44 protein-coding genes and 6 pseudogenes (2 of these 50 cut by a window edge) are annotated in these 57671 nt (G+C 52.2%); 22 read left to right on the plus strand and 28 right to left on the minus strand.

What is annotated here, in order from left to right:
- Together HCR03_RS09885 and HCR03_RS09890 are read left to right on the plus strand one after the other, a co-directional pair.
- Positions 1-590: the 3' portion of a carbohydrate ABC transporter permease gene (locus HCR03_RS09885; protein WP_187038090.1), read on the plus strand. 241 nt of this gene lie to the left of the window's left edge; the window shows 590 of its 831 coding nt (coding positions 242-831); its start codon lies off the left edge, out of view; it ends in the stop codon at positions 588-590.
- Between the two features lie 15 nt (positions 591-605).
- Positions 606-2817: pseudogene (locus HCR03_RS09890) on the plus strand (alpha-galactosidase).
- 234 nt (positions 2818-3051) lie between these two features.
- Here HCR03_RS09890 and HCR03_RS20555 read toward each other — a convergent pair.
- The 16 genes and pseudogenes from HCR03_RS20555 to HCR03_RS09960 form a co-directional block, all read right to left on the minus strand.
- Positions 3052-3419: pseudogene (locus tag HCR03_RS20555) on the minus strand (alpha/beta hydrolase domain-containing protein).
- An 82-nt stretch (positions 3420-3501) separates the two neighbouring features.
- Positions 3502-3996: an urease accessory protein UreD gene (locus HCR03_RS09895; protein ID WP_187034141.1), complete on the minus strand. Its 495-nt coding sequence runs from the start codon at positions 3994-3996 to the stop codon at positions 3502-3504.
- A 7-nt stretch (positions 3997-4003) separates the two neighbouring features.
- Entirely contained in the window at positions 4004-4183 is a 180-nt protein-coding gene (locus HCR03_RS20110) for an urease accessory protein UreD (protein ID WP_187034142.1), read from the minus strand.
- A gap of 2 nt (positions 4184-4185) precedes the next feature.
- A pseudogene (ureG, locus tag HCR03_RS09905) lies at positions 4186-4794 on the minus strand (urease accessory protein UreG).
- Positions 4795-4822: 28 nt separating this feature from the next.
- A complete protein-coding gene (locus HCR03_RS09910) occupies positions 4823-5281 on the minus strand; it encodes an urease accessory protein UreF (protein ID WP_187034143.1) in 459 nt (152 codons plus the stop codon).
- Between the two features lie 16 nt (positions 5282-5297).
- A pseudogene (ureC, locus tag HCR03_RS09915) lies at positions 5298-7003 on the minus strand (urease subunit alpha).
- 3 nt (positions 7004-7006) lie between these two features.
- Positions 7007-7360, minus strand: coding sequence for an urease subunit beta (locus tag HCR03_RS19780; protein ID WP_187038092.1), 354 nt, complete (start codon positions 7358-7360; stop codon positions 7007-7009).
- A 27-nt stretch (positions 7361-7387) separates the two neighbouring features.
- Entirely contained in the window at positions 7388-7690 is a 303-nt protein-coding gene (gene ureA / locus HCR03_RS19785) for an urease subunit gamma (protein ID WP_187034144.1), read from the minus strand.
- Positions 7691-7776: 86 nt separating this feature from the next.
- Positions 7777-8469, minus strand: a complete 693-nt coding sequence (gene urtE, locus HCR03_RS09930) for an urea ABC transporter ATP-binding subunit UrtE (RefSeq protein WP_187034145.1) — start codon at positions 8467-8469, stop codon at positions 7777-7779.
- Positions 8462-9217, minus strand: a complete 756-nt coding sequence (urtD, locus tag HCR03_RS09935; RefSeq protein ID WP_187034146.1) for an urea ABC transporter ATP-binding protein UrtD — start codon at positions 9215-9217, stop codon at positions 8462-8464. Before urtD ends, urtE begins: the two co-directional genes overlap by 8 nt.
- A gap of 23 nt (positions 9218-9240) precedes the next feature.
- Positions 9241-10340: pseudogene (gene urtC, locus HCR03_RS20115) on the minus strand (urea ABC transporter permease subunit UrtC).
- A complete protein-coding gene (gene urtB, locus HCR03_RS09945) occupies positions 10289-10888 on the minus strand; it encodes an urea ABC transporter permease subunit UrtB (protein WP_456236866.1) in 600 nt (199 codons plus the stop codon). The pseudogene urtC and the gene urtB overlap by 52 nt, the downstream one beginning before the upstream one ends.
- On the minus strand, positions 10861-11193 hold the full coding sequence (locus tag HCR03_RS20755) for an ABC transporter permease subunit (protein WP_456236867.1): 333 nt from the start codon (positions 11191-11193) through the stop codon (positions 10861-10863). Before HCR03_RS20755 ends, urtB begins: the two co-directional genes overlap by 28 nt.
- Positions 11194-11292: 99 nt before the next feature.
- Positions 11293-12561: an urea ABC transporter substrate-binding protein gene (gene urtA / locus HCR03_RS09950; RefSeq protein WP_187034147.1), complete on the minus strand. Its 1269-nt coding sequence runs from the start codon at positions 12559-12561 to the stop codon at positions 11293-11295.
- Positions 12562-12689: 128 nt separating this feature from the next.
- On the minus strand, positions 12690-14066 hold the full coding sequence (locus HCR03_RS09955) for an ATP-binding protein (RefSeq protein WP_187034148.1): 1377 nt from the start codon (positions 14064-14066) through the stop codon (positions 12690-12692).
- A 59-nt stretch (positions 14067-14125) separates the two neighbouring features.
- Positions 14126-14992, minus strand: a complete 867-nt coding sequence (locus tag HCR03_RS09960) for a histidine kinase dimerization/phospho-acceptor domain-containing protein (protein ID WP_187034149.1) — start codon at positions 14990-14992, stop codon at positions 14126-14128.
- 145 nt (positions 14993-15137) lie between these two features.
- Here HCR03_RS09960 and HCR03_RS09965 point away from each other — a divergent pair, with 145 nt between their 5' ends.
- Together HCR03_RS09965 and HCR03_RS19790 are read left to right on the plus strand one after the other, a co-directional pair.
- Positions 15138-16280, plus strand: a complete 1143-nt coding sequence (locus HCR03_RS09965; RefSeq protein ID WP_187034150.1) for a response regulator — start codon at positions 15138-15140, stop codon at positions 16278-16280.
- Positions 16281-16396: 116 nt separating this feature from the next.
- Positions 16397-16471, plus strand: a pseudogene (locus tag HCR03_RS19790) (hypothetical protein); the annotation flags it as partial.
- A 341-nt stretch (positions 16472-16812) separates the two neighbouring features.
- Here the strand turns inward: HCR03_RS19790 and HCR03_RS09970 are convergent.
- Together HCR03_RS09970 and HCR03_RS09975 are read right to left on the minus strand one after the other, a co-directional pair.
- Entirely contained in the window at positions 16813-17283 is a 471-nt protein-coding gene (locus HCR03_RS09970) for a transposase (protein WP_187034151.1), read from the minus strand.
- Complete coding sequence (locus tag HCR03_RS09975; protein ID WP_187034152.1) at positions 17181-18332, minus strand: transposase; 1152 nt, start codon at positions 18330-18332, stop codon at positions 17181-17183. Before HCR03_RS09975 ends, HCR03_RS09970 begins: the two co-directional genes overlap by 103 nt.
- A 254-nt stretch (positions 18333-18586) precedes the next feature.
- Between HCR03_RS09975 and HCR03_RS09980 the strand changes: the two genes are divergently transcribed.
- Together HCR03_RS09980 and HCR03_RS09985 are read left to right on the plus strand one after the other, a co-directional pair.
- Entirely contained in the window at positions 18587-20518 is a 1932-nt protein-coding gene (locus HCR03_RS09980; RefSeq protein WP_187034153.1) for a sensor histidine kinase, read from the plus strand.
- Positions 20496-21614: a response regulator gene (locus HCR03_RS09985; protein ID WP_187034154.1), complete on the plus strand. Its 1119-nt coding sequence runs from the start codon at positions 20496-20498 to the stop codon at positions 21612-21614. Before HCR03_RS09980 ends, HCR03_RS09985 begins: the two co-directional genes overlap by 23 nt.
- A gap of 73 nt (positions 21615-21687) precedes the next feature.
- On the opposite strand, the gene HCR03_RS09990 is transcribed toward HCR03_RS09985, so the two are convergent.
- Positions 21688-23604, minus strand: coding sequence for an O-antigen ligase family protein (locus HCR03_RS09990; protein WP_187034155.1), 1917 nt, complete (start codon positions 23602-23604; stop codon positions 21688-21690).
- 225 nt (positions 23605-23829) lie between these two features.
- Between HCR03_RS09990 and HCR03_RS09995 the strand changes: the two genes are divergently transcribed.
- The 5 genes from HCR03_RS09995 (at position 23830) to HCR03_RS10015 (ending at position 30175) form a co-directional block, all read left to right on the plus strand.
- Complete coding sequence (locus HCR03_RS09995) at positions 23830-25224, plus strand: undecaprenyl-phosphate glucose phosphotransferase (RefSeq protein WP_187034156.1); 1395 nt, start codon at positions 23830-23832, stop codon at positions 25222-25224.
- Between the two features lie 310 nt (positions 25225-25534).
- Complete coding sequence (licT, locus tag HCR03_RS10000; RefSeq protein WP_066650385.1) at positions 25535-26368, plus strand: BglG family transcription antiterminator LicT; 834 nt, start codon at positions 25535-25537, stop codon at positions 26366-26368.
- A gap of 276 nt (positions 26369-26644) precedes the next feature.
- Complete coding sequence (locus HCR03_RS10005) at positions 26645-28057, plus strand: PTS transporter subunit EIIC (protein ID WP_066650383.1); 1413 nt, start codon at positions 26645-26647, stop codon at positions 28055-28057.
- A gap of 194 nt (positions 28058-28251) precedes the next feature.
- A complete protein-coding gene (locus HCR03_RS10010; RefSeq protein WP_228724936.1) occupies positions 28252-28749 on the plus strand; it encodes a PTS sugar transporter subunit IIA in 498 nt (165 codons plus the stop codon).
- Positions 28750-28762: 13 nt separating this feature from the next.
- A complete protein-coding gene (locus HCR03_RS10015; protein ID WP_066650379.1) occupies positions 28763-30175 on the plus strand; it encodes a glycoside hydrolase family 1 protein in 1413 nt (470 codons plus the stop codon).
- Between the two features lie 286 nt (positions 30176-30461).
- Here HCR03_RS10015 and HCR03_RS20760 read toward each other — a convergent pair whose 3' ends face one another.
- Entirely contained in the window at positions 30462-34220 is a 3759-nt protein-coding gene (locus tag HCR03_RS20760; RefSeq protein WP_187034157.1) for a leucine-rich repeat protein, read from the minus strand.
- A gap of 203 nt (positions 34221-34423) precedes the next feature.
- A complete protein-coding gene (locus tag HCR03_RS10025; protein WP_187034158.1) occupies positions 34424-36883 on the minus strand; it encodes a helix-turn-helix transcriptional regulator in 2460 nt (819 codons plus the stop codon).
- 535 nt (positions 36884-37418) lie between these two features.
- Here HCR03_RS10025 and HCR03_RS10030 point away from each other — a divergent pair.
- The 5 genes from HCR03_RS10030 (at position 37419) to HCR03_RS10050 (ending at position 43393) form a co-directional block, all read left to right on the plus strand.
- Positions 37419-38459 carry a LacI family DNA-binding transcriptional regulator gene (locus tag HCR03_RS10030; protein WP_187034159.1) on the plus strand — a complete coding sequence of 347 codons (1041 nt, stop codon included), beginning with the start codon at positions 37419-37421 and terminating at the stop codon, positions 38457-38459.
- A complete protein-coding gene (locus tag HCR03_RS10035; protein ID WP_187034160.1) occupies positions 38452-40248 on the plus strand; it encodes a glycoside hydrolase family 13 protein in 1797 nt (598 codons plus the stop codon). The genes HCR03_RS10030 and HCR03_RS10035 overlap by 8 nt, the downstream gene beginning before the upstream one ends.
- 3 nt (positions 40249-40251) lie before the next feature.
- Positions 40252-41574 carry an extracellular solute-binding protein gene (locus HCR03_RS10040; protein ID WP_228724937.1) on the plus strand — a complete coding sequence of 441 codons (1323 nt, stop codon included), beginning with the start codon at positions 40252-40254 and terminating at the stop codon, positions 41572-41574.
- Positions 41575-41635: 61 nt separating this feature from the next.
- Positions 41636-42544, plus strand: coding sequence for a carbohydrate ABC transporter permease (locus HCR03_RS10045; protein WP_066650369.1), 909 nt, complete (start codon positions 41636-41638; stop codon positions 42542-42544).
- 9 nt (positions 42545-42553) lie between these two features.
- On the plus strand, positions 42554-43393 hold the full coding sequence (locus HCR03_RS10050; RefSeq protein ID WP_187034161.1) for a carbohydrate ABC transporter permease: 840 nt from the start codon (positions 42554-42556) through the stop codon (positions 43391-43393).
- Between the two features lie 61 nt (positions 43394-43454).
- On the opposite strand, the gene HCR03_RS10055 is transcribed toward HCR03_RS10050, so the two are convergent.
- Together HCR03_RS10055 and HCR03_RS10060 are read right to left on the minus strand one after the other, a co-directional pair.
- Complete coding sequence (locus HCR03_RS10055; protein WP_156991242.1) at positions 43455-44873, minus strand: MATE family efflux transporter; 1419 nt, start codon at positions 44871-44873, stop codon at positions 43455-43457.
- Positions 44874-45424: 551 nt separating this feature from the next.
- Complete coding sequence (locus tag HCR03_RS10060) at positions 45425-46402, minus strand: hydroxyacid dehydrogenase (protein WP_228724938.1); 978 nt, start codon at positions 46400-46402, stop codon at positions 45425-45427.
- A 201-nt stretch (positions 46403-46603) separates the two neighbouring features.
- On the opposite strand from HCR03_RS10060, the gene HCR03_RS10065 reads away from it, so the two are divergent.
- The 3 genes from HCR03_RS10065 (at position 46604) to HCR03_RS10075 (ending at position 49211) form a co-directional block, all read left to right on the plus strand.
- A complete protein-coding gene (locus HCR03_RS10065) occupies positions 46604-47587 on the plus strand; it encodes a LysR family transcriptional regulator (protein ID WP_187034163.1) in 984 nt (327 codons plus the stop codon).
- Positions 47588-47696: 109 nt separating this feature from the next.
- The gene (locus HCR03_RS10070; RefSeq protein ID WP_156991245.1) at positions 47697-48368 is read left to right on the plus strand and encodes an HAD family hydrolase; all 672 of its coding nucleotides are present in this window, start codon (positions 47697-47699) and stop codon (positions 48366-48368) included.
- A gap of 3 nt (positions 48369-48371) precedes the next feature.
- Complete coding sequence (locus HCR03_RS10075) at positions 48372-49211, plus strand: FUSC family protein (protein ID WP_066650358.1); 840 nt, start codon at positions 48372-48374, stop codon at positions 49209-49211.
- 71 nt (positions 49212-49282) lie between these two features.
- Here HCR03_RS10075 and HCR03_RS10080 read toward each other — a convergent pair whose 3' ends face one another.
- Both HCR03_RS10080 and HCR03_RS10085 read right to left on the minus strand, forming a co-directional pair.
- Entirely contained in the window at positions 49283-50452 is a 1170-nt protein-coding gene (locus tag HCR03_RS10080; protein WP_066650353.1) for an iron-containing alcohol dehydrogenase, read from the minus strand.
- Positions 50453-50548: 96 nt separating this feature from the next.
- Positions 50549-52546 (minus strand): thioredoxin domain-containing protein, encoded by a 1998-nt coding sequence (locus HCR03_RS10085; protein WP_187034164.1) that lies wholly within the window; start codon positions 52544-52546, stop codon positions 50549-50551.
- Positions 52547-52818: 272 nt separating this feature from the next.
- Here HCR03_RS10085 and HCR03_RS10090 point away from each other — a divergent pair, with 272 nt between their 5' ends.
- On the plus strand, positions 52819-53145 hold the full coding sequence (locus HCR03_RS10090) for a GNAT family N-acetyltransferase (protein WP_330601184.1): 327 nt from the start codon (positions 52819-52821) through the stop codon (positions 53143-53145).
- A gap of 162 nt (positions 53146-53307) precedes the next feature.
- Here the strand turns inward: HCR03_RS10090 and HCR03_RS20120 are convergent, their stop codons facing one another.
- Genes HCR03_RS20120 through HCR03_RS10100 form a run of 3 tightly spaced genes read right to left on the minus strand, consistent with a single transcriptional unit; the run spans position 53308 to position 55728 of the window.
- A complete protein-coding gene (locus HCR03_RS20120) occupies positions 53308-53439 on the minus strand; it encodes a hypothetical protein (protein WP_267459175.1) in 132 nt (43 codons plus the stop codon).
- Positions 53405-54160, minus strand: a complete 756-nt coding sequence (locus tag HCR03_RS10095; RefSeq protein ID WP_187034165.1) for a tocopherol cyclase family protein — start codon at positions 54158-54160, stop codon at positions 53405-53407. The genes HCR03_RS20120 and HCR03_RS10095 overlap by 35 nt, the downstream gene beginning before the upstream one ends.
- 56 nt (positions 54161-54216) lie before the next feature.
- Positions 54217-55728, minus strand: coding sequence for an FAD-dependent oxidoreductase (locus HCR03_RS10100; protein ID WP_139104169.1), 1512 nt, complete (start codon positions 55726-55728; stop codon positions 54217-54219).
- A 369-nt stretch (positions 55729-56097) separates the two neighbouring features.
- On the opposite strand from HCR03_RS10100, the gene HCR03_RS10105 reads away from it, so the two are divergent.
- Together HCR03_RS10105 and HCR03_RS10110 are read left to right on the plus strand one after the other, a co-directional pair.
- Positions 56098-56688 (plus strand): TetR/AcrR family transcriptional regulator, encoded by a 591-nt coding sequence (locus HCR03_RS10105; RefSeq protein WP_066650343.1) that lies wholly within the window; start codon positions 56098-56100, stop codon positions 56686-56688.
- A 71-nt stretch (positions 56689-56759) separates the two neighbouring features.
- A protein-coding gene (locus HCR03_RS10110; RefSeq protein WP_156991250.1) for an efflux RND transporter permease subunit crosses the window boundary here: on the plus strand, positions 56760-57671 show its start. Its footprint extends 1161 nt past the window's final position; only the first 912 of its 2073 coding nucleotides appear in the window; its start codon is at positions 56760-56762; the stop codon falls past the right edge of the window.

Raw genomic sequence — 57671 nt, forward strand, 5'->3', positions numbered from 1 at the left:
TGCGGGTATTGTGCGCGGTTTTATTTAGTGCGATGGCTGCCTACGCGTTTGCCAGACTGCATTTTCCGGGCAGAGATGCGATGTTTGGCCTCGTGCTGTTTCAGATGATGATTCCCACCCAGATATTCATAATTCCGCAGTATTTGATGATTGACAAACTGGGCGCGCGTAATACGATTTTCGCCCTTGTGTTCCCCGGTTTGGTGAGTGCTTTTGGAACCTTCCTCTTAAGACAGTTCTTTTTGGGCTTGCCCAAGGATCTGGAAGAGGCCGCAAGGTTGGACGGGTGTAATATTGGGCAGACATTTCTGTTCATCATGTTGCCGCTCACGCGTTCCGGGCTGGTATCACTCGGAATTTTTACAGCCTTGTTTGCGTTTAAAGACATGATGTGGCCGATGATTGTCAACTCCGATATCAACGCCGCAACCCTTGCCTCCGCGCTGGCAAAAATTCAGAGCGCTTATACGGTAAATTATCCCCAGTTGATGGCAGCCGCTGTTTTGGCGATCTGGCCGATGCTGTTAATCTACATAATTTTTCAAAAACAGTTCATTCAGGGTATTGCCACTTCGGGTGGAAAGTTATAAGGCGTGGAGGATATTATGCCGATCATATATCACAAATCATCACAGGAGTTTCATCTATATAATGAACAAATCAGTTATCTAATTCAGATTTTAGAAAACGGCCAGCTTGGAATGCTTTACTATGGGAAAAAGATTGCCGATAAGGAGTCTTTTTCTTACCTTTTACCAGGCTGCCAGCGATCTTTAGCGGTTTATATACGGGAAGGTTCTTCCATCAGCCTGCAATATACAGCACAGGAATATCCTTCCTATGGTACTGGAGATTTTCATGATCCGGCGTTTCGCATTGTGCAGGAAAACGGGAGTATCATATCAGACTTTCAGTATGTTTCTCATACGATTTACCCGGGGAAAAAACCGCTTGAAGGGCTTCCGGCCACCTATACGGAGTCGGATGAAGAAGCGGATACGCTGGAGATTACGCTGGAAGATAAGGTCGATCACGCAAAGCTCGTACTGACCTATACCATTTTTTCCGGATTTCCGGCAATTGCACGCAATGCAAGGTTTATAAATGCAGGGTCACAAATTCTTACGCTGGAGCGTGCCATGAGTGCGTGTCTTGATTTGCCGGATGCAAATTTCGAGATGGTCCAGCTTTCCGGCGCCTGGAGCCGGGAAAGGCATGTAAAACTGCGGCGTCTTGAACAGGGGATTCAAAGCATCAGCAGTACGCGCGGAAATAGCAGTGCGGAGCACAATCCCTTTTTTGCTCTTAAACGCCCTGATTCGAACGAATTCCAAGGCGAAGTGTATGCTTTCAGCCTCGTCTACAGCGGTAATTTTCTCGCCCAAATAGAAGTGGATACCCATGGAATGACACGGGCTATAATCGGAATTCACCCGGAGACATTCTCCTGGCGGCTAAGACCTGGGGAATCGTTTCAAACGCCGGAAGCTGTCTTGGTCTATTCCGGCAACGGCCTGAACGAAATGAGTCAAACCTATCATCATTTGTATGGAAAGCGGCTGGTACGGGGCGTTTGGCGCGATCGGGAACGCCCCGTTTTAATCAACAACTGGGAAGCAACAGAGTATGACTTTGACGAAGCAAAAATACTGCGAATTGCCGCAATTGCAAAAAAGGTCGGCATAGAACTTTTTGTATTGGATGATGGCTGGTTTGGTACGCGCAGCAATGATGACGCAGGTCTTGGTGACTGGGTTGTCAACAGAGAAAAACTGCCGGATGGTATTGCCGGTCTGGCGGATAAGATTGAAGCGCTTGGGATGAAGTTTGGGTTATGGATTGAGCCGGAAATGGTCAATATGGATAGCAACCTGTATCGGTCCCATCCGGACTGGATCCTGCACGCTCCTCAGAGAAGCTCTTCGCCGAGCCGCCATCAGCACGTGTTGGATTTTTCGCGTCCGGAAGTTGTAGATGCCGTTCATGGTATGCTCTACCGACTACTTTCTACCTCCAAAATCTCGTATATTAAATGGGATATGAACCGCTATCTATCTGAATGTTATTCTATAGCAAAGCTCCCCTGTGAACAGGGAAAGGTTTTTCATCAGTACATACTCGGTGTATATTGCCTTTATGAAAGGCTGCTCAGTGAGTTTCCAAACTTATTGTTTGAATCCTGTTCCAGCGGTGGAGCGCGTTTTGACCCCGGCATGCTGTATTTTGCGCCGCAGGGATGGATCAGCGATAATACTGACGCCGTAGAGCGTTTAAAAATCCAATACGGAACCTCGTTTGTGTATCCTTTAAGCAGTATGGGCGCACATGTGTCCATGGTACCAAACAAACAGGTTGGTCGAGTTACCCCGTTGGAGACACGTGCCAATGTGGCAATGTTTGGTGTATTTGGCTATGAACTGGACCTGAATGCCCTGGGTCCGGATGAGTTGGATATCATTCACACACAAATCGATTTTGTAAAAAAGCACCGCCGGTTACTTCAGTTCGGTACTTTTTGGCGGCTGCGCAGTCCGTTTGAGGGGGAATGACACTGCTTGGATTGTGGTTTCATCAGACCAATCCAGCGCAGTGGCAGCATATTTCCAGATCCTAAACCATTCTAACATTGGGTGGGACCGTCTCAGGCTGGCAGGACTTGATCCAAGCCAGCGCTATTGTATCAATGGAGATATGAGCTGTTTGTATGGCGGTGACGAACTGATGGAAATCGGTGTTGTTTTGCAGCCGAAGGATTTTTGTTACGGGGGGGATTTTTCTTCAGTATTATTTGAAATTAATTCCTTCAAGGAAAAGTAATTCGAAGAATGAACTCCGGACCTACCGAAGAAGACCTTTCCAGGGCCGCAGCGGCTGCTAACTGCTGGGAACCATTAACATATGCTAAAAAGCTGCGGCAGAGGGATCACTTCCCCCTGCCGCAGTAATAGATTCGGAAAAAGCCGGGCTTATAGCCTTTAAGGTCATTCGCAGTCACCCTCTTCGACGGCAACAAACAATTGCATATTCGTACATATTCTGTACTCAACGCGTTCATCGAAGTTTTTCAACTGCCTGCCGGCACCACCTGCACATCCGTTGGCCGTCTTGCGGGGAAATCCACCTGTCAGCTACCTGTTTATTTACCTCTTGGGTAAATAACTCTACATAATGTTTTGGAGAACCGTATCTGTCATTCACCTGACGGGATGTAAAATAAGTTATTTTCCCGCAGATTCCCTCCGGATCCTCTGGGTTGCTGGCGACATAACTGGCAAGGGGACTTCTGTGAACGGTGTACGGAAGCCGCCGAGGGCATTGCCGAATTCATCGCGCCGGAGCGTTCCGTTTTCACGCTCCGGCAGAGGCGCCGTTTCTGGCGAAATACCTTCCACTGCCCAAATATGCAATTTTTCCAGCATTCCACACACATATATTTATAAATGAAAATCATCCTGGGATGCGAATCCTTTGTCTTGTCACCAAGCAGCCGGCCCACCCTTCTTATGGCGATGTCGCGGATATGGCGCATCTGAGTACGGCGTCACAGACCCGTTCCAGCCGATCCGAGCTTTTACCCAGAAGCCGCAGTATCAGGCCGGATGCCAACGTTCGCGTCAAACCGAACTCAAGATCGGGAATCGCGGCGAGCAATTGCACACACGATTCCTCGTCCGGGCACAGGCACCCCAAGAAGAACAGTTCGGCCTGGTGCGTAAAGCCCTCGTAAACCCCGAGGCAATCGGGCCGCAACTTTTCCGGCTCCATGTGGATGTTCTCATGCAGAATTATGCGGCCTGCGCAGCGGATATCCAGAAGAGAGGTATAGCGGGAGAAAGCGAATTTTTCTCCCATTCCAATCCGTCCGCAGGAAAAATTATCGCGATAAACGAGACTTCCTCCCTCCTGAATATCAATTTTTGTAACGGTCGAAAAATTGCTGTTTCGGAACGGAATCACCGGTTTCGGAAGATACTCCAGCAGGGCACCCTTTTCCACTATGGCGTTACCGTCTTTCTGGCGGAGCCGTTTCCCGTATTAAAATTTTCGTATAGGACTGGTCCGTTATCAAAACGCGGCTGCCGCTGCCGGCGTGGATGCCGACCCGGTAATCGTCGCCTTCCAGAATTCCGGCGGAAGCGTTCATCACCATGAGCTCTATCATACCGCCGGGACTTCCTCTCATGATCAGACTCCCTCAAGCAGCACATTGGATTTGATCCAGCGGATCACGTCATCCACTCCGTCTAAATTCATCAGGTTCGTAAAGAGAAAAGGCCGGCTTCCCCTCATGCGGCGTGAGTCGCGCTCCATGACTTCCAGACTAGCACCGACATACGGAGCTAGGTCCGTCTTGTTGATTACGAGAAGATCGGAGCGCGTGACGCCAGGGCCGCCTTTTCGGGGAATCTTGTCTCCCTGCGCCACGTCGATGACATAGATGGTCGCGTCGGCGAGCTCCGGGCTGAAGGTGGCGGAAAGATTGTCGCCGCCGCTTTCAATGAAAATAATCTAAACATCCGGGAACTTTTCCGCCATTCCCTCCACTGCTTCCAAATTCATGGAGCAGTCCTCCCGGATCGCGGTGTGCGGACACCCGCCTGTTTCCACGCCCACAATACGCTCCGCCAGAAGGGCAGAGTTGCGGGTGAGAAATTCCGCATCCTCTTTGGTATAGATATCGTTGGTCACAACACAGATGCTGTAATCTTCATGCATTTTTCGCGTCAGGCGCTCGATCAGCGCTGTTTTTCCGGAGCCGACCGGCCCGCCGACTCCGATTTTTACATAGGACATCTCAAACTTCTCCTCTTCACATTCTATACTATGAAATAAACTGCCGGGTAAAAAGCCGTTCGTGCTGCATGGCGCGGATGTCCAGCCCCGGCAGCGACAGCCCTATATCGTCTTCGGAAACGCTGTGAGCGAGTTTCGCGTGCCGGTAAACTTCCGGTAGAAACCGGTAAAGGATCCTCTGCCCGTCCATCTGGCTCAAAGGGATGAGCTTCACGCAGTTTGTGACGACGGCGGAACACTGGCTGTAGGCGAACACGGAAATGGCGTCCGAGCTTTCGACGCCCTGACCGTTCGCATAAATGCCAAAGGCCGCGGCGTACTGTCCGAACGCTTTGTTTTCCGCCACCAGAGAGGCGTAGTGGTCGAGACACGAGACTCCCATGTTTTCGGTGTCGAACCAGTCGACCGGCGCAAAGTCGATCTCCCTGCCGTCTTGTTCGGATTTCTCCATTTTGTCCAGATTGCCAATCACTCCGTTGAATTGCATGGATACTGCCTCCGTTTCAGAAAAGAAAATACCGCTGGGCGAGAGGAAGCTCCTCCGCGGCGTCACAGGTAACTACTTCGCCGTCCACGGTAACCGTGTAGGTCTCGGGGTCCACCCGGATATCTCCCATGCGGCTGTTGTGACGCATGTCCTTCTTCCCGATCCTCCGACACCCCGAAACCGGCAGCATGATCTTTTGCAGGCCCAGTTTTTCCGGAACGCCGCCGCTAATGGCTGCCTGGGACAGAAAGGTGATGCTGGTTTTGGATACAGCCCTGCCGAACGCCCCGAACATCCGGCGATAAAGGACCGGCTGCGGGGTCGGGATGGAGGCGTTGGCATCGCCCATGCGCGAAGCGGCGATGAATCCGCCCTTAATACCATCTCGGGCTTCACGCCGAACATGTCGGGGCGCCAAAGCACAAGGTCGGCAAATTTGCCGACTTCCACCGAGCCGATGTATTTCGAAATGCCGTGCGTGATTGCCGGGTTGATGGTGTATTTTGCGATGTAGCGCTTAATGCGGTTGTTGTCGCAGTCGGTATCCCCTGGAAGGGAGCCGCGCTGCTTTTTCATTTTGTCCGCCGTCTGCCAGGTGCGGATGATAACTTCTCCCACGCGCCCCATCGCCTGCGAATCCGAGCTCATCATGCTGAAAATCCCCATGTCGTGCAATACGTCCTCCGCCGCGATCGTCTCTGGCCGAATGCGCGAATCGGCAAAGGCGACATCCTCCTGCACATTGCGGTCCAGGTGATGACAGACCATCAGCATATCCAGATGCTCGTCCAGCGTGTTTTTGGTAAACGGCATGGTCGGGTTCGTCGAAGACGGCAATACATTCGGGAACGACGCCATGCGGATGATATCGGGCGCATGGCCGCCGCCCGCGCCCTCCGTATGATAGGTGTGTATGGTGCGCCCGGCGATGGCATTCACGGTGTCCTCGACAAAGCCGGCCTCGTTCAGGGTATCAGTGTGGATCGCCACCTGCACATCGTATTCGTCCGCCACGCACAGGCTGGCGTCGATTACGGCGGGGGTACATCCCCAGTCCTCGTGGAGCTTGAGTCCCGCGGCGCCCGCCTCCACCTGGACCCTCAAAGTGGCAGGGTCGGCGGAATTGCCCTTGCCCAGAAAACCGAGATTCATCGGATAAGCCTCGGCGGACTCCAGCATCTTCTGGATGTTCCACACGCCCGGCGAGCAGGCGGTCGCGTTGGTTCCGTCCGCCGGGCCGGTGCCTCCGCCGAACATGGTCGTGATACCGCTGTCCAAAGCGGTTTCAATCTGCTGCGGACTGATGAAATGGATGTGCGAATCCATCCCGCCCGCCGTGACGATTAGCCCTTCCCCTGCGAGCGCCTCCGTGCCCGCGCCGAACACGAGCCCGGGCGTCACTTCGTCCATGGTATCCGGGTTGCCGGATTTTACAATGCCACAGATCGTCCCGTCCTTGATGCCGATGTCCGACTTATAAATGCCCGTATAGTCGATAATCAGCGCGTTTGTAATCACCAGGTCCGGCACATCCTGTTCCGTACACGACTGGCCCATGCCGTCCCGCAGCGACTTGCCGCCTCCGAATTTGGCCTCGTCTCCGTACACCGTGTAATTCTTCTCTACTTTCGCGACAAGCTCCGTGTCGGCCAGCCGTACCTTGTCGCCTGTCGTCGGACCGTACATGTCGGCGTATTTCTTTCTGGAAATTTCACAGCCCATGCCTCACACCCCCTTGAATCCACGCTGCGCGGCCGCCTGAAACGCGGCTTCCCGCACGGACTCGTCGTCCAGACTGCCCCGCGTCAGATTGTTCAGGCCGAACCCCCTGCGCGCCCCGCCGATCGCGGTCAGCGTGACCTCTTTTTCCTCGCCGGGTTCAAACCGGACGGCGGTCCCGGAAGGGATGTCGAGCCGCATGCCGAACGCCCTTCTGCGGTCGAAGGAGAACGCCCGGTTCACTTCGAAAAAGTGAAAATGCGACCCGACCTGAATCGGCCTGTCGCCTGTGTTCATGACCGACAGGGTGACGGTCGGCCTGCCGCTGTTGAGTTCGACATTGCCCTTTTTCGGAATGATTTCTCCTGTATCATGGCAAAAGACCTCCTATCGAATCGGATCGTGGACGGTCACAAGCTTTGTGCCGTCCGGGAAAGTCGCCTCAATCTGCACTTCATGCACCATTTCGGGCACGCCCTCCATGACGTCGTCGGCCGTAAGAATGTGGGAACCGTAATTCATGACTTCGGCCACACTCATGCCGTCGCGCACACGCTCCATCAGTTCGGAGCTGATGAGAGCTATGGCTTCGGGATAATTGAGTTTCAGGCCGCGACCCCGGCGTTCCCGGGCAAGCTGCCCCGCGAAGTGCAGCATGAGATTATCGGTTTCTTTCGGTGTAAGATGCATCTTTCTACTCTCCCCTTCCAGAGGCGAAGCTCAATTTGTGAAACGCTTGGGCGGTATTCCGTCCTGACAAAAGTACAGCGCTAAAATTAAATTGCAATGCGTTTTTTGATCTCGTCGACGCTGAGCTCCCCCATGGCCCCGTCCAGAACGATGCGGCCCTTTTCCATCACATAGCAGTAATCGGCGATATCGAGGACAAACTCCAGGTACTGTTCCACGAGGAAGATCATCATATTCCCCTCTTTTTTCAGGCGGGTAATGACGCGGCCGATCTCCTGTATAATGGACGGCTGGATGCCTTCGGTGGGTTCGTCGAGGATCAAAAGCGCCGGTTGGGCCACGAGCGCGCGCGCAATGGCGAGCTGCTGCTGCTGGCCGCCGCTCAGGTCGCCGCCCATGCGGCCGAGCATATCCTTCAGGACCGGGAACAGCTCGAAGATGCGGTGTTCGACATCCCCCTTGCCGCCGCGGACTTCCAGGCCGAGAAGCAGGTTTTCCCGGACCGTCATCTGGGGAAAGATGTCGCGGCCCTGCGGTACATACCCGATTCCGGCGCGGGCGCGCTTGTGCGGCGCGAGTTTTTCAATCCGGCTGCCGTTGAATTCAATCGTGCCGGACGGAGTCCGGACATGGCCCATGATGCTTTTCAGAAAAGTGGATTTGCCCACCCCGTTGCGCCCGAGCAGGCAGACCACCTTGCCCTCGTCCACCTGCAGGTCGACGCCGGAAATGATTTCGCTCTCCCCATAACAGGCATGCAGATCATTGACTTTAAGCATCCACTTCTCCCCCTCTTCCCAGATAAACGTCAATGACGCGCGGATCATTCTGCACTTTTTCCATGGGTCCCTCGCAGAGCACCTTTCCCTCATGCAGCACCGTGACGCTGCTTGCAAAGTTGCGCACGAATTCCATGTCGTGCTCCACGACGATGATGGAACAGGTTTTGGAAACCTCGCGCAGCAGTTCACCCGTCTTGTCCGTTTCGGCCCGGCCCATGCCGGCGACCGGTTCATCCATCAGCAGTAGGCTGTGCCCCGTGACGAGGAGCATGGCAATCTCAAGCCACTGTTTCTGCCCGTGGGAAAGTGTTCCCGCGATTTCATTCTTGTAGTCGGCGAGCCCCGTCTTGACAAGGACCTTTCCAATGGCCTCTTTTTCACAGGGAGTTTCCCTGCCGAGAAGGGAATTCAGCAGCGTCTTCCGGGGAGCGCAGGAAAGCTGCATGTTTTCGTAAACCGTGAGGCTGGCGAAAACGGAAGGGACTTGAAATTTCCTGCCGATGCCGATGTTGACGATCTCATTTTCCTTTTTCTTCAGGATCTTCCTGCCTTTGAAAACCACACTGCCGCTCACGGGCTTGACCTTGCCGCAGATGACGTCGAGCAGCGTGGTTTTCCCCGCGCCGTTGGGACCGATGAAGAAGCGGAGTTCGCCCTGCCGGATCTTCGTGCTGACATTCTGGATGGCTTTGAAGCCGTCGAACGTGACCGAAATATTTTCCAATGATAAGATGGTGTCGCTCATAAATGGATTCCTCCCTTTGGAAGTTACTTGCCGGTTTCGGAAAGCCCGATTTTCTTTTTGAATGTGAATGCCTTGACTTTCCCGACAATTCCATTCGGCATAAAAAGCACGACTAAAACGAATGCGATGCCGATAAAATACGACCAAAAGTCCGGGAAGGTGTCGCTGATGCCGCTCTTCAGAGAATTGACCAGAACCGCGCCGATTACCGCACCGATCAGGCTGCCTTTGCCGCCGATCGCGACCCAGATGACCATTTCAATCGAGGCGGTAATGCTCATTTCCGTCGGGGAGATAATGCCGACCTGAGGAAAATAGATTGCGCCAGCTACCCCCGCCAGCAGCGCCGAAACGCAGTAGACGAAAACCTTGTAGCCCGCCGGGTCGTACCCTGAAAAGCGCACCCTGTTTTCCCCGTTTTGCTGCTGACGATAAAGTCGCAGAGGAGAAACGCGGCGACCAGGAGCGTCAGTGCAATGTAGTACAGCGTCACCTTCGTCAGCGGGGTGGAAAGGCTGTGGCCGAAAATCGTGTTACAGTCCGTGATGCCGTTGGTTCCGCCCGTGTAGGCCTGCTGTCCGACAAACAGAACGCTGAAAATGACGGCGAGCGCCTGCGACAAGATGGAGAAATAGACTCCCTGAATCCGGTTTTTAAAGGTAAGGAACCCGATGACAAACGCAAGCAGCGTGGGAACGGCAAGCGCCATGAGCACGGCGAAAACGGGATTTGCGAAAGGCTTCCAGAACCACGCCAGGGAAGAAAGGCCGCTCCACACCATGAAATCGGGGTGTTTAAATCCCGAGGATTCCAGCTTTAAATACATGGCAAAGCAGTAGGCGCCTAACCCGAAGAAAACGCCGTGCCCCATGCTGAGAATGCCCGTGTAGCCCCAGATAAGGTCGATGCCGAGCGCCAGAATCGCGTAGGAAATAAACTTGCCGAGCAGATTAACGTGAAATATGGAAAGAAAGAACGGGGCAATCGCAAGGAGGATGACAACCAGCGCAAAAGCCGGCCGCCTTTTTTCATTAGATATTTTGATAATAAGTTCACTGATACCACCCCCGGTTATTCGTCCAGCGCACGGCTGTGGATTGAAAACAGACCCTTCGGCTTCCACTGGAGGAACGAAATGACGACTGCGAAAATGAGGACCTTTGCCATTGTCGTGTCGGTTAGGAATTCGAAGACCGTGTCGCCCATGCCGATGATGCTCGCGCCCGCCACGGTGCCGGCAAGCCTGCCGATGCCGCCCAGGACGACGACCATGAAGGTGTCAACGATGTAATTGGTTCCCAGCGTCGGCCCGATAGAACCAAGCAGCGCGAGTGCGCAGCCCGCGATTCCGGCGAGGCCGGAGCCGAGCGCGAAGGTATACGCATCCACTTTCCGCGCAGGAATGCCGAGGCTGGCGGCCATTTCACGGTTCTGCATCACGGCGCGGATTCTGCGGCCGTAGGACGTGCGGTATAAAAGCAGATAGACGCCCGCCATGCACAGCGCGACCAGAAAAAGGATAAAAAGCCGTTTATACGGAATCTGGAATCCCGCCGCAACCTGAATGCCGCCGTTGAGCCAGTCCGGGCTTTTCACGTCAACGTTGGGGGCGCCGAAAATGGTCCGGGCCAGTTGCTGCAGAATCAGGCTGACGCCCCAGGTGGCAAGCAAGCTGTCGAGGGGACGCCCGTACAGGTGGCGATGACCAGAATTTCAAGCAGGTAGCCGATCGCGCCGGCAATCAGAGACGAAACCGGAATTGCAACAAGGTAATAAACGGAAAAAGCACCGCTGAAGCAGCTCAAAAAAACATTCTGCACCAGGAAAGCGCTGTAGGCGCCGATCATGATAAACTCGCCGTGCGCCATGTTGATGACCTTCATCAGGCCGAACGTGATGGAAAGTCCGAGCGCCGCCATCAGATAGATGGAGCTCACGCTGATACCGTTGAAGATCTGCGTTAGATAAGTTCCCATATTCAATCCCTTCCTGCGGCAATACGGCTCAGGGCACCCTCTCTGTTTTCCAGAGAGAGCACCCAAGGACGCCGCCAAAGATGATCGGCCGCCGACAGCTTAATTGCTGAGGCCCTTGGCCCAGCTGTATGTTTTCAGGTACGGATCCGGCTTGATCGCGGACGGTGTGCTCCAGACCTCCCTAATGGAGCCGTCGCCCTGAACCTCCCCGATGCGGACCGACTTATACAGGTGCTGGTTGTCGCCGTCGATCGTGATTTTACCTTCCGGCGCATCAAACTTCAGGCCTTTCGCCGCGGCCTTGACCTTGTCCACATCGACCGAGCCCGCCTTTTCAACGGCTCGGCTCCATAGATAAACCGCGTTGTAACCCGCTTCAATCGGGTCGTCGGTCACACGGCTGCTGCCGTACTTCGCCTTGTAGTCGGCCACAAACTTCTTGTTTTCGGGGGTGTCGGTGGTTTCGTAATAACTCCACGACACATAATGGCCCTTCATATTTGCGGTGCCGATGCTCTTGACTTCTTCTTCGGCGATACTGACGGAAAGCGTGGCAAGGTCGGAGGAAGAAATTCCGGCATCCTTAAGCTGTTTAAAGAAGGCTACGTTGCTGTCGCCATTGAGCGTGTTGAAAACGACGTCCGGCTTGTCCGCCTTGATCTTGTTGATTATCGTGCTGTAGTCGGTGTTCCCCATCGGGGTGTATTCCTCGCCGACAACCGTTCCGCCTTCCGCCTTGAGTTCCGCTTTGATGATCTTGTTGGCGGTCCTCGGGAAAACATAGTCCGAACCAAGCAGGAAGAATTTTTTGCCCTTATTTTTCAGCAGCCACTCCACCGCAGGGACGATCTGCTGGTTCGGCGCGGCGCCCGTGTAGAAGATATTGGGCGACTGCTCCATTCCCTCATACTGGACCGGATACCACAGTCCGTTGTTCTGTTCCACCACTGGCTTTACCGCCTTGCGGCTTGCGGAAGTCCAGCAGCCGAAGATCGTCGCGACTTTGTCGTTCTGCAAAAGCTTTTTGGCCTTCTCCGCGAAGGTCTGGGGATCCGACGCGCCGTCCTCAATGACCGGCACCAGCTTTTTGCCCAGCACGCCGCCTTTCGCATTGATCTCGTCAATCGCCATCAGCTCGGCGTCCCGCACGGACACTTCGCTGATTGCCATCGTGCCGCTCAGCGAATGAAGAACACCGACTTTGATGGTGCCGCCCGCCGATGCAGAAGTCTGACTGGACGGCGCAGAACTGGCGGAACCGCCGCTCAGCGCGGAGCCCTGACAGCCTCCGAGCGTGCCGGCAATCACTGCGGCTGCTGCAACCGCCGAAGCGGTTCGCTTCAAACTGAAATTCTGGACTGGATTCATTTCTCTGTGCCTTCTTCCCTCATTGCTGCATGATTTCTGTAGGATCCCGCTTTGGATTTTCATTGCGGCCGCTTTCAAATCCTTTGGAACCCAACGGTTAACGCCCGACGCCGGGAAGCCTGAGACATTCACGGCTCCGCCGCCCGGGCAACAAAAAACGCATACACCGCCTTTCCCCAGTCCGGGTACTCGGGTGCATGCGCCATTGCATTGCTAACCGCTTTTCTTACTTCGCCGTTCTCAAACAGCGCCGTCAGCCTCCGGTAGGGAACGGGTTCCGTGACCGCCGAAACCGGCGTTTCCGGTTCGGTATCCCCGGTCATTACGGAGCTGATTTTCGCCGATTCCTCCACGGTCAGTACAAGGGCCTCGCAGAGCGGCAGGTAGGAAAAGCCGGAGCCTTCGTCAATCCCCTGGATAAAGCTTTTCGCTTCTTTCACAAGAAGATCGGAACCGAGGTAACCGCCGATTCCCTTTAAATCGTGCGCGATCTGCCGGGCGCCGGCGGCGTCGCCTTCTCCGACGCACCGGCGAATACTTTGCGCGGTATCCCTGTTGTCGGCGGCGAATTTGGAAAGGATGCGGCGGTAGGTGGCTCGGCTGCCGCCCAGACGTTTCAGCGCGGCACGCACGTCCAGAATATCCGAATCGGGCAGATCCGTCTCGAAGGTTTCGGCCTTTGCGGATGTTTCCACCACCGCTTCGGGAAAATAATGCGAAACCGCGCCGAAGATTTTGTCCGGATCGAGGGGCTTGGTCAGGTAAAGGTCCATTCCAGCCTCAAGCACCTTCTCCTTCACGCCCTCGACCGCGTCGGCAGAAAGCGCAACGATCAGTGTGCGCTTCTTTGCGTGCTCCTCTTCCGCCGCCCGGATTCTGCGCGCCGCCTCATATCCGTCGACGATGGGCATGCGGATATCCATAAAGATCATGTCGTAATCTTCTGCTGCGGCCTTTTTCACGGCTTCCTCCCCTCCCGGCGCAAGATCCACCTTCACGCCGATGTTGGATAGAATCTCCAAAGTCATCTCGCGGTTGATGTCGTTGTCTTCCACCAACAGGGTGCGGCGATTTTTCAGGCACGGACGGATCGTTTTCCGATCGGTTCCCTCCTCCTGTCCCGGCATCGTGTCCGTTTCCTTCACAGTGATGGTAAAGTAAAAATCGGAGCCTTGGCCGGGTGTGCTTTCGATGCCGATCCTGCCGCCCATCCGCTCCACAATCTGCTTGCTGATGGCAAGTCCAAGCCCGGTTCCGCCGTATTTCCGAGTCGTGGAGGCGTCGCCCTGCGTGAAGACCTCAAACAGGCGTGACTTTTGCTCTTCGGTGACGCCGATGCCGGTGTCAATTACGCTGAAACGAAGCCGGACGCCGTCCCGAAACCGTCCTTCGGTTTCCACTTTCAGCGTCACTCCGCCCTTTGCCGTGAATTTTACGGCATTCCCCAAAAGATTCAGAAGGACCTGGCGAAGCCTTGTCGAATCTCCGATGATGAACCGTGGCAAGTTTCTTCCCGCTTCCAGATGCAGAAAAAGTCCTTTCCGGAGCGCTTCCACCTCAAGCATTACGCAGCAATCGTGAAGAATGCCGAGAGGTCCAGCGGAATTTCTTCCAAGGAAAGTTTTCCCGCTTCGATCTTCGTAAAATCAAGGATATCGTTGACGATGGAAAGCAGATTTTTGGCCGAAAGATTCACACGCTCCACATACCCGGCCTGTTTCGGATTCAGCTCACTGCTTTTGAGCAGATAGCCGTAGCCGGTGATGGCGTTGATCGGCGTGCGGATTTCATGGCTCATGCTGGCGAGGAATTCACTCTTTGCCCGATTCGCGCGCTCGGCCTCCTCCTTCGCTTCACGCATGATCTGTTCCGCTTTTCTGCGCAGCCGGATTTCGCTTTGAATGGAAGCGTACAATTTGTTGAAATTATTCGCAAGCATACGAATTTCCCGCGTTCCTTTGGGACTTAGATGGAAATTTTCGCTGCTGCTGTCGATCTTTTGCAGACTCAGGGCGTAATTCTGAATCGGACTCGTGACCTGCCGGAAAAAGAGGCGGAGAATGACGCCGATCGCGATGATCACAAAAACCGAAAGCACCATTTGCATGGCGGCAGCCTGTTCGGTATTTTTCTGGGCGGCTTCCATCTCCCTGGCGAGCCGCTGGTTCATCACCGCCTGGAATTTTGCAATCGGCGACATGATGTTGTCCTTTGCGGTTTGGTAGTTGGTGTCGAACATTATCGCCCTGGCTTTTTCAAGCTTGTCTTGATTGGATAGTTTCTCCTCCTTTGTGTCGAGCCGGTAATTGCTCACCTCCTTTTGCGTAATGGAATTCTGCGCAAATCCCTTGGATTCGAGGACGAGCCGCATGGAGTGGCGTTCGGTCTCGGTCAGATCATCCGAGTGCTTTTTCGCATTGGCAAGCAACATCTGCTCCACGGGAGAAGGTGATGGCCGTACTATAATGAGGAAGATTTTCCTGCCAAACTTTATCACTCATTATAAATGCAAATCTGTAAAATTTCAATCGGGTCTGCATTTTTTAAAATTCGGAAAACAGTAAACGGAGATAACAATGGATACCGGAACGACCAAAAGTACTGTTCTTATCGTAGACGATTCGCCGGAGCAGCTGGAAGCCATAGCCCATCTGCTGTATCGGAACGGCCTGAAAACGCAGGTCGCCCGTGACGGCAAAAGGGCCCTTGAACTGCTGTCAAAATCGACGCCAGACCTCATTCTCCTCGATGTCTATATGCCGGAAATGGACGGGTTCGAAGTATGCCGGAGGATCAAAGCCGATGAGGAAACTTCGGGAATCCCGATCATTTTTTTTACGGCCAGCAACGATGAAACGAGCATCCAAAAAGCCTTTGGACTCGGGGCGCAGGACTACGTGACAAAGCCTTTTAAATCCGTGGAATTGCTGGCAAGGGTAAACGCGCATATTAAAATACGCCGCCAGGCGAAGGTGTTGGAGGATTCCTACCGGGAACTCGACAGCTTCTGTTACACGGTCGCACACGATTTAAAAGCTCCCCTGCTTTCTATCCAGAAGCTCACCGAATATCTCACAGAGGATTATTACGACCGGCTTGATAAAGACGGTCGGGAACTGATCGGGCACATTCAGGATAAATCGTCCGACGTGGTCACACTGGTGAGCCGCCTTTTGGAATTCGCAAGGTTCAGCAACAGGAGTCTCAAGTTCGAAACTGTCGACCTCTCGGCTTTATTCCGCGAGGTATTCGGCGAACTGACGCTTGCCGCACCCAACCGGAAAATCCGGTTTTCCGTCGGGGAAATCCCCCGCGTGCAGGCAGACCGCCTGATGATGCGGGAGCTGATTGCCAATATCCTGTCGAACGCGATCAAGTACACCCGAAAAAAAGAGAAAGCCGTCATCGAAGTCGGGGCAAGTTGCGACGCCGATACGGTCACGGTCTCCACGCGCGACAACGGAGCCGGCTTCGATATGCGTTACTCGGACAAGCTGTTCAAGGTATTTCAACGCCTCCATTCCCAAAGTGAATTTGAGGGAACCGGTGCGGGCCTTGCCATTGTGCAGCGGATCGTTCAGCGGCACGGAGGGGTCGTCTGGATAACGGGGGAAGTCGGAAAGGGCGCGACGATTTGTTTCCGGCTTCCCCTTCGCAGGGAATCCTCTTCTATGTACCGGGAAAAGTTATCCGAACAATCTTCCCGTGTCTTTTCATAATCTCCGTTGCGGATTGCCAGAAACACGGCAACGAGATGCTTGCAGATATCACCTAATTAAGCGTCAGTAGGTGTGGAAGGAGAGCTGCCGGCTGGAAGTTTGCCTATAAAGCAACTAAACTTGTACAGGCTTGGGCTGTAATCCACGAGGAAGAACTGTACACGGCGTGGAATAATGGCGGTCAAAAATGAACCATTTGTGGAAATTGAGCCGCTGGAATGACGGCAACATTGATATTGCGCCGGAAAGGGTACGGCAATTAATGGTAAAGAAACCGCATAAGAAATATAAGGCTATAATAGGCTTGTTGAAAATATGCTTGAAGTCAGGACCCCCGGCAAGCCGGGGGCTTGACTAAGGGGGTGTTGCAAAATGAAAATTTTGCAACACCCCCTTTTATGTTGAAAAGTGATCTAAATACGAAGCTTTTGTTGAAAACTTTGCGAGACAAATCGTCGAAATAGGAATAGCAATGCTAAGCTCCGCCGTAAAGCGAAGCTGAAAAATCAATCATTTTCTGTTTTTCTGGAATCTACTCTTTTTGAAGGCAAAACAAATGTGTTTTTAGCCTTCCTGTGTTGCATTTCGCACAGAGCTTGTTCAAGTTGTAGCCCATGCACAAAAGGTAAAGCTCCGTTGAAATGTTTGCCCGGCCCCGGGTAAGAAAGCGCTTGAATTTGTGGTTGCTTTTCAGAACGCCGAAGGCCCCTTCCACCTGGATAGAGCGGTTCATCCGAAGCGTAATTCCACGTTCGGTTTTAATGTTTTTCCGGGAATCGTCACTCAGGCGAACCAAATCCGTTTTCACTCTCAGCTCTTTCGGCGTGCCGCTTTTTGCCTTGCAGCAAGCTTCACGGCACGGGCAGCCGACGCAGCTATCGCACCGGTAATACGCCGTCGTTAGGAAATATCCCTGCCGATTCCGCTGCGTACTTTCGTGATGGAAAAGAAGCTTTCTGCCGGCCGCGCAGACGTAGCAGTCTTGCTGTTCGTCATATTGCATATTCTCCCGGCGGCCGATCTGCTGCCTGAACTTTTTGTTTTTTGTGCTTCGTAGTTGATGGGTTTGATGAAGCTGGTCTGCCCGTTTCCCTCCAGATACAGGTAGTTGTCCAGACTTTCATAGCCCGCGTCTGCCACAATATCCCGGTAGCGTTCCCCATGCTGCTGTTCGAGTCTGCGCAAAAAGGGTCGCAGCGTCCCGCTGTCCGTCCGGTTCGAAAAAGCCGCGGCGCCTGTGATGTACTCGCTGTTCACGGCAATCTGCACATTGTAGCCCGGTTTGAGCTGCCCGTTGCGCATATGGTCTTCCTTCATATGCATAAAGGTGGCATCCGGATCTGTTTTGGCATAACTGTTACGACTGTTTCCCATTAAAAACAGCTTCTTCTCATAGCCCTCCCACTTTTCCAGCAATGTAAAAATCTTCTCATACGCCCGCTGCCGGGGCGGCTTGCGGCGACCGGCTCCATGTACAAAATGAATTCCGTTTTTCTCACAGGCCGCCTTTTCCGATTTTACCAATTCACGGAACTTTTTCAGGGTCACATTGCCGGAAATTCCACGGCTTTCAAATTCCTCACGCACGGCATCCTTCACCTTGGCCAAATATTTCTCCGTCGTCTTGCGCCAGACAAACGTGTAGCGGTTCGCCCGGCTCTCCAGCTTGGTGCCGTCGATGAATACCTCGTCGTGCTCCGTCTCGCCCATCTGTTCCAGGCGCCGGACAAATTGGTAAAACAAATCTTCCACCGCTTCTTTGGTGCGTCCGGTGCGAAACCTCGCAAACGTGCTGTAGTCCGGCACCGGTTCTCCATTGAGCAGCCACATGAAGTCCACGCGTTTCCGGCAGGCCTCCTCCAGCTTTCGCGTCGAGTAGATGCCGCACATGTAACCGTACACCAATACCTCAAAGATGATCCGGGGTTCAGCCGCCGATTTCCTTCCCTGTGAAGAATAGGCGCGATACAGTTCCCTGTAATCCAGTTCCTCAAGCTGCGCGCTGGCAAGCCGTACCGGATCATCCTGCGGTATTGTTATTTCCATATCCATTGGGAGCGTCAACTGTTGATTTTTTCGCTCAAATCTGTTATGCTCTAAAAGCTTTTTATTTTTTTTCACAACTAAATTTTAAAGCAAAAAGCCGGAGCTGCCAATACCTTTTCGTATGGTTGCTCCGACTTTTTTTTCGTGCCGTTTTGCAACACCCCCGTTCCTTTTTTAAAAATTTGAAAACATATGTTAAAAAATGTATAATAAAAAAGAAAATTTTCGGAGAGTCAATTTTATTTGAGAATACAAGAATCATGAAACATAAAAAACAAGTTATTTCTTTTGGCCTGATTGCGCTTATCATCGGAATTTCATTTACAGCCCTTCTTTTTTATGTTCATTGGGAAACGGACAGAAGGCTTTCGGTTCAGGGTGGAAGAATTGATTTGTCCGATTGGGAACAGCAGCCGGATCGAAATCTGGTATCCCTGACGGGCGAATGGGAGTTTTACTGGAAGCGGCTGGTGACCGACAAGGAGCTGCGGGAGGGCGTAAAGCCGGATTTGCTTGTGACGGCGCCTAAAGTCTGGAACCGGTATCGGATCAATGGAAAAGGATTGGGTGGAACCGGCTTTGGCACCTATCGGCTTCATGTTACCGGCATTCGGAAAGGGGAACCGCTGGCTCTTTGGATTCCGACCTTTTCGACTGCTTACCGAATTTACATAGATGGGAAACTGCTGGCGGCCAACGGCGTTGTTTCTGCATACGAAAAGGATGGGAAACCGGAATACCGCCTGAATCAGGTTTGCTTTACCCCTTCCGGCAACAGCCTTGACATGATTATTCAAGTCTCCAATTATACCTATGCGCGCGGCGGTATGTGGGGGACGCTGTACCTGGGTACTCCGAAGCGCATCGAATCGAGCCGCGACCTTCTTCTTTTCCGGGATTCGTTTTTATTAGGCAGCTTTTTTGTAATGGCGTTTATATACGGCTCCCTTTTCTTTTTTCGCAGGCGGGAGAAAAGTCATATCTTTTTCTCGGCTCTTTGCGGAATGATCGCGGTGCGGACCTTACTGCACGGCAGTTATCTTTTCAAGACCTTTTTCCCTTTTCTCGGCTTTTCAGCGATTATTCGGGCGGATTACATGACGCTGTACTGGATTCCGATCCTATTGGGGCTGTTGTTTCAGAAACTGTTCCCTGATGAAATCCATCAAAAGGCTTTAAAAATATTCACGGGTTATGCTGTTTTTATGACGGCTTTGACTCTATTGACGCCCGTTTCTTTTTTTACCAGTCTGATTTACGGGATAGAAATAATGATTTTTATCATCTCCGGCTATCTTTTCATCCGAATGTGCGCCGCGGTTTTTCGAGACAGAATCCATGCTGCGCTGATTATGACCGGCGGCCTCGTTGTGTTGGAGTGCTGCGTCTTTGACATCCTGTTTCAGAATAATATTGTGAATGCAGGCTTGCTTGAGCTTACTCCGATCGGGTTTTTCCTCATGCTGCTGGGGCAGGCGCATGTATTGGCGGAAAGCTTTGCCGAGACCATCCGCAAAAAAGAGGAGACTCTGCTACAGCTCCAAGCTTCTTTGGAACGGGAGAGAAAATCGGAATTAAAGTTTCTAAATTCCCAAATCCGGCCTCATTTTATTCACAACGCATTAAATACAATCCTGTCGATTTCGCGAAAAGATGTTCCGCGTTCTCAGGAGCTTCTGGTAGAATTCAGCAGCTATCTGCGCGGATGCTTCGATTTTAAAAATCTGGAGGATATGATACCGATTGAAAAAGAACTGGAGTTTATTCGGTCCTATCTTTCTTTGGAACAGGCACGATTTGGGGATCGGCTTAAGGTCCGATATGATATTGACGATCAATCTGTCAGGGTACCTCCTCTTATCTTGCAGCCGTTAGTTGAAAACGCGGTGATTCACGGCATACGGCCTAAACCGGATGGAGGAAACATATTGGTGTATGTCAAACGAGTCGGTGACGCCGTGAAAATAGGGGTGATGGATGACGGGGATGGAATCCCTCCCGAGCGGATCGAAAAATTGATCGCCGGGGAAGAATCCGGAAGAGGTGTCGGTATTTATAATATTACGCGAAGACTCAAAAAAATTTATCATATCTCGCTTTGCATCCAAAACAGGGATACCGGCGGTTTGGATGTATCTATGAAACTGCCGTTAAATGGAGGTCGATACAATGCTGAAAGCAATCTTGGTTGACGACGAACTGCCCGCTCTGGAAGAGTTGGAGTACCAGTTAGAAAAATACAAAACGGTTACGATTGCGGCAAAGATTCAGGATTCCCGCACCGTGCTGGAAAGAGTGGAAGAAATCAGGCCGGACTTGATTTTCCTCGATATCGATATGCCGGGGACGAACGGTCTGGAACTTGCGCTTAAAATTCAGGACTTGTGTTACGGGATTATTATCGTTTTTGTCACGGCGTATTCGGAATACGCGCTTCAGGCGTTTCAGGCATATCCTCTGGATTACATTTTAAAGCCGGTCGATGAAAAACGCCTGCGCAAAACCATGGAACAAATTCTCAGGCAAAAGGAAAGACCGCTCGTTGCAGAGGAAGCATACCACACCGTGATCCGGTGCTTCAATCATTTTGAAACCTTCAGCGATAACACCCAAAAAATACCGATCAAATTTTCAACAAGATACGCGAAAGAGCTGTTTGCTTACCTGATTTGCCATTTTGAAACGGATGTTACGCGGAATGAGCTGATGCACAATATTTTTGACGGTAAGACGGATAAAAAAACCATAAACCTTCTTCATGTGACGATTTATCGTCTGCGCCGTTCAATCGAAGAAGCCCAAATCAGCTGGGACACCATTCAAATTTCAGGAAACTACAGGCTGAAAGCGGCCGACGGCGTCTGCGATTATATTGATTTTTGCAAATTTATCAAAAGAAATCCTTATATTGACGCGTCTAATATACAGCAGGCAAACGCAATGGCGAATCTGTATTCCGGTGCCTATCTGCAAAGCGAGGATTATATTTGGGCTGAGGAAATCCGGACGGAAATGGAGCTTAAATACGAATCGCTTATCCTGAAAATGGTGGAGTTTTATTACGGCACAGGCGAATTTGATCTTATTGAACGGCTGCTGATCACATTGATCCATTACAATCCATTGTCCGAAGCGGGCAACCGTTCTCTGCTGGAGTTTTATATGCGGCAGGAAAATCGGGAAAAGTTTGAAATACAGTACAGGATTTATGAAAAAATCTTAAAAAGCGATTTACAAATTAGGCCGGAGCGAAAATTTGTCATATTTCACCAAATAGCCACCCGATAGCTGCAAACGTGCAATCCCCAGCTTTTGCTGCCGGAGCAGCGGGGCATGGACCGGGCATATATCTCTTCATGCTTCAATCCGTCTCTTTCCCGCCATCATCCGCAGGACCGTTGGATAGCTCCCTGCGGTTCTGGAAGTTTATCGCGATCCCGGCCCCCAGAAGAATCCAGAAAGCGGGAGCGACGCTGACCACCGAGTCGTTAAACAGGCCGGCGAACAAATATCCGACGATTCCAAGACAGAGCGCGATTCCGCGAATTTGATTTTTTTGATATTCCCTTTTCATGGCATACAGACGGAAACTGTCAATCAAATAGAGAAGCATCATGGCCAGAAAAGCCGCCAGCGCAACGCCGCCTTCGCCAAGTAGCGTTTGCAGATATAAGTTATGCGGCTTGTCAACCAGCATATTCGCGGTGCCGTACGCCCAATATTTGCCCAACAGATCGTTCTGCGGAAAATACAGTTCAAAAGTATCGGGCCCGGCGCCAAGCAGCAGACGCTCGGAAGCCATCGGCAAAGCACGGGACCAGATGTAGCCGCGCGCGGAGCCAAGCTTTTCCTTGCCTTTAAACCCGAACGTCGGCGGGGTTTTCAGGGAATCGATATCGACCGTGCCGGCGGAGTTGGTCATCTGAAGTTTATCCCCGCTGTCAATCCGGAAAAAAAACTGCGGCTGCCCGTCAATGCTGACCGCAATTCCAGGAAATTCCTGGTCCAGCCCCATCATTGTCAGCCCAAACCCGATCCTCTGAAAACGCGGGTCCGTGATCGCGCTGAGCCCGTTTTGCATCTGAATGGAAACACTGCGGCCGCTTCCGTCCTTTAAGTCCAGGGAATTCTGCTTCAGCGCGGCATTCAGCACGTCATTATTCTGTGTCACTATTTCAATCGTGCCGCCGTTTTTCACGGAAATATCTTTAACTGGGAGTTGGGAAAGGTAGTCGTTGCCGCTGCTGTTTTGAAAGACCGCCGAAACGTCGCTGAGCAGGCTGGGAATTCTGGAAAATATTTTTCCGTGGCTGACAGTGTTCACTCCGATCAGCGCAATCATGACGAAAGCGAAAGCGGACAGCGAAATTTTCCAATGCTCTGTAAGGATTTTCCAGAAAAATACGATTCCAAAAATCAGGGCGAAAACCACGCCGACAATCCCGGCGCGCGAGGTACTTCCCAGCAAAAGCCAGACGGAAAGCAGCGCCATGCTCCAAAGCGCAAGCCTTGCGCGCAGATTCTTTGCGAACAGCGCAGGCACGAAAAACACAGGCGCGGCAATGGCGGCAAAGCTGCCCGCATAATCCCAGTGATAAAACGTGCCGTACAGCCTTCCGGAACTTGACTGCAAACTTATTTTTTTAATCCGATCGAAATCCCAGGGAAAAACCGTCAGCAATTTGCTAAAATCCGTTTGAAAAAGGTCATGTCCGAAATATTGAAAAGAACCCAGGAAAGACGATACGGTCACCACGATTCCCAGAGCAATGAAAAGATTGCGACAATCCCTTTCCGTGCGATAGGCGTACATGGTATAGAAAAGCAGCAAAATATAACAGCAAAGAATCAGCGCGCCCTCGGCACGGTCGTGGGCTCCCCAGAAAGCAATGGAAGAGTACTGCGAAAAACAAGCGGAAAGAAGCGTAAACAGAAGGAAGACTCCGCCTGCGACAAGGTATGCGGTATAAATGCGGCTTTGCTTTTTTAATATTTTCTTATAATTGAAAGCGCTTACGGCCAGCAAGATAATTCCGGTCAAAAAAAGAAGCCACGCCTTGCATTGAGAAAAGAGATCGCCGTAAGTATCCGTACCGATAATTTTCGCTTCGTTCGGGTCCACGGAGACGATTGTCATATGTACGGTCAAAGGGATGACCGCAAGGGCCAAAAGCACAGGCAAAAACAATCGGTTTCTATCCGACGAGAGAAGAACCGAAGTTGCTTCCGCCTTTTTTGAGTTTTTTTTCGCTGCTATTGCTTTTTTCTTTGATGACATTTATACACACCTTCTATATTTAAACCTTGAATCCGCTTCTTAATCATTTCAAACCGCTATTCTGTTCCGGGAGTTAAGCCGGGGCGAATAGCTAAATTATATCATTGGAACCACAAAGATACAACAGAATGGAAGGATTGCTCCGTTAATTTTGGAAACTCCCTTGTATTCATCCGGAAAAGCCATTACAATTAATGCAGATATTTTTTATAGTAAGGAATGCATATGATTAAAGATAACCAAAAAATATTAAATGCGCTTTTAGCTCTGATCGATGCGGGAATCTGTTTTGCGTCGATGATGCTCGCGTACGCGCTGCACTTTTGGAACTATCAGGGCGTCCATATTGAAATCGCCTATTACGTAAAACTGCAGCTCTATATTATTCCGATTTACTTCTTTCTGTATCATTATTTTGACCTTCACGATTCCTTTCGTCACAAGTCTCTCGTTTCGGAAATCGGAAGTGTGGTGCAGGCGAATACCATTGGCACCATTCTTATCTTCGTACTGGTGTTCTTTTTAAAAGAAGTCCATGTTTCCAGATTTGTCATTTTAATGTTCGGCATCCTCAACGTGGTGTTTTCCTCTCTGTTTCGTTTCTCCCTGCGCAAATTGCTCCGGCGCATGCGGGCAAGGGGGTACAATTTAAAGCACTTGCTGCTGGTGGGCTGGAACGACGTTTCGGCGGAATTTTACGACAGAGTCCTTGCCAACCACAGCCTGGGCTATGATTTTGTCGGGTACCTTGAACACACAAAGGCCTATACGGCCGGAAGAAGCATCGCCTATGCGGGCGGATTTTCCTCTTTGCCGTCTCTTTTGGACCGCAAAGGAATCGACCAGGTTATTATTTCTCTTGATTACAATGATTTTTCCGAATTGGGCGGCTTGATCGAAGCTTGTGAAAAAGCCGGAGTAAAATCGAATTTACTTCCCTTTTACACAAAATATCTTCCGACCCGGCCATACATTGACGAAGTGGAAGGAATGCCGCTGATCAACATCCGCAAGGTCCCGATCGACAACATCCTGAACAGCTTCAGCAAGCGCCTTTTCGACATTGTCGTTTCCCTTTTTTCCCTGGTGTTGTTCTCCCCTTTGATGGCCATGACCGCACTCGGAATCAAGCTCACTTCACCCGGCCCCGTAATTTACAAGCAGGAAAGGATCGGCCGGCAGAAACAGCCCTTTCAAATGTACAAATTCCGTTCCATGAAAGTAGAAAACGACAATTCCGACATGAATACCTGGGGAACCGGGAACGACTGCCGCCGAACCAAATTCGGCGCTCTGATCCGCAAATTCAGCATTGACGAACTTCCTCAGCTGATCAATGTTTTGAAAGGAGACATGAGCCTGGTTGGGCCGCGGCCTGAACGCCCGTACTTTGTGGACAAGTTTAAGGAAGAAATCCCGCTCTATATGCTAAAGCACCTTATGAGGCCCGGAATTACCGGCTGGGCGCAGGTAAACGGTTGGCGCGGAGACACTTCCATTGAGGAACGGATTAAATGCGACATGTATTACATAGAAAACTGGACTTTCCTATTAGATGTTAAAATCCTGCTTTTGACCGTTTTCAAGGGATTTGTGAACAGAAACGAATCCATGAGGTAATTCTCCCAAGGAAAGTTGCGCGTGAATAACGTCCGCTGCGCCGAGGTCGATTTCTGCGATGTGCGCCATTGCCGGATGCTCCGGTTTCGGTCAAAAGGATTTATTCAAGAGAGCGTCGGATCAGTCTTCCTTCCGTTCAGAGTTATAAATTATGCATAAATTTTATTAAATATTATTATATATTTTGTTGGTTGACACAAAGCAAGAAATGACTTATAGTAATGATGGATTGTGACTAGTATTGTAGGCAAAACCACTTAATGAGTTGTGGTTTTGCCTTTTTATTTTGTTTCGAGAAAGAGTGAGCCGTATGACAATTTTAAAAATACTGAATAATAATGTAATTGTCACACGAAATGAAAACGATCGGGAAATTGTGGCAATGGGACGCGGAATTGCTTTTCAGAAAAAGCCTGGAGATAAAGTTGATTCTGAAAGAATTGATAAGATCTATGCGTTGTCAGATCAAAGCACTTTCTCAAAGTTTCAAGCCATGCTGGCCGAAATCCCTATGGAGTATATGCTCCTGTCCGAGCGCATCATTGATTATGCAAAAAACCGACTTGGGAACAAACTAAATGACTGTATTTATATAACCCTGCCCGATCATATTTCAACCGCCATTGCCCGATATAAAGAGAATATTGTGTTGGAAAATCCGCTTCTTTGGGACATCCGACGTTTTTATCCGGATGAATTCGAAGTAGGATTAAAGGCTAATCAGATTGTTCTGGAAGAAACCGGGGTAAAATTTATTGAGGATGAAGCGGCTTTCATTACGCTGCATTTTATCAATGCCGAGTTGAACAGTCAAATGAAAAACGTTTACGGCATTACGAAGATCATGCAGGAAGTCTGCACGATGGTTAAAGATTATTTCCATATGGAGTTTGATGAATCATCTCTGAATTATTACCGATTTATCAACCATGTCAAATTTTTTGCGCAGCGTCTTTTATCTGGGAGCCGTTATAAAGACGGTGACGACGATTTGTTGGAAGTCATTCAGTTTAAGTATAAGGAAGCCTTTCAATGTGCAGAACAGATCAAGCAGATGATTTTCAGCAGATACAACTACGATTTGGGGAAGGAAGAATTGTTGTACCTCACCATTCACATTTCCAGGATAACTCAAAAATCTTAACCCGTTTGACAAGGGATTGTAATGATTCAGTTCAGCAAAACCCGGATGGCATAAGCATGATGCTTTGCTGTTCGGGTTTTTTCTTTTAAATGAAGAAGACCTTTGGCACTATTTTATGAATGAATGAAACCAGCGCGCGGGTTTTATTTATCTATGATTCAAAAAGGAAGTGATTGATTTCTTTTATCCGTCGGCAGACTTAAAATTAAAAAGTCCCGCCAAAACGGATTTGTTAAATGATCAGTCCAAAGAAATTTACTTAGGGAGGAAATAAGAATGGCTATCGATATGGAACAGCTAACTGCTACGATTATTGAAAAAGTCGGCGGCGCCGAGAATATCTCGTCGGTTTCTCATTGTGTAACACGCCTTCGTTTCAGTCTGGTTGATAAGGGCAAAGCCGATACCGAAAGTCTGAAAAAAGTCGAGGGAGTATTAGGCGTAACCTACGGGATGGAACAGTATCAGGTTATCCTGGGACAAAACGTTTTCGAAGTTTTTGATATCATTGAAAAAAACTATCGCTTGAAAACCGGCGATATCGTGGAGGAATATCACAAAGAGGATCTTAAGCCGGTGCCCAAGAAAAAAACCACATTGAAAGGCTGCATGCAGGATCTTTTCGGTTTTATCGTCAGTTCCGTAACACCGTTTATTACCGTCATCTACGGCGCTGGTATGTTAAAAGTGGTTATGTCACTGATTGCTTTTGCGTGGCCGGATGTCACAAACAACTCAACCTATATGATGTTCAATTATCTGTCACAGACAGCATTTTACTTTATGCCGATTTTAATTGCCTATGGCGCCGCCAAAACCCTGAAATCCAATCCGGCTTTTGCCATTACTATCGTGGCCATGCTTTTATATCCTGATTTTGTGGCCTTGATCGGAGGCAACACGAAAATGGATGTTTTCGGCCTCCCCGTTACTCTCGTCGTAAAATACTCCAACACGCTGCTTCCGGCATTATTATCAACATATCTAGTCGCAAAACTCGAAAAATTTTTCTACAAGGTGATTCCCGGCGTTCTCCGCACAGTTTTCGCGCCGATGCTGACACTGGGCATTGCAATGCCGATCGTTGTTGTTTTCCTTGCCCCGATCGGCGCGGTAACCGGTAATTATGTCGTCGAAGCCTTCAACTGGATCTATCGTGTGGCGGGTGGTTTTGCGGTCGGTATTCTTGCAGCCGCGATACCGTTTATTATTATGAGCGGTATGAATATGATGTTTGCCCCGTTTATGGTCAGCAGTATATCCTCTTTGGGTTACGACGCGTTTTTCCGTCCCGCGTTTCTTCTACATAACATGGCGGAAGGGGGAGCCTGCCTTGGTGTTGCGCTCAGAACAAAAAACAAATCGATTAAGACCGACGCCATCAGCGCGGCAATCGGCTGTATCGTTTCCGGTGTTTCCGAGCCTGCGATTTACGGGATTAATTTTAAGCTGAAAAGGCCCATGATCGCCGTCATAATCGGCGCCGGTGTCGGCGGCTGGGTTGCCGGATTGTTCGGAGCCAAAGCATTTGCCATGGGTTATTCCAGCATTCTTGCCGTTCCGATCTTTGAAAGCACAATGCTCATGATTACCATAGCCATTGTAGTTACGATTCTTATATCTGCCATTATGACTGTGATTCTGGGTTTTAAAGATGTTCCGGAAATAGATATTACCAGTGAACAATAAGGAGTAACCCAACTCCATTTCAGGCTGTGCCTTCGCTTTATTCTGAGGCCCTATGCTGAAAACGAAGCTCCCTCCGGCGAAATCCCACCCCGAGTATCTTAAGTGGATTTCGCCCGGAGAAACTCGTATGAATTTAAACAACCAGGCAAGAGTCCATATATACTGAATGCTGCCCGGTACAAGGAATGTTTGATATGATGAAATTATTCAAGAAAAAGCAGAAAAGTCTCGCTGAGGGAAATATTCTGACCGCCGTCGCCGACGGAAATTTGGTTTCGCTGGATAATGTCCCTGATGAAGTATTCTCAAAAAGGACATTGGGCGACGGTGTTGCGATTCAAATAAGGAGTAATACCATTGTTTCACCGGCTGATGGAGTGATTAACTCCATTTATCCGCATGCTTTCGGAATCACCCTTTCGAACGGAATTGAAATTCTGGTTCATATCGGCGTGAATACGGTCGTCCTCAAGGGAAAAGGCTTTGAAACACTCGCAGAAAAGAATACATCGGTAAAAAGAGGGGATAAAATCATACGGATTGATAAGGAGTTTATCGAAAGCAGCGGATTAAACTGCATTACGATGATGGTCGTCACCGATCCAAAAGACTATCATTTTACTTTTCAAACAGAAGGAATAGCTTGCGAAGGGGCCAGCATTGTTGCCACTTATAAAACTATGACAGAGTAAAAAGGAGATATCTATGAACAACGATAAAAGATCTGGATTTCCCCGCGGTTTTTATTGGGGAGGAGCAATCGCCGCTAATCAGGCGGAAGGAGCGTATCTGGAGGGCGGGAAGCTGCCTTCCACGGCGGACATCAAATCGCAGGGCTTTTTCGGCGGGTTAAGACGAGACGCTGATTTTTACCCCACTCATAAGGCCATTGACTTTTATCATCGCTATCGGCAAGACCTGAAATTATTCCAGGAGGCAAACTTTAACATATTTCGCACTTCAATTAATTGGGCGAGAATATTCCCCACGGGCGAAGAAAAGGAGCCGAATGAAAACGGACTCCAATTTTATGAAGATTTGTTCCGGGAAGCAAAAAGCGACGGGATAACAATCATGATTACTATTTCTCATTATGAGACGCCTCTGGCGCTTGTCGATAAATACGGGGGATGGGATAACCGAGCGTTTATCGACTTCTATCTCCGTTTTGTCCGTACGATTGTCACCCGATACAAGGGTTTAGTGAAATTTTGGCTCACCTTTAATGAAATTGGAAATGCGGCCGTAGTCCCGATCTGTTGGGACGCCGCCTGCATCGATCCCAAAAGTGATCACTTGTTGCAAAGAATGTATCAGGCTGCCCATCACCAGTTTGTCGCCAGCGCCCTTGCAACGAAAATAATTCACGAGATTGATCCTGACGCAAAAGCCGGCGCAATGATCGCCTATAAGACAGTATATCCGTACACCTGTAAAGTCGAGGATGTCAAAGCTGCGGAAGATGCCAAAAGAAAAGAGTATTTCTTTTCGGACGTTCAGGCCAGAGGCTATTATCCCTCCTATATCCGGCGGTATTTTGAAGAAAACAATATCCATGTCGCAATGGAAAGAGGCGACGAGGAGATTATCCGGCAACATCGCGTCGATTTTATTTCCTTTAGCTATTATCGCTCCCGCGTCGTATCCGCCGGCTACGAAGAACCTGCCGAAAAAACGACGGATTCACTGGAAGGATTAGTCAATCCCTATCTGCCTAAAACCGACTGGGGATGGACGATCGATCCCGACGGGCTGCGGCTGGCATTAAACGATCTTTATGACCGCTATCAAATGCCCTTGTTTGTTGTGGAAAATGGTTTGGGTGCGAAGGATATTGTCGAAAAAGATGGATCGATCAACGACACATACCGTATTGAGTATCTGTCTGCGCACATGAAAGCCATGAAGGAAGCAATCGCAGACGGCGTCGATCTGAGGGGCTACACCATGTGGGGCCCTATTGATATTGTCAGCAACGGTACCGGTCAAATGTCTAAGCGGTACGGCATCATCTATGTTGATCTGGATGATTACGGCAAAGGCACCGGCAAAAGGATTAAGAAAAAATCCTTCGACTGGTACCGAGAAGTAATTGCAAGCAACGGAGAAAATCTCTGAAGCAAAATCAGGTGCCACACATTTGTTGCAGCACACAGGAAACTGCCCTGCGCCCCGCAGCAGCTAGACTTCTCTGCAAGCTTTCTGCAGCCTGTTGCTTAAACTCACCCATAATCTGTTTCCCGGCACTCTTTGGGCATAAAAGCAGGGGTATTGCAAACCGAATTTGCAATAGCAAATTATACAAATGATCCACCCCAAATGCAAGAAAATGCGCCTTGAAATGGACTTTTCAGCCCATTCAAAGCGCATTTTTTGTGCAACATTTTTTTGAGAAGCTATGATGCTAAAACACGCCGATCTGCCTGGTGGAATCACCCCTTGGGCGAATGCCCGTTTTCACGTCGACGCGTACGGACGCGTGGGCCAGCAAATGATTCTTGCTGTCGTAAACGTCGAACATGATATACGCCGTGCCAAGGCCGTTTCCGGTGACTTCATAATTGCCGTTTTTCAGCTTTGTAACTGCCGCGGTTTTATCGTTTGTGGAAGTGACTTTTACGGATGTGGCTTTGCTGCCGGTCAGCTTCACACCGATCTGGTATTTGCCGTTTACCGGCATCTGGTAGGTTCTTGTGTCCAGTGTAATCGAGTCGCCCGTGCCTGCAACAATATAATAGCTGAAATGGGTCGTGGTAAAGACCAGGTATCCGTCCTGCACCGTCGCGCCGAGATCTGTCAGCGTGCCGTCCGCCTCATAGCGGTAGACGTGCGGCGTGCCGTGGATTCCGGCGGGGACGGGAATTCTGACCGTGACGCTGCCGGTGAAAGATACCGGGTTTCCGTTCTGGTCAAGCAGTTTCAGATGATAAAGATGCGGCGCCCCGATAATGTTCAGGGCCGCGTCGGACACGGCAGAACGGTAGGCCGCAGCGCCCTGCGGGTCGGCCGCGCCTCCCAACGCTCCTTCCGGAACACCGGCAGACGTTTCCGGAGTAACGGAAAGCGACACGCCGGTCACACCGGACGGGAAGCTCGCGCCGGAAAGATCGGCCGCCGCGCCGGTTTCACTGTTTGTGACCGCGGACGGAAGAGACGGTGTCGAAACAGTTGAAGAGGAGGAAGAAGAATGGTGACCGGAACCGCCGCCGTTGTCGGACCCCGAAACAGTCACGGCTGCCGTGCCGTATTTGCTCGGGTCGGAAGCGGAGACTGCTTTCACTGTCAGCGCTGACGCGGTTTCATCCGCAGCCACCGTCAGTTTTCCAGCTTGGTCCATCACTGTTTTTTTGCTCTGATTGCCCGCTACCGACCACGTCACCGCCTGACTTGGAGAATTCGTCCCCCCGACGACGGCGCTGAACCGCAAGGAATTCCCCCGGCGGATCGTCGCTGTGGACGGCGATACCGTTACGCCGGAAACACCGGGCAGCGGCTGGACCGTGACTGCAACCTCGGCGCTTACGCCGTCGTCCAGTACATATCCTTCCTCCAACGGCAGGACGGGGGAAAAGGTATAGGTTCCCGCCTGACTTGGATCATACGTGGGCGTGGAAGTCCATGTGACGGCTGTGGTTTCCGGCTTGCCGTCAACGGTAAGGGTCAGGGACGACGGCAGTTTCAGGTCCGCCTGCGCCGTGCCGTTCGCGACCCTCTGCGCCGCCGGCAGACCGGCGACCGCGGTGACAATTTTTTCACCGACTATCTTCGCCGTCGTTTCTTTCATAACAGACGAATTCAGCTTGTCTTGGTAACAGGCTACAAGACTCGCGGGCACGATGAAGGTAACGGTCACAGGTCCTTCACGGAAGGCATCCTCTCCGATTGCATCCAAGGACCCTTTCAGAACGACGCGGGTCAGGGCGGTGCAGCGGAAAAATGCGTCTTCGCCGATCTGGCGGACTGATTTCGAAATCGTGACGTCCGTCAGGCCGGTACAGTCCTCAAACGCATCCTCTCCAATGGCTTCAACTCCTTCGGGAACCGAAAAGGTTCCGCTTTTGCCTTCGGGACAAAAGATCAGCGTGGTCTTATCATGGTTATAGAGTACGCCGTCTTTGCTGGAATAAGCGGCATTGCCGCCGTTCACGTTGATTTCGGAAAGCTTAGTGCAGCTCATAAACGCCCAATTGCCGATGCTCCGCACGGAATCGGAAATCCGAATCCGGTCCAGGTACGAACATTGTCTGAATGCATATTCTCCAATACCGGTGACGCCTTCGGGAATCGAAAAAGTACCGCTTCTCCCCTCGGGGCAAACAATCAGCGTTTTTCCGTCGCTGTTATACAGTACGCCGTCTTTGCTGGAATAAGCGGTATTGCCTTCCTCCACGTCGATTTCGGTCAGTTGGCTGCAGCCGTCAAAAGTCCAACTTCTGACAGAAGAATTGTCCGAAGTGACCGAAGCAGGGATTGTGACTTTTGTCAGGCTGCTGCAATCACGCAATGCATTGTCGAAGATAGAAGTTACGCCGTCAATAAATCTGACTTCTGTAACCAGGCCGCGAAAGCTGTCGTCAATGACCTGTGTGCAGGCTTTGTCTTGATAGAGATCCTTGCCGTCACAATAGACGACAGTTTCCGTCTTTTCCAGGCTGTCCGGGTCAATCTGAGGGGAAACGGCTTTTCCGTACAGCGTTTTCGGGATCAGGATCCCGGCCTTGGTGCCGGTGTACTTTGTCAGTTTATATCCGCCGGCCCCGTTCTCAGCAAACAGAAACGTGTTCGAAAAGCTGGGCAGGGTATCGGACGCCGAATCGCCCACCAGGTAAAGGTTCCTAAGATTTGTGCAGTGAAAAAACGAATCATCCGCAACAGTGAGCTTTTCAGACGGGGTGAGGGCGACGCTTTTCAGGTTTATGCACGCTTCAAATGCCCACTCGCTGATGGAATCGACCGAGGGAGGGAGTTCCACGGATTGAAGAGACGAACAATATTCGAACGCATCCTCCCCTATTGTTTCAAGACGACTGTCCGCACCGAATGTGACGGAGCTAAGCTTCTCGCAGTCCACGAACGCACCGGCCCCGATGGAGGTGACGGAGTCCGGAAACACAACACCGGTCAGGCCGAAACATTCTTCAAATGCTCCGTCCGCTACGGCGGTGACACCATCCGGCAGCGAGAGGACCCCGTTTTTCCCCTCCGGGCAGGTGACCAGCGTTGTTTTGTCATTGGTATAGAGTACTCCGTCTTTGCTGGAATAAGCGGTATTGCCTTCCGCTACGTCGATTTCGGAAAGCTTATAGCAGCTTATAAACGCCCAATCGCCGATGCTCCGGACGGAATCGGAAATCCGAATCCGGTCCAGGTAGCAACATTGTTTAAATGCATATGCTGCAATGTCGGTGACGCCTTCGGGAACCGAAAAAGTACCGCTTTTCCCCTCGGGGCAGATGATCAGCAAGGTTTTATCCTGGTTATACAGTACGCCGTCTTTGCTGGAATAAGCGGCATTGCCTTCCTCTACGTTAATTTCATCGAGCGCGGTGCACTCTAAAAATACATCTTTGCCAATCGACGTAACCGAGGCGGGAATCTTAATTGATGTAAGGGCACATGCTTCGAACGCCTCGTCTCCGATCGTTTGGAGCCGGCAGTCCGGATCAAACGTAACGGATGAAAGAGAGGAACAGTCTTCAAAAGCGTCGTCGCCGATGGATTCGACTGAAGGCGGCAGTGCAACGGATGTAAGCGAAGTGCAGAATCGAAACGCTTCTTCTTCGATCGTTTTGAGGCTGCTGTTTTTGCCGAACGTTACGGAGCTTAACTTTTCGCAATCATAAAATGCCGCGTCCCCGATGGTTTCGACTGAATCCGGGATCGTGATGTTGGTCAAACTTTCGTAACGCCAGAACGCGCTAGACCCGATGGCCTGCGTGCTGTCATTCACCTCGATGCTCGTAATAGATTTCGTATCGCCGTCGAAGGGCGTCGTGCAGTTCGGGTCCTGATACAGGCCCGAATCGCAGTAATAAGCGGTTACGCCGGAGTCCGTCGCGTCCGCAGCCTTTGCAAATGCCGTCAAGCCGGCGCCCTGCGTCATGCCAAGCAGCAGGGAAACAGAAAGCAGCAGGGAAAGAGCTTTTTGAGTGATTTTTTTCATCTTTCTAATCAATCCTTTCAAGTGTCCGCAGACAGGGCACCATGAATTCCATTCATGAAATCCGGTTTGTCCGGGTAAAATCTCCCCTCGGGAGGATCAGCGGCAAAAACACCCGCTTCCCATTTAATGTACAATAGAAAGCGGGCGTTTCATATCCCCCATTTGGGGTATTTTTTGTTTCCGGGGCGGGCCATGCCGGAGCGTCAGAGCAAACCGTTTTGCCGGGCGGCCCGGAGAGCGGAGACTTTCCCGTCGGCGTCAAGCTTTTGATAGATCGCGCGCAGATGCGTTTTAACCGTGCCGGGAGAGATAAAAAGCCGGTCCGCGATCTCGTTTCGCGTCAGTCCGCGGTCCAGGCATCGTAAGACCTCAATTTCCCGCGCGGTCAGGGACCGGTCCTCTGAGAGCAGCGGGCGAACGGCTTCCAGATAGGAGGCGCAGATTTCCTGAGCCCGGCGTGCAAACGTATCCTCGTGCGCATTCTTCGGCAGGGCCCGGAAAACCGGCAGGAGATGCCTTGCGCACTCCGCAAACGGCAGGACAATGCCGTCCGGCTTCGCCATGTCCAACGCTCGGATAAGCTCCGGCACGGCGGCCTCCGCGTTGGAGAGATGAGCTTTTGCCGCCGCTCTCAGGATTGCGCCGTGCAGGAAACCCAATCGATTCTGAAAGACGGAGAACGACGCGTCGAAGCTGTCCGAGAGCGCCTCCAGCTTCAGGTATTCGCCTTGCGCCAGCAATGCCTTTCCGTAGACCAGCCTGTCGAACCCCATGCCGCCGAAATACAGGCTCAGCGAGGAAAGTCGACCGTCCTTCAGCCATTGCGGAATCGGCATTTCCAGCGGAACGCAGAAATACCCCTCGCACAGCCGCGCCATCGACAGATAAATGGGATTGCTTTGCTTCTCGGCGTCCTCGCGCAGGGCCCGCAGCAGTTCCCTTGCCGTTTGTAATTGTCCCAAGGCGAAATTTGCCCGCGCCCCGCAGAAGCGCGCGCAGATCATAATACTGATCTGCGCCTTGGTTTCCGCCTTATAGACCGCTTTTCGGCTCTCAGAGACCGCCGTCCGGAAATCGCCGGTCTCGCAGGCAAGCTCCGCCAGCGCAAGCGAGTCGCTTCCGATGCCGCACCCGTCGGAAAAGGCGGGATGGAAATTGTATTGGCTCAGTTCGGCAAGGCTTTTGAGCGAACCCGCGTCGCGGAAATAAAGGTAGAGATAGTGCGGCAAACCGAAGGTGAACTCATTAACCTGAAGCATGATGGATGACTGACGTCCGTTTAAAAGGCGCAGAATCTCATCATTGTAGGCATGCATCGCCTTTAAACGATTGAACGCGGTGAATTTGCGCACACAAAGAATTTCAGCGAGGATGCGGTCCCGTTCAACTCCGCCGATTCCTTTTTTCCTCCGGAAAACGGCTTCCAGCCTGTCCAGCCGCCTTGGCAGGTCCGCAACGACCGATTTTTTGCCGGACACCATGGAAAAGAACAGATACCGCAGATAGGCAACCGGATACTCGGTCAGCAGTTCCTGCGAGCCGGACTCGAACACCTCGTCTGCTCCGTCAAAATCCGTGTAAAGGTTGCGGATGGGTAACGTGCGGTTCATATGGGAAAGAATCCGCTCGGTTTTTCCCGCCCTGGCAAGGCAGGAATAGGCCGGCCGCAGATCGTTTTCCTGCAGGAGCCATTCTCCCAGGCGCGCGTAAAGGGCACGTTCCTCTTCCGATGAAAAATTCTGCCGCGCGCGAAGAAAATCCAGCAGAACGGGATGGATGCGGTAAAGCCGCTCCTGCCCGTCATACTGAATAAACGCGTTCTTTTTTCGCAATATCCGCAACAACTCGTAGGAATCCTGGCGGCCCGTCACAGAATCCGCCTGCCGCGCCGTGAAGCTGTCCATCACGGAAAGCTGGAGCAAATAATGGCGGATATTTTCATTGTGTACCTGGAAAAGCGTCTGGTCGATCAATTCATCCAGCGTGGGGGTCATCCCGATCGGGATTCCCTTTTCCATGCCGGCCAGCATAACGTAAAGCAGGCTGATCCAGCCGTCCGCATAGACAATCAGTTTATTGACCGCGTCGTCGGTAATCCGGAATTGGGTCAGCATGCAGTAGCCGCGCACCTCGTCCGCCGTGAATTTCAGCTGCGCCCGCGAGATCACACAGCACCGTTCCCGTGCAAGTGAGAGAGCAAGGTCAAAGTCCGATGTATCGCGGGTCAGCACCGCCAGGTGCAGATTTTCGATGTCCTCTTCCCCCAGCCGCAGAAGAAGCTCCGTCAGTCCGGTTCCCACCGCCAGCTCGTAATTGTCAAGCACCACGACCACAGACCGCTTCAGTTCCAGTTCGTTCAGAATGGAGAACGCTTTTTCCCGTCGGGGAGTATCCGCCGGGGGACCCAGTTCCGCCAGCTTTGCCCCAATCGAAGGGTCGCGTTTCCCCATTTCCTCGGCAAAGCGCGACCAAATTTCCGACAAGCCGTGCATTCTCTGGAAAGAAAGCCACACCACGTCGTCCCGCCGGCCCGAGAGATAGTCTTTCACGGCGGTCGTCTTCCCGTATCCGGCGGGCGCTTCCACAATGGTGAGAGGGTATGTATCAATCGAGAACAGCAGGCTGTTCAGCCGTTTCCTTATTAAATGCTTTGGCCTGTCCAAGCTACCAAGCCTTCTTCCAACATTTTGCTTTTTCTGTAAATATGGTAGCATCAGTATGGCTGTTTTGCAAGAGCGGACGCTCGGGTTCTTCCAAGGCCGCGCCGCCGCCGTGCGTTCGTCTTGCGCGCTTGCCCCTTCATGTTCCTCCCCCCCGGCTCTCTTTTGAGCAAATTACCTCTATCTCTTTCCTGCCCGTTCTTGCGGCGGCGGAACAGACCAGCGCGATCCGGCCCGGTCGGGACAAACGGAGCCCCGCTTCAAACCCGGCGGCATCCGGCCCGGTAAGTTAACTTTTTTCCGCAGTCTGATATTCGTGACAATCAACATAAAAAATTCACGATCCGGAAAAAATATATTGACAAATGTCTCGCGAATGTTATAATCTAATTAATGCAACCGGTTGCATTAATTAATAATAAATTAAATAACAATATTAATGCACAACCGCAAAGTTATATTGATTATCTTTGATTATTACAGGAATTTTAAAAAAACATCGGTGCTATTTTAGTACACCGGTTGCACAGGAGGAAATATGTCAGCTACAATTCGCGATGTGGCGAAAGCCGCGGGGGTTTCTTCGTCCACCGTCTCACGCATTATCAACAATAAGGGAGTCATTTCAGAGGAAACACGGGATCGGGTTTTAAAAGTCATGAAAAAGCTGGATTATGTCCCAAACGATACGGCGCGAAGCTTTGCAAACGGCAGCACGTCCGCGATCGCTTTGGTCATTGACGTGATAGAAGCCCGTTCTTTTTCCAATAACTTTTTTAACAACAGCGTGTTCGGCATTGAAACAATCGCGCATGAAAATAATTTTAACCTGATTATAACCAACGGTCACATGCAAAAGGGGAATACGACCTCAGCCGACAAATTGGTATTCGGGAAAAAAGTTGACGGCATCATTTTGCCGAATTCCTTAATTAGCCACACCTTCATCGGGAAATTGAATAAAATCCGATTTCCATATGTCGTTTTAGGCGACCCAAGGATGCTCGACGCCGATAACAGCTGGGTGGATATCAATAACGTTCAGGGCGGAACTCTTGCGGTTCATCACTTAGTGGAAAACGGTTACAAAAACATTGCGTTTTTGTCAAGCGGCAGTAAAGAAATTTTTAATCAGGACCGCATTACCGGCTATAGCCGCGCGCTGAACGAGCTGGGGCTTCCCGTCCTGAAAGAGCGGATCCGCCATTGCAATTCCGACGTGGGTAGCGGCTTGGACGTCATGTCGCGGATGTTTCAAGCCGAGCATCCCCCGGACGCGGCGATCTGCAGCGACTATTACCTGGCGGTGGGCGCACTCCGCGCGGCGCGGCAAAACGGGATTCCGGTCCCCGAAGCGTTCGGCATTATCAGCTTTGACAATACGCCGGTGACCGAGCTTTCGGAGCCCTCCATCACGACGGTGGATATCGATACTTTCGGGCTGGGCGAACAGGCGGCTTCCATATTAATACGGAAGATCAAAGACAAAGATATGAGCAGCAGGCAGATTTTGATTTCCACAAAAATTATTGAACGGGAATCCACAAAAAGGAATCGAAGGAGGCAAGACGGTGAATAAAGCGGCTCTGGCACATCGGCCTGTGGAAAGCTTCGTTTATCCGGTTCATTCAAAGAAACTGGTCTTTCGCTTTCAGGCCGCAAGAAAAGATTTGAAATCCTGTTTTTTGGTCTTCTGGCGAAGGGATGAAGCCCCCAAAAAAATCCGACGAATTCCAATGCGATGCACCCTGCGCGACCGGGAGCACGATTATTTTTCCGGCAAAGCCGTTTTTCAGAAAACAGCTTGCTACATAAGGTACTATTTTGAACTGAGCGACGGCAGCCAGACCGTATGGTACGGGGCGCAGGGAGCACAGCCGACCAAACCGGATGAAAATTATTTCGAATATCTTTACCCCAATGCGGGCGATGGACCTCACCCGCCCGAGTGGTGCGAACGACAGATTTATTACCAGATTTTCCCGGAACGCTTTCAAAACGGAGACAGAAGCAACGATCCCCCGGATACCGTGCCGTGGGGGTCATCCCCAAGCCGAGGCAACACCATGGGCGGCGACCTGAAGGGTATTATCGACAGTATCGATTATCTTTCAAAGCTTGGAATTACATGCCTCTATCTGACTCCAATCTTTCATGGCTCGTCAAATCATAAATATGATACGATTGATTATTACAAAATAGATCCGCAATTCGGCACGGAGGAAGATTTGACAGCGCTTACCGATCAGTGCCACAAACAAGGGATTCGAATTGTTCTGGACGGAGTGTTCAATCACTGCGGTTATTATTTTCCGCCCTTCCAGGACCTGGTGAAAAACGGAGAACGGTCAAAATATAAAAGCTGGTTTTTCCCGCTTGAATTTCCTGTAAAGTCCGACCCGCCGAATTATGAATGCGTCGGATATTATAAATGGATGCCGAAGCTGAATCTTTCCAACCCGGAGACCTGCGATTACTTCGTAAATGTCGGTAAGTACTGGGTCGGAAAATGCGGGATTGACGGTTGGAGGCTAGACGTAGCGGACGAAATAGAGGGACGGTTTTGGGAACGCTTTTCCGGAGCGCTGAAAAAGGATTTCCCGGAAGCCGTGCTGATTGGGGAAAGCTGGGGCGACGCAGGCCGTCTGGTGCTCGGCAACCGTCTGGACGGAGCGATGAACTATCTTTTCAAAAACGCCGTGACCGATTGGCTGGCAAAAGGAAAAATCGACGCTCCGGAATTTGATCACCGCGTCAACCGTATGCTGTCCCTGTATCCGGAAGAAACCCGCCGATGTATGTATAATTTGCTGGATAGTCACGATACGCCTCGTTTTCTGTACGATTGCGGGGGAAATCTGCAAAAGCTGAAGTTGGCGGTCGCGCTCATGATGACATTTCCGGGCTGTCCGGCCGTCTTTTACGGGGATGAAATCGGCCTGACGGGAGCAAACGACCCGGACTGCCGGCGGGCCATGAACTGGGACGGCGCCCGGCAAAACCATGCGCTGTTCGCCTGGTACCGCAGGCTGATTCGGGTCCGAAAAAAATACGGCGCGCTGATCCGGGGAAATTACTGCGCCAATCTTTGCAGCTCTGAAACGGGACTTTACGGATTCATCCGGTCCGATCGGGGGCAGAGCCTCTATATCGTTATAAATCCGACCAACCGGAAACAAAACGCCGCTGTCCCTCTTTTGGAACCGGAAAGCGAATGGTTCGACCTGCTGAGCAAAGAGACGGTGTCTTCCGAAAAAACCCAGAAAGGAGAAAGCTATTACAATGACGACATCGTGCGGTACGAAAGCAGGCTTCAAACAACCATGGCGCCCTGTTCCGTAAAAATTTATATTCAGAAAGTGGTGTGAAGCATGAAAAAGCAAGCGGGCAAAAAAATTCTGGCATTTACCCTTTCATCAGTCATAATGTTGACAGCACTGACTGCATGTTCCGGGCAAACGCCAGAAAATAGTCCATCATCCACAGACCGGCAGGGAAGTCAAGCGGCTTCCCAAAACAACGCGCCAAAAGAAACCGTTACGTTAAACTTCTGGCATCATTACAGTGCACAATCTCCGGAGAACGAAACTCTAACGAAAGTATTGATTCCCAAATTCGAAGAAGAGAATCCGGGTTATAAGATCAACGCGACATCCTATGAATGGGCAAAGCTTCATGACAAAATACTGGTCAGCGCCAACGCCCACACCTTGCCTGACGTCGCGCGGCTGGATATCGCCTGGGTTCCTGAATTCCAAAAGCTCAATATTCTTGTCCCCGTTGATCAGGAAATGAGCGATTATTCTCAGTATTCCGGCAGCCTTTTGGAAAACGCCATGAGCACGGCAAAAATCGGCGGAAATTACTACGCGCTGGCGCTCAATACCAACACAAAGATCTTGTTCTACAACAAAAACGCGTTGAAAGAAGCGGGCGTACCCGTCCCGAAAACGATGGAGGACTTCGCCGCGGCGGCCAAAAAACTCTCGGGCAAAAACAGCGGCGGCCAGCAGGTATGGGGATGCACGGAACCCGCGCTGGCAGGCTGGAATGTACTTCCTTATATCTGGAGCATGGGCGGCGAAATTACAAACAGCGACTATACAAAAGCCTCGGGGTATTTAAACGGGTCGAAAACAGTAAAAGCAGTCCGGATGCTTGCCGATCTATATAAAAACAAAGCGCTGACCGGCTTCAACAGCGGAGATATCCCCATGACCGACGGTTTTGGAACAGGCCGTTATGCCATGCTTCTGGAAGGGCCATGGAAAATTTCCGAACTAAAAGGGGCGTATCCCGCGTTCTCTTATGGGACGGCGGACGTACCCGCCGGAGAGGGAGGGTCCCATTCCGTTCTGGGCGGCGAGGATATCGGCATGTTTTCTTCGGCGAACAAGGAGGGCGCATGGAAATTTATGAAATTCATGACCGGTGAGTTCGCTCAGGAGGAAATGGCAAAATGCGGGCTGATTCCCGTCAACAAAGCGGCGCTGGAAAGCGCTACGGTCAAAGAAGCGTCCTTCGCGCCGTTCCTGGATGCGATTCAAAGCGCCAAAGCGCGTCCCCCGGTGGCAAAGTGGACTGAAATCGACAATCAGCTGACAACCGCCGTCACCGCCATTGTAAAGGATGGAGCGGATGCGCAAAAAACACTTGACTCGCTTGCGCCTCAAGTTGATGAATTCCTAAAATAGTATAAACCAACAACGGCAGTTTCGTCAACAGTCGGCTGAAATTGCTATCTGGAGAGTTGTGATGGGAAAGGATGGCGTCATGGAGGCAAAATCGCTGAAAAACAGGCTGCAGATCTTTTTGCTTTTACTGCCCGGAATTTTCATGTTCGCGGTGTTTACCATTTATCCGATCGGGAAACTGCTTTTCATGAGCTTTTTCCAAAGCGGCTACGGCTCCTCTCCGGCAGATGCCTTTGTCGGTTTTCAGAGCTATAAAATGGTCTTATCAGACCGGACATTCTGGGTTTCCTTTGAAAACACATTACTATACACCTTGGTTACGGTACCGGCTCAAATGGCGACGGGCCTTCTGGCGGCCGTCCTGATCAACGGACTTCCCCGCTTTCAGGTTGGCTTTCGGGTAATTTATTATCTTCCGGTTATCACTTCGTGGGTAATCGTATCCCTTGTGTTTAAATACATTTTCAACACGGAAGGGATGTTGAATTACTTTCTGTCGCAAGTGATCCGCGCGACAGAAGGAAACATCGCCTGGCTGGACAGCCGCTGGGGCGGGCTTACCGTCGCCATGCTTCTTGGAATTTGGAAGGGCGTGGGGTGGAATATGGTTGTTTTCCTGGCGGCTCTGCAAAACGTGCCGAAAGCCCTTTACGAGTCCGCGTCGATTGACGGCTGCGGCGCCGTGCATAAATTTTTCTACATTACGCTCCCAAGCATCAAAAGTACGACCCTGTTCGCGCTGGTGATGCTGACCATAGGCGGATTCAACGTCTTCACGTCCATTAAAATGATTACGGACGGCAAGCCGATGCACCAAACGGAAACCGTTTTAACATGGATGTATTACAAGGCTTTTAACGAGGGACAGTTCAGCTATGCCGCCGCTCTTTCCTTTATTGTCGCAGTTGTGCTTGTCTTCCTCGCGGTGCTGCAGTTCAGGACAATGAAAAACAGGGACGAAGGAGATTGACGCGTGCCTATGAAAAGAATCAGATACTCCGAATTATTGATGTACTTTGCTTTATCTTTGGGCGGGCTTGTCTCCGTGCTGCCGATGATCTATATGCTCAGTACGTCCCTTAAGCCCAATGGGGCGCTTTATGAATATCCGCCTCATTTCTTTCCCAGTAAAAGCAATATCACTGTCGAAAATTATATTTATATTTTCCAGCAGCAAAAATTTTATATCAATTTTATAAACAGCTTGCTCGTTTCGGTTCTGACAGTCGCGCTGGCCGCCGCCATATCGACGTCCCTTGCTTTCTGCATTGCCCGTTTTCGGTTTCCGGGGAGAAAAATGCTGTTCGGCCTGGTGATCGCAACCATGATTATTCCCGGTACGGCGCTGATTGTCCCGCAGTTTGAGCTAGCGACTTTTCTCCATATTACAAACAAATTATGGGGACTGATCCCCTTCTATGTCGCGTGGGTCATTCCGTTTTCCACCTTTATGATCAAGGGATTCATCGAGGGGATTCCGCGCGACTTCGACGAAGCCGTCTATATGGACGGCGGGAGCGTATTTACCGTTTTCAGGGTGATCGCCGTACCGCTTTCAGGTCCGGCGATCGCGTCCGTAAGCATTTTCAATTTTCTCACCGCCTGGGAAGAGTATCCCTGGGCATTGACGGTCATAAACGACAACGCGAAACGAACTCTTCCGATTGCTATTGCAGGTTTTTTTGGCGAGCATCAGTTCACGCAGTGGGGCTATGTTTTCGCCATGTCCGTTGCAAGCTTAATTCCGGTACTGATCATCTTTATCTGTTTTCAAAGATATTTTGTGAAAGGATTGCAGACCGGCGGGATCAAGGGCTAAGTCCCGCCGTCCCTGCGTGGAGTTTCAATTCGTCCTGAATTGCGTACTGGAAAGTTTCATTTCAGGCGGCATCAAGCCCGGATTCGTCCGGAGCGTTGCAGGGCCGATTGAAGCATTTTTCCCAGGAACCGCGCGCGAATCGGACGGAAAGCAGGACGCAGCGGGTGACGTTGTCACCGATCATGCAGCCCCAGACGGCCACCAGCCCGAGGCCGAGCAGCCTGACGCAAAAGACCGTCCCCCCGATCCTTACGCCCCACATGCAGAAGATGGAAAAAAACAGCGGCGCGCGGGTGTCTCCCAGACCGTTAAACACGCCCTCCATAATAATCGCCACCGCGAACATCGGCTCTGAAAGCGCGATCATGCGCAGAAGTACGGCGCCCTGGTTCACCACGTCGGCATTTCGGGTAAAAATGCGCATCACGTGGGACGGAAACAGAAAAAGGAACAGGCTCATGCCGCCCATCATGCCCACGGCGAGCGCCGTGATGGTCAGGGAGGAACGGCGCAGGGCCCTTTTGCTGCCCTCCCCCGCCGCGTTGCCCGCCAGCGTGGAGGCCGCAGTCTGCATTCCGTAGCCCGGCACATAGAACGCCTCCTCGGCGGCGAGCGCGATGGTGTGGGTGGCAAGCGCCAGCGTGCCGAGCCGGGATACCAGTCCCGTGAACAGAACCTGACCAAAACACGCGGAGACCCGTCCTCCCGCGATGGGCAAGGCCACGCGGACGCACTCCTTCATCACACCGCGGTTGATTCGCAGGCCGAAGCCGCGCGGGGTGAGCCGTTCGTCCCGGCAAAAAGCGGCAAACATCAGGATTCCCCCGCACGCCTGGGCAATCGCGGTCGCCGCCGCGGAACCCGCTACCCCAAGGCCCAGACCGGGAAACACGAGTCCGCCTGCCAGTTTTGTCGGGTGGTAGATCAAAAGCGCGTTCAGCACGATATTGATGAGATTGGCGATTACATTCACAATGAGCGGAGACCGAGTGTTCCCCACCGCGCGCAAAACCCCTCCGAACAAAATCATCGCGGCCCGCATCAGCATGGGCATACTGGTGATGAAAAAATAAAGATAAGCGTCCCTGTAAATTTCAGGCTGCACGCCGAGCCAAATCGGCAGAACAGGGCTCAGGGCCATGCCCGCAACGCCGAGCACTGCGCCCGATAGCAGCGTCAGCCACACCGACTGCGCCGCCGCGGTTCGCACTTTTTTCGGGTTGCCAGCCCCGTCCGCCTTCGCGATGCAGGAAAGCACGCCGATGGAAAGCGCGAACATCGGGCTGTTGATCAGCCACGTGCTGGTCGTTGTAAGGCCCACCGCCGCAGACGCTCCGGCACCGAGACGCCCCACCATCGCCGTGTCCACATAGGTTTCGGCCGTCTGCAGCGCCTGCTCCAGAACGGTCGGCCAAGCCAGCGTCCAAATTGAAGAAACCATCAGCCGCCCGTTCTGTCCGCCCGCGCCTAAAAAGCGCATGGAATCCCGTCCCCCTGGTTGAGGCCGCCCCCTGGGGCCGGCCTCATATTCTTGCCGCCCGAAAAACCAGCGGCGGCAGATGCTGTTCCCTTTTTGTAGATGCTTTCATTATATAAAAAGAATCTTAGAAATGCAATAGATAAGATACATTAAAAAACATCCCAAATTTTTATTGGCCCTCTTCCAAAATGAATCAGCGGCCTCCATCAGCTTGAAAAAAATCGCAGAAAAGCAGATTTTTATTCCTCGCTGTTCAAATTTCGGTTAAAAAATCCCGTACGGTTTTCGACAAGCCGTGAAATCCAACAGAACCGCACAGTTTTATCTGTATCTTCATAAATTCCATACCATTTCTTTTCTATCCACGGGGCCGCCTGTCGCTGCCAAAGCATAGCACAAGCGCAGCTGAACGCAGAAAAATGCGCCCATGCCGGCCCTTTCAGCCGAAACAAGGCGCATCCTCCGCCGCCGGCTCTCTCTTTCACCCTCCGGGGTTTAAACGGGCGCCGGCATATTGTCTCATCCGTTTTCCCCGCCAGGGCCCGCGATCCTTAAAGCGCCACGCGAAGCGGCACTTTCAGATGATTGGCCGGGAAAGAAATCTCTTCGCCGGTCAGGACCTCCACAATCCCCTGCGCTGCCGTCATGCAGCAGCGCTTTACCGCTTGCTCCGTAGTCGCCGCGGTGTGAGGCGTAGCCACCACCTGCGGCAGGTTCAGCAGCGGATGCTCCGGGCCGATCGGCTCCCCGTCGTAAACGTCCAGTCCCGCCCCAAGAATCTCGCCGCCCTGCAGCGCCGCAATCAAATCGTTTTCCACAACCACATCGCCGCGCGCCACATTGATAAACGACGCTGTCGGCTTCATCAGCCGGAAGTCCCCGGCGGCAATACTGCCGCGCGTCTGCGGGGTCGACGGCATGTGCAGGCTGACAAAGTCCGCTTCCCTGAGAACCTCCGCCTTTGTTTTCAGTTGGATCGGAGCTTTCAGCTTTTCCTGACTGAGGAAGGGATCGTACCCGATGACTTTCATTCCGAGACCATAGGCCGCTTTTTTTGCGAGCAGCTGTCCGATTCGGCCGCACCCGAGCAGTCCAAGCGTCATTCCCTGCAACTCAAAGGTATTATGAAGCGTATACCGCACATTGAAGTCGCCCCCGCGGAAGATTTCGTCCACATAACGAAATCGCCGCGCGCAGGCAAGCATTAAAAACAAGGCATGCTCCGCGACGGAATTGGAGTTTCCCGTCGGGGCGTAAACCACCTGGATTCCCCGTTTTGTGGCGTAATCCAGATCAATATTGTCCAGACCCACCCCGTGCTTTGCAATGACCCTCAGGTTTTCGGAAGCGTCGATCATGGCCGGCGTCACCTTTCCGGTGCGGCACAGAATCCCCTCCACCTGAGTCTCGCGAAGATCCCGGATAAAGTCCGCTTCGCTTTTTCCATGGCTCACCAGGACCTCAATTCCGTTTTTTCGCAGGATGTCCCGCCCGGACTGATCCATTTCTCTTAAAAACAGTACTTTCATTTTCCCAAGCTCGCTCCTTAGATAAATCATTTTCCGCGACGTTTTCCCTGATCCAAATGTATCTTTTTCAGTGGATACGTTTCCTGTTCGTGGTAAATCTTTTCCGCATCATTGATTATATGCGCGATGTATTATATAATCAAATATATATAGTTGTATACGGACTATATTATTTTGTTTATATCGAGGGAATCACGGGTCATGATGGATTACAAGTACGTTTACGAAGTTTACCGGGAACGCAGTTTTTCCCGCGCCGCCAAGAATCTGTATGTTTCTCAGCCCGCTCTGAGCGCGACGGTTAAAAAAATAGAAACCCGGCTGGGGTTTCAGATCTTTGACCGCAGCACCTCCACTCTTGAGCTGACGGAGGAGGGAAAAGCCTATGTGGATGCGGCGGAAAAAATCCTGAAGATCGAGGAAAACTTATCCTCCTATGTAAACGACATTTCCAACCTGAATGCCGGGAAGATTGTCGTCGCAGGGCCCGCGTTCTTCTCGTCGTTCATCATTCCCTCCATTGTCAACCGGTTTGCCGCGCTGCACCCCGGCGTTACGCTTGAGTTTATGGAAGCGGATTCCGTGGAGCTGTATGAAAAAGCCATGGACAATAAAATCGATCTGATCGTCGATTCCGGCATCTGCGACCCGAAGCTGTTTACATCCGCCGACCTGTTTACCGAGCAGATTCTGCTGGCCATCCCGCTGAACTATCCGATTGTGAACCGGCTGCGGGACTATGCGCTGAGCAACGAGGATATCTGTGAAAACAAACACCTTTTACCGCAGACAAAGGGCATTGACCTTACCCTGGTCCGCGATCTGCCGATTATCCTTTTGAAAAAGGACCACGATATTTACCGGAAAGCGAAAGCCCTGTGCAGCGAAAGGAATTTTTCTCCGAAATCCTCCATCCGTCTGAATCAGATGCTGACCGCCGTCAACATCGCCTCTCAGGGGCTGGGCTGCGTATTTATCTCCGATTCGCTGATCAAACACTCTCATTCCGCCGTCAACCTTGCTTTTTTCAAGATCGACACAAAAGAGGAAAATCTGTTAAAAAGGGAAGTGTTTATCGCCTATAAGAAAAACTGCCATTTGACAAGGGCAATGAAAAGCTTTCTTTCGGTTGCGTCGGATTTGTTCCGTCCCTCCGTCGGGAGCGGCGCCCGGCGGCCCGCGTGAGACGCCCCGGTTCTCCCGGCGGAAGTCCGCTTTATAATTTTACTTGTGTAAAACGTCTGAATATTGTAAAATACATACGTCGGAATAGTAAAAACGAACAGGTGATTCTTTGTATCGTGCATGTATCTTTGATTTGGACGGAACTTTGGCAAACACGCTCTACTCCATCGCCAACTTTTCGAACACGGCGCTGAAACAGTGCGGATACCCCGAAATTCCGGACGAGGATTACAGGAAAATCGTCGGCGACGGCGCCGATATGCAGATTCGGCGGATGCTTGCCGCCGTTTGTAAAGAACCTTTTACCGAGCGGGAGGCGGCGGAGCTGAAAAGGGTTTACAGCGCCCTTTACGAAAGCGACCCGGTGCATCTTGTGCGGGAATATCCCGGGATGCGGGAAACGCTGGCGGGGCTGAAAAGGGCGGGCGTCCCGGCCGCGGTGCTCACCAACAAACCCGACGCCTGGGCCAAGGCGATCATCGCCTCGCTGTTCCCGCCGGATAGCTTTGAATTTTGCTTCGGCCAGCAGCCCGGCCTTCCGCGCAAACCGTCCCCGCAGGGAGCCCTGATGATTGCGAAAAAGTTCCGGGCGGACCCGCGGGAAATCCTTTATCTTGGCGACACCAACACCGATATGAAAACAGGCACAGGCGCCGGTATGGACACGGCCGGAGTTCTCTGGGGGTTTCGCGACCGCCGTGAACTCGAAGAAAACGGCGCGTCCTATCTGCTTGAGACACCGGATGAAATTCTTCCGCTCATTTTTAGCGGCAAGGGGTGAATTATGGAACGGTTTTTCCGTTTTTTCCGGACGAATTTGCGGCTTGGCCTTCGAATCATCAAAACGGGGATCGCCGTGACATTCTGCATCGCGGTTTCCAATATTTTACATCTTAATCAACCCTTCATCGCCGTGATCGCCACAGTGATTTCCATGGGAAAATCCATTGATCTTTCCGTCAAGGCCGGTAAAAACAAAATGATCGGGGTTGTGATCGGCTCCGCCGTGGGGGCCGCGTTTGCCGCCGTCCTGCCGGGCAACGCGGGCCTGTGCGGCATCGGAGTGATTCTGTCGCTGTACCTGTGCCATTTCTTTCATCTGCAGAGCGCCGGGGTTCTGTCCAGCTTTTCCTTCGCCGCGGTCATGTTCGGCGCGGCTCGGAACGCGCCCTGGCAGTATGCGCTGTCCTGCACGGGCGCCGCGCTGCTCGGAATCGCCGTGGCGGTCCTGATCAATCTGGTCGTGATGCCGCCCAATCATGCGCTGGAAATTAAAAAAACATATTCGGAATTAAAGAAGAAAACCGCGGAAGCGATCGGCAACGCCGCGCAAAAGCAGACGGCCGGCACCAAAACCGTAACCGAAGAAATTGACCGGATCTCGCGGTCGGTAGAGCTTTATATCTCCGAAGCAAAAATTCTGCGCTGGAATGACGAAGAGGTTTTTCGCATCTCCTCCAGCATAGCGGTTTACCGGCTGATTCTGGACGAACTGAAAGCGGTTGAGGCCATTCGCCTGACGGAAAACGGCGAATCGGACGAGGAGACGCGCACGGTTTACCAGTATCATATGAAGCGAATGCGCGAGCTTTTTCAGCGCGCGCAGGAATCGGAGCAGGGGTAGCCGCCGCGGCTCCAAAAAAAGCAGCCTGAAAGCGGAAACGCTTTCAGGCTGCTTTTATAATGTCCGGATTTTTAAAACGCGACGTCCTCGCCGTAATAAGCGCAGGAAAGGACTTTGAGCATATCCTCCGCGTTTGTCGTTCTCGGGTTGGAGGAGGTGCAGGGATCCTTGACCGCGTTTTCCGCAATGGTCTGCGCATGGGCCTTGAAATCCTCTTCGCTCACGCCGTTTTCACGATAAGTGGGCTGAATGCCGAGCTTCTTATTTAACGCGCGCACAGCCTCGACCAGAGAATCCGTAAGCTGTTTGTCCGTCGAACCCGGCAGGCCGAGCATCTTCGCAATCTGGGCATAGCGCTCCATGCACGCTCTGGAATTGTACTCTATGACGAACGGCAGAAGAATCGCGTTGCAGCAGCCGTGCGGAATGTGGAACATTGCGCCGGTTTTATGCGCGATGCTGTGCGCGATGCCGAGCAGCGCGTTGGAGAAGGACATGCCGGCCAGGCACTGCGCAATGTGCATCTTGCCGCGCGCTTCTTTATCGCCGTTGTAGGAATCGAGCAGGCTGTCGAAAATATCGGAAATCGCCTTAAGCGCGAGGGCGTCCGAAAAATCGGAACGGGCCGTGGCGACGTAGGCTTCGATCGCGTGGGTCAGCGCGTCCATTCCCGTGTGGGCGGTCAGGGTTTTCGGCATGGCCTGAGGAATATCGGTATCCAGAACCGCGATGTCGGGCGTGATCTCAAAGTCCGCGAGAGGATATTTGATATTGGTGGAGTAATCCGTAATAACGGAAAACGCCGTGACTTCGGAAGCGGTGCCGCTGGTGGAGGGAATCCCCACGAAAATGGCTTTCTTTCTCAGCTTCGGCATGGTGAACGGGTCCTTGATGTCGTCAAACGTCTTGTCCGGGTATTCATAGAATACCCACATGGCTTTCGCGGCGTCCATCGGGGAGCCGCCGCCGATCGCGACGATGACATCGGGTCCGAATTCGCGCATGGCCTTCGCGCCGTCAAAAACGCGCTCAATGGATGGGTCCGGCTCCACGCCCTCATAGATTCTGGTTTCCAGTCCCGCTTCCTTCAGAACGTCCTCCAGCTTCTGCAAAAACCCGGTTTTTCTCATGGAATGTCCGCCGGTAACAATAAAGGCTTTTTTATAACCCTTCAGATTTTTCAGTTCGCCGATTGCGCCCGCTCCGAAATAAATGTCGCGCGGCAATGTGAATCTCGCCATAAAAAAATCCTCCCTTTTCGTTTGTTAATTATTAAACGATTTTTTTCGTTTCTATCTTACCATACCGATTTATCTGTTTCAAGCATTGGCAAATATTTATTTTTTTCCATGTATCAGGCGCAGAAGCTGATCCGCGTCGTCAATCGGAGAGTAGCAGCGACGGCCCGCGCACACATAAGCGCGCGGCCCGTTATTTTCCCGCCCCGCGCCGAAGTTTGCGGGGTTTGTCCGCGCGGTCAGAAACGGGAAGTAACCGCTGTGAATCGCGCCGTAAAATGGTGCAAGCTCCGTTTCGTCCCTTGCGGTCAGCGTGACATCCGTTCCTCCGCCGCGCAGATACAAAACCGCGCCGGCCGCGGTGGGACACGCCGCGGGCGCCCGGGATAATTCCAGCGGAAACGCTTCCAGAATTCTGGCCGCGCGCTTTTCCAGTTCCGGCCTGTCCGCCAGACGGGCAAGACGGACCAGCTGGAACGCGTGGACGGCGTTGGCGGACGGCATGGAGGAATCCCAGATTTCCTTGCCGCGCGCGGGGGAACGAACCGCTCCCGCCTCCGCGGAATAGAATCCTCCGTTTTCCCGGTCCTCAAACCGTTCTGCGAACACCTTCTCCAAACGCAGGGCGCTTTCAAGCCGGCAAGGCTCCCGGCCCGCTTCGTACAGCTCCAGCAGCCCCCAGAGGAAAAAGGCGTAATCCTCGGCAAAGCCGGGCGACCGGGACGGGCCCTCCCGGTAAACGGCAATCAGCGAACCGTCCCGCGCGGTCATGTTTTCCAGAACAAAATCCGCAGCGCCGCGGGCCTTTCGCAGATACGCTTCCTCTCCGAACGCGCGGGCGGCCAAAGAAAGCGCCGCGACGGCCAGCCCCGTGCGGGACGGAAGAATTTTGTCATCCAGGAACGGGGGAACGCGCCCGGAACGGCAGGCCAGCACCTTTCGTCGGCAGGCTTCGGCAAACTCCCGCCGATTTTCCGGAATTCCGCCGGACAAAAGATTCGGGATATTTTTCCCTTCAAAGTTGCCTTCTTCCGTAATTCCGAACAACCGGCTGAATTCCTTTTCGTCCGGACCGAGCGCCTGCCGGAGCTCCTCCGGTGTAAAGGTATAGTACTTTCCCTCCACACCCTCGGAGTCCGCGTCCTCCGCCGTGTAAAATCCGCCGTTTTCCGACTGCATCCGACCCGTGAGGTACGAAAGGATTTCCTCCGCCGTCCGACGGTATTCCTCTTTTCCCGTAATCTGCCAGCACTCGGTATACGCCATGCAGAGTAGGGCGTTGTCCGACAGCATTTTCTCAAAATGGGGAACCAGCCAGCGGCTGTCCGTCGAATACCGGCAGAACCCGAACCCGATCTGGTCGTAGATGCCGCCCCGGCGCATGCAGCCGAGCGTTTTCTCGCACATATTCAGAGCCTTTTCCTTTCCGGCGGCGGCATAAAAGCGCAGCAGAAACAACAGATTCTGCGGGGAGGGGAACTTCGGCGCTCCGGAAAAACCCCCGTATTTAGCGTCAAACCGCCGTTCAAGCTCCAAAAACACGCGTTCCGGCATATTTTCATCCACCGGGGCCGGGCTCTGCGCATGGGACACGGCTTCGCGCCCGATGCGTTCCGCCGCGCCGGCGATCCGGTTCCGGTCGGTTTTCCAGAGCATGGCAATCTGCCCGAGCAACGTGAGAAATCCGGACATTCCGGGGCGGTCGTGTTTTGGGAAATACGTCCCGGCAAAAAACGCCTTGCCCTCCGAATCAAGAAAGACGCTGAGCGGCCATCCGCCCGAGCCGGTCATTCTCTGGCAGACATCCATATAATAGCCGTCCACATCCGGGCGCTCCTCCCGGTCCACCTTGATGCTGATAAAATCCCGGTTCAGCGCCCCCGCGACCTCCTCATCCTCGAAGCACTCCTCGGCCATGACGTGGCACCAGTGGCAGGTTGAGTATCCTATGGATAAAAACACGGGCTTGTCTTCCCGCTTCGCTTTTTCAAAAGCCTCGTCGCCCCAGGGATACCAGTTCACCGGATTCTGGGCGTGCTGTAACAGATACGGACTTTTTTCATGAATCAGGCTGTTGGATCTCACCGCGTTCGGCATGTTGTCCGCCCTCTTTCGTTTGTTTGCATCCTATTGTTCCTCCGGCTCACGCAATTATAACCGTTCCGGTTTCACAGAATCGACATGACCGCCGGTTTACTTTTTCGGGGGATCGGATTATAATTGTTAAAATTCTCGAATGCGGGTCGTAACCAGAAAAGGGAGGAATCGGTACGAAGATCAGAAAAGCCGGGCCGGAGGATGTTGAATCCGTTTATGAACTGATCTGTTCGCTGGAAGAAAGTTATCCGCCGCGCGGCGCCTTCCGGCAGATTTATCTCGACAACCTCGGAAGCCCGGGAATTCTGTACCTCCTGTGCGAGCATCAGGGGCGGACGGCCGCGTTCGGAAGCCTGCACATCCAGTTTTTGCTGCATCACTGCGGCGCGGCGGCGGAAATTCAGGAATTGATTGTACAGCCGGACCTGCGGGGGAACGGGATCGGGGCGGCTCTTTTCTCGGCGCTGAAAGAAGAAGCGCTGCGGCGCGGCTGCGTTCTTCTGGAAGTCTGCTGCAACCGAAAGCGGGAACGCGCCCACCGGTTTTATGAAAGCTGCGGCATGCGGCGGTCGCATTTCAAATTCACCATGAATTTATAAGGGACTGTCGCAAATAGTTTCTAAATTTCGCATAAAAACGCGTCTTAATCAGGCTTGAATCGCCGGTTTAGGGCGCATTTTCTTATTTTCCGGGCCGCTGATTTGTGCAGCTTGCTATAGCAAATTCATTTCAACAGCCCCATCATTTTTCCGCCGGTCTCTTCAGAATTCGTCCAAACCTCCGACCTGTTCCAACCCGGCGCACGCGCCCCGGTCCTCCAGCAGGACCTTTTTCCCTTCGGTCAGGCGAACCGCCGAGTCACAGCAGGGATACTCCCGGATCGCGCGGGACATATCCCCCAGCAGCGGCGCCTTCAGTTCCCGGCTCGCTCCGGCGCGGACCCGTATTTCCAGGCGGCGTTCTCCCTGCCGGGCGGAAATACAAACGATGTTTCCCTTTCTTTGCACCCGCTCCAACCCCGCCGCCGAAATAAGTTGCGAGCCGGTACTCCCTGCCGCCGGCCCTGCACACGCCGAGCAGCCCGTTGAATGCCCACGGACCGATCGGCACCCGCGCGGCGGCGAGCATGACTCCGTCCCCGGGGCGGGAGAAGCAGTTCGACTGGTACCAGACCCACGCCCTGGGAAAAGACTTTCCCGCGTCCCGCTCCAGGTAACCCGTTCCCCCCGTCAGGTCCAGCGTCTCGCCGTTGACGTTCAGCTCCCCTTTGAGCGAATGGCTCATGCTGACGACGTCGTGACTGCACTCCAAAAACCAAAGATAGGAGAAGGGTCCCATCACGGTGGGGCAGTATAAGCTTTTGAGGATCGGCTGAAATGCGGAGTACGCAATTTCGCCCGAAATCCGCATCCCGTCCTGAAGGATGGAAACCGCCGCTCCGGCTTCACCGAATACGCTGTCCCCGACCCGGACGCGAAGCGGGTGCCGTTCGACGCGGAAGGACTCTGCCGGATAACGGAAAAAGCGGGACCATTCCGGAGAAATCACTTGGAGAAAGGCCGTTTGTCTCCCGTCCGGAGCGGCGGAAAGGCCGGGAATAAAGGAGTAGACCATCCCCCCCGCGCTGTGCTTGAAATACCAACCTTCGAACCGACGCGCGCCCTTATCCGTCAGTCCGGCCCCCTCTTATCCAACGGGAGGAACGCGGGATTTTCCAGAATGTTTCCGTCCGCGTCGAATCTGGAACCGTGGCAGGGGCAGTCCCAGGTTTTCTCCTCCGGGTTCCATTTCAAAGGGCACCGCATGTGTGTGCATACGGTTTTGACCCCGTGCAGACCGCCGTCCGTGTCGCGGTAGGCTCCGATCTTTGCGCCCTCAAACTCCACAATACCGCCCTCGTCGTTTTTCAGCTGCGCCACGCCGCCTTTGGGGATTTCCGTATATCCGTGAAAAAAATTCGCGGCGGTGTCGGCCGCCTCCTGAAAAAATTTGCCCGCCTGCAGGCGAAAGTCCGACCTTCCCGGAGAGAAAACATCCGCCACCTCGCTCTTGCCGGATAGAATCAGATCCGAGAGGATGCCGGCCGCGGCCATGCTGCCCGTCATTCCCCATTTGTTGAAGCCCGTCGCCAGATAAACCCGGTCGCCGAACTGCCGGTACCGGCCGATGATCGGAATATGGTCGTTTGTCATGCAGTCCTGCGCCGACCAGCGGGATTCGACCGAACAGCCGGGATAGAGCTTCTGCGCCTCTTCCTCCAGCTTTCCGTAGTGGGACACGTCCGTCTCATGTCCCGTTTTATGCGAACCCCAGCCCAAAAGCAGAACCGGTTCCCCGTCGACGCGGGCGCTGCGGAACGACAGCCCCGCTTCCTCACAGTCGAGATACATGCCGGAAAGCTCGGGCGCGCCCTTCAAGGCGGCAAGATAAGAGCGATTCTGCACAATCCGCGCAAAATAGAACCCGCGCAGGTTGGTAAACGGGTAATGGGAACAGATGAGAACGTTTTTGCCGTAGACGCGGCCCGCTCCGGTCAGAACCATGTTGTCGTCCAGAGCGACGGCCGGGGTGTTTTCATAAATTTTCACGCCGCGTTCCCGCAGAATCTCCGCTAGGCGGCAGGCAAATTTCATCGGATGAAACCTTGCCTGCCCGGAAAAACGAACCGCCCCCTGCACCGGGAACGGCAGCTCGCCGCATTTGTCCGTAAACGACGCGTCGATGGAAAGCCTCCTCGCCGTTTCCGCCTCTTCCCTCACCCGCTGCGCGCCCTCCGGCGTACAGGAAAAAACATACGCGTCGCAGGGGACAAAATCGCAGTCGATCTTTTCCGTCTGAACAATCTGAGCAAAGCGGGAAACCGCCTCTTCATTTGCCTTGGCGTACTGCCAGGCGGCTTTGGTTCCCATTCCCTTTTCCAAAGAGCTGTAGATTAATCCGTGCTGAGAGGTGATCTTCGCCGTGGTCCGCGCGGTCGTTCCGTGCAGGACCCTGCCCGCCTCCAGAATCACGATATCCCGCACTCCCCTGCGCTGCAGCTCATACGCGCACAAAAGGCCGCAGAGTCCTCCCCCCACAATGACCGCGTCGGCGTTGCAGTCGCCCGAAAGCTTTGGGAATTCCGGCGGCGCGACCGTCTGCCAGCAGGATTGGAACCGGTTCTCCTCCATTGTTTCGATCACATCCTTTTTTCCCTATTTTTACCGGTTTTCAGGAAATCATTCAGAACCCAAAAGAGAACAGGGGGCCTTTTCCGCCGCGCTGTGCTTTCGCAAAAGTCTTCTAAACGATTCCCGCCGCTTCCGCCCAGCCGGAAACCGGGTGGTTCGGATATGGAGGGAATCGAATATCGTTATGAAAGATAAACGGTAAAATCGCAATCGATCCATCGTCTGAACGAGTCGATAATGCCCAGTTTTTCCGGACTCATTTTACCATATTTAGCAAAAACACTGAATTCGGCGCAAAAGATTGACTAACGGTCATTTTTGATCTATACTATCTGCACAAACTCAAAATGACCATTAGTCATTTTTAAAAGGCGGTATCAAATGGCAGGAAAACTGTTGGAAAACAAAAAAATCAAAATGAGCCGGCTGTATGACGCCGCCTATGAGCTGTTTACCTTAAAAGGCGTGCACGCCACCGTGGTGGATGAAATCGTACGGCACGCCGGAGTGGCCAAAGGGACGTTTTACCTTTACTGCAGGGACAAATACGATTTGGTCAACAAAGTGATTCTGAGGAAGACCTCCGCGCTGCTGGAAGAAACCATGCGGGCTCTGACGAAAAAGAAGGAAGAGCAGCCGATGAGCTTTCAGCAGAGCGTCGTATTTTTTGTCGACTCCCTGATCCAAACATTTCGCGACGACACCCGGTTTCTGGAGCTTGTTTTCAAAAACCTTTCCCCTACGCTGTTTGAACGGCTGTTCGGGTGCACCGAGCTGGAAGACGTTCGGAAAGAATTTGTTGAAAACTTCATGCTCCGCGGCGGCACCAGCGAGGCGGCCGGGCAGCGCCTGTATCTGATCGTATGCATGGTAGGCGCCGTCTGCTACAGCTCCCTCATTATGAAAATGCCGTACGGCTTTGACGAGGTTCGCCCGGAACTGTACCGTTCCATCGAACAGATTCTCGTCTGAGGCGTAACCTTTCGCCGCGGCCGGAATACACTCAAACAAAAAAGCATTAACAGGAAACGGAGAGATGCCGATTGCTTTCCAGATTTGCAAAAATTCTCACCAGACACCCCACTATCGTAACCGGAATTGCGATTTTACTTCTGATCCCCTGCGCTCTCGGATTTATCAAAACAAAAGTCAATTACGACATTCTGTCGTACCTGCCGAAAAATCTGGATTCCGTAAAGGGCGAAGATGTTCTGGAGGATACGTTCCACGACGCAGCGACCTCCATGCTGGTCATTGACGGGATGTCAAGCAAGGATATTTCGGACCTAAAAGAGAAAATCAAAGAAGTACCGGGAGTCAATAACTGCGTCTGGGTTGACGATGTGGCGGATCTGAGCGTTCCGGAGGAAATGCTTCCGGACACCGTAAAAGATTTGTTTTACAGCGACAGCGCCGACTCCACCATGATGCTGATTACCTATAACGGTTCCACTTCATCGGAAGAGACCTTCGACGCCATCGGGAAAATCAAAAGTCTCTTGAATAAGCAGTGCTTTCTAAGCGGTTTTTCGGCGATGCAGCGCGATATGAAAAATCTGCTGGAAGGCGAAATGCCCTACTACGTGCTGCTGGCCGGCGGGCTGTGCCTGGTTGCCATGACGTTTTGTCTGGAATCCTGGCTTTTGCCGATTGTTTTCCTTCTGGGCATCGGTTTTGCCATTCTGTACAACATGGGAACCAACATTTTCCTTGGCGAGATTTCCTACATTACCAGGGCAATCGCCGCAATCTTGCAGCTGGGCGTCACGATGGACTACTCCATCTTCCTCATCAACCGCTATGATGAGGAAAAGCCGAAATTCGAAGACCGGCGCGACGCGATGGCAAGCGCGATTCAAAGCACCTTCCTCTCTCTCGCGGGCAGCTCCCTGACGACGGTCGCCGGGTTTCTGGCCCTGTGCTTCATGAGCCTCGCCCTCGGCAAGGACATCGGT

The sequence above is a fragment of the Caproicibacter fermentans genome, from assembly GCF_014303955.1.
Lineage (GTDB): Bacteria > Bacillota > Clostridia > Oscillospirales > Acutalibacteraceae > Caproicibacter > Caproicibacter fermentans.

Bases quoted from the DNA above. Each gene is read 5' to 3' on its own strand.
- HCR03_RS09985 (WP_187034154.1), top strand. From the start codon at position 20,496: ATGCTGAAAGCAATCTTGGTTGACGACGAACTGCCCGCTCTGGAAGAG.
- HCR03_RS10080 (WP_066650353.1), bottom strand. From the start codon at position 50,452: ATGGCGAGATTCACATTGCCGCGCGACATTTATTTCGGAGCGGGCGCA.
- HCR03_RS20760 (WP_187034157.1), bottom strand. From the start codon at position 34,220: ATGAAAAAAATCACTCAAAAAGCTCTTTCCCTGCTGCTTTCTGTTTCC.
- HCR03_RS10010 (WP_228724936.1), top strand. From the start codon at position 28,252: ATGATGAAATTATTCAAGAAAAAGCAGAAAAGTCTCGCTGAGGGAAAT.
- HCR03_RS20110 (WP_187034142.1), bottom strand. From the start codon at position 4,183: ATGAGAGGAAGTCCCGGCGGTATGATAGAGCTCATGGTGATGAACGCT.
- HCR03_RS09990 (WP_187034155.1), bottom strand. From the start codon at position 23,604: ATGTCATCAAAGAAAAAAGCAATAGCAGCGAAAAAAAACTCAAAAAAG.
- HCR03_RS09965 (WP_187034150.1), top strand. From the start codon at position 15,138: ATGGATACCGGAACGACCAAAAGTACTGTTCTTATCGTAGACGATTCG.
- HCR03_RS10005 (WP_066650383.1), top strand. From the start codon at position 26,645: ATGGCTATCGATATGGAACAGCTAACTGCTACGATTATTGAAAAAGTC.
- HCR03_RS10060 (WP_228724938.1), bottom strand. From the start codon at position 46,402: ATGAAAGTACTGTTTTTAAGAGAAATGGATCAGTCCGGGCGGGACATC.
- HCR03_RS10095 (WP_187034165.1), bottom strand. From the start codon at position 54,160: ATGGTCTACTCCTTTATTCCCGGCCTTTCCGCCGCTCCGGACGGGAGA.
- HCR03_RS10040 (WP_228724937.1), top strand. From the start codon at position 40,252: ATGAAAAAGCAAGCGGGCAAAAAAATTCTGGCATTTACCCTTTCATCA.
- urtE (WP_187034145.1), bottom strand. From the start codon at position 8,469: ATGCTTAAAGTCAATGATCTGCATGCCTGTTATGGGGAGAGCGAAATC.
- HCR03_RS09975 (WP_187034152.1), bottom strand. From the start codon at position 18,332: ATGGATATGGAAATAACAATACCGCAGGATGATCCGGTACGGCTTGCC.
- HCR03_RS09960 (WP_187034149.1), bottom strand. From the start codon at position 14,992: ATGTTGCTTGCCAATGCGAAAAAGCACTCGGATGATCTGACCGAGACC.
- HCR03_RS09910 (WP_187034143.1), bottom strand. From the start codon at position 5,281: ATGCAATTCAACGGAGTGATTGGCAATCTGGACAAAATGGAGAAATCC.
- HCR03_RS09980 (WP_187034153.1), top strand. From the start codon at position 18,587: ATGAAACATAAAAAACAAGTTATTTCTTTTGGCCTGATTGCGCTTATC.
- ureA (WP_187034144.1), bottom strand. From the start codon at position 7,690: ATGCATCTTACACCGAAAGAAACCGATAATCTCATGCTGCACTTCGCG.
- licT (WP_066650385.1), top strand. From the start codon at position 25,535: ATGACAATTTTAAAAATACTGAATAATAATGTAATTGTCACACGAAAT.
- HCR03_RS10085 (WP_187034164.1), bottom strand. From the start codon at position 52,546: ATGCCGAACGCGGTGAGATCCAACAGCCTGATTCATGAAAAAAGTCCG.
- urtD (WP_187034146.1), bottom strand. From the start codon at position 9,217: ATGAGCGACACCATCTTATCATTGGAAAATATTTCGGTCACGTTCGAC.
- HCR03_RS10075 (WP_066650358.1), top strand. From the start codon at position 48,372: ATGGAACGGTTTTTCCGTTTTTTCCGGACGAATTTGCGGCTTGGCCTT.
- HCR03_RS10055 (WP_156991242.1), bottom strand. From the start codon at position 44,873: ATGCGCTTTTTAGGCGCGGGCGGACAGAACGGGCGGCTGATGGTTTCT.
- HCR03_RS20755 (WP_456236867.1), bottom strand. From the start codon at position 11,193: ATGGGAACTTATCTAACGCAGATCTTCAACGGTATCAGCGTGAGCTCC.
- urtA (WP_187034147.1), bottom strand. From the start codon at position 12,561: ATGAATCCAGTCCAGAATTTCAGTTTGAAGCGAACCGCTTCGGCGGTT.
- HCR03_RS20120 (WP_267459175.1), bottom strand. From the start codon at position 53,439: ATGTCCCGCGCGATCCGGGAGTATCCCTGCTGTGACTCGGCGGTTCGC.
- HCR03_RS10030 (WP_187034159.1), top strand. From the start codon at position 37,419: ATGTCAGCTACAATTCGCGATGTGGCGAAAGCCGCGGGGGTTTCTTCG.
- HCR03_RS10050 (WP_187034161.1), top strand. From the start codon at position 42,554: ATGAAAAGAATCAGATACTCCGAATTATTGATGTACTTTGCTTTATCT.
- HCR03_RS09995 (WP_187034156.1), top strand. From the start codon at position 23,830: ATGATTAAAGATAACCAAAAAATATTAAATGCGCTTTTAGCTCTGATC.
- HCR03_RS10065 (WP_187034163.1), top strand. From the start codon at position 46,604: ATGATGGATTACAAGTACGTTTACGAAGTTTACCGGGAACGCAGTTTT.
- HCR03_RS10045 (WP_066650369.1), top strand. From the start codon at position 41,636: ATGGGAAAGGATGGCGTCATGGAGGCAAAATCGCTGAAAAACAGGCTG.
- HCR03_RS10015 (WP_066650379.1), top strand. From the start codon at position 28,763: ATGAACAACGATAAAAGATCTGGATTTCCCCGCGGTTTTTATTGGGGA.
- HCR03_RS10105 (WP_066650343.1), top strand. From the start codon at position 56,098: ATGGCAGGAAAACTGTTGGAAAACAAAAAAATCAAAATGAGCCGGCTG.
- HCR03_RS09970 (WP_187034151.1), bottom strand. From the start codon at position 17,283: ATGCAATATGACGAACAGCAAGACTGCTACGTCTGCGCGGCCGGCAGA.